The 51,209-nt window shown below is 42.0% G+C and carries 51 protein-coding genes and 2 tRNA genes (1 of these 53 running past the window's edge); 3 read left to right on the top strand and 50 right to left on the bottom strand.

What is annotated here, in order from left to right; genetic code table 11:
• Positions 1–167 precede the first annotated feature (167 nt).
• The 5 genes from I2F76_RS06135 to I2F76_RS06115 form a co-directional block, all read right to left on the bottom strand.
• Positions 168–1,094 (bottom strand): ATP-binding cassette domain-containing protein, encoded by a 927-nt coding sequence (locus tag I2F76_RS06135; protein WP_003010296.1) that lies wholly within the window; start codon positions 1,092–1,094, stop codon positions 168–170.
• 10 nt (positions 1,095–1,104) lie between these two features.
• The gene (locus I2F76_RS06130) at positions 1,105–2,172 is read right to left on the bottom strand and encodes an ABC transporter ATP-binding protein (protein WP_003004369.1); all 1,068 of its coding nucleotides are present in this window, start codon (positions 2,170–2,172) and stop codon (positions 1,105–1,107) included.
• An 11-nt stretch (positions 2,173–2,183) separates the two neighbouring features.
• Positions 2,184–3,110 (bottom strand): oligopeptide ABC transporter permease OppC, encoded by a 927-nt coding sequence (gene oppC / locus I2F76_RS06125; RefSeq protein ID WP_003010290.1) that lies wholly within the window; start codon positions 3,108–3,110, stop codon positions 2,184–2,186.
• Entirely contained in the window at positions 3,110–4,609 is a 1,500-nt protein-coding gene (locus tag I2F76_RS06120) for an ABC transporter permease (RefSeq protein ID WP_195487459.1), read from the bottom strand. The genes oppC and I2F76_RS06120 overlap by 1 nt, the downstream gene beginning before the upstream one ends.
• Before the next feature lie 73 nt (positions 4,610–4,682).
• Positions 4,683–6,674 carry a peptide ABC transporter substrate-binding protein gene (locus tag I2F76_RS06115; protein WP_195487458.1) on the bottom strand — a complete coding sequence of 664 codons (1,992 nt, stop codon included), beginning with the start codon at positions 6,672–6,674 and terminating at the stop codon, positions 4,683–4,685.
• A gap of 205 nt (positions 6,675–6,879) precedes the next feature.
• Here I2F76_RS06115 and I2F76_RS06110 point away from each other — a divergent pair, with 205 nt between their 5' ends.
• Positions 6,880–8,121, top strand: coding sequence for a serine hydrolase (locus tag I2F76_RS06110; RefSeq protein WP_195487457.1), 1,242 nt, complete (start codon positions 6,880–6,882; stop codon positions 8,119–8,121).
• A gap of 56 nt (positions 8,122–8,177) precedes the next feature.
• On the opposite strand, the gene sufB is transcribed toward I2F76_RS06110, so the two are convergent.
• The 9 genes from sufB to I2F76_RS06065 all read right to left on the bottom strand — a co-directional run bounded on the left by sufB (position 8,178) and on the right by I2F76_RS06065 (position 18,393).
• Positions 8,178–9,590 carry a Fe-S cluster assembly protein SufB gene (gene sufB, locus I2F76_RS06105; RefSeq protein ID WP_195487456.1) on the bottom strand — a complete coding sequence of 471 codons (1,413 nt, stop codon included), beginning with the start codon at positions 9,588–9,590 and terminating at the stop codon, positions 8,178–8,180.
• A 32-nt stretch (positions 9,591–9,622) separates the two neighbouring features.
• Complete coding sequence (gene sufU / locus I2F76_RS06100; RefSeq protein WP_003010276.1) at positions 9,623–10,057, bottom strand: Fe-S cluster assembly sulfur transfer protein SufU; 435 nt, start codon at positions 10,055–10,057, stop codon at positions 9,623–9,625.
• Positions 10,044–11,270 (bottom strand): cysteine desulfurase, encoded by a 1,227-nt coding sequence (locus tag I2F76_RS06095; protein WP_024056228.1) that lies wholly within the window; start codon positions 11,268–11,270, stop codon positions 10,044–10,046. The genes sufU and I2F76_RS06095 overlap by 14 nt, the downstream gene beginning before the upstream one ends.
• 9 nt (positions 11,271–11,279) lie before the next feature.
• Positions 11,280–12,542: a Fe-S cluster assembly protein SufD gene (gene sufD, locus I2F76_RS06090; RefSeq protein WP_195487455.1), complete on the bottom strand. Its 1,263-nt coding sequence runs from the start codon at positions 12,540–12,542 to the stop codon at positions 11,280–11,282.
• A gap of 66 nt (positions 12,543–12,608) precedes the next feature.
• Positions 12,609–13,379 carry a Fe-S cluster assembly ATPase SufC gene (gene sufC, locus I2F76_RS06085; protein ID WP_003004238.1) on the bottom strand — a complete coding sequence of 257 codons (771 nt, stop codon included), beginning with the start codon at positions 13,377–13,379 and terminating at the stop codon, positions 12,609–12,611.
• 134 nt (positions 13,380–13,513) lie between these two features.
• Complete coding sequence (locus I2F76_RS06080) at positions 13,514–14,671, bottom strand: glycosyltransferase family 4 protein (protein ID WP_195487454.1); 1,158 nt, start codon at positions 14,669–14,671, stop codon at positions 13,514–13,516.
• Positions 14,668–15,405: an adaptor protein MecA gene (mecA, locus tag I2F76_RS06075; protein ID WP_195327319.1), complete on the bottom strand. Its 738-nt coding sequence runs from the start codon at positions 15,403–15,405 to the stop codon at positions 14,668–14,670. The genes I2F76_RS06080 and mecA overlap by 4 nt, the downstream gene beginning before the upstream one ends.
• A gap of 135 nt (positions 15,406–15,540) precedes the next feature.
• The gene (locus I2F76_RS06070) at positions 15,541–16,377 is read right to left on the bottom strand and encodes an undecaprenyl-diphosphate phosphatase (RefSeq protein WP_013904699.1); all 837 of its coding nucleotides are present in this window, start codon (positions 16,375–16,377) and stop codon (positions 15,541–15,543) included.
• Positions 16,378–16,485: 108 nt separating this feature from the next.
• Positions 16,486–18,393 (bottom strand): DUF2207 domain-containing protein, encoded by a 1,908-nt coding sequence (locus I2F76_RS06065; RefSeq protein ID WP_195487453.1) that lies wholly within the window; start codon positions 18,391–18,393, stop codon positions 16,486–16,488.
• 117 nt (positions 18,394–18,510) lie between these two features.
• Between I2F76_RS06065 and I2F76_RS06060 the strand changes: the two genes are divergently transcribed.
• Positions 18,511–20,073: an ABC transporter substrate-binding protein/permease gene (locus I2F76_RS06060; protein ID WP_195487452.1), complete on the top strand. Its 1,563-nt coding sequence runs from the start codon at positions 18,511–18,513 to the stop codon at positions 20,071–20,073.
• Positions 20,073–20,813 (top strand): amino acid ABC transporter ATP-binding protein, encoded by a 741-nt coding sequence (locus I2F76_RS06055; RefSeq protein WP_003010256.1) that lies wholly within the window; start codon positions 20,073–20,075, stop codon positions 20,811–20,813. The genes I2F76_RS06060 and I2F76_RS06055 overlap by 1 nt, the downstream gene beginning before the upstream one ends.
• Before the next feature lie 119 nt (positions 20,814–20,932).
• Here I2F76_RS06055 and I2F76_RS06050 read toward each other — a convergent pair whose 3' ends face one another.
• The 36 genes from I2F76_RS06050 to I2F76_RS05875 form a co-directional block, all read right to left on the bottom strand.
• Positions 20,933–21,148 carry a hypothetical protein gene (locus I2F76_RS06050; RefSeq protein ID WP_003004771.1) on the bottom strand — a complete coding sequence of 72 codons (216 nt, stop codon included), beginning with the start codon at positions 21,146–21,148 and terminating at the stop codon, positions 20,933–20,935.
• Between the two features lie 108 nt (positions 21,149–21,256).
• Positions 21,257–22,150 (bottom strand): SPFH domain-containing protein, encoded by an 894-nt coding sequence (locus I2F76_RS06045; protein ID WP_195487451.1) that lies wholly within the window; start codon positions 22,148–22,150, stop codon positions 21,257–21,259.
• A gap of 110 nt (positions 22,151–22,260) precedes the next feature.
• Positions 22,261–23,511 carry a threonine ammonia-lyase IlvA gene (gene ilvA / locus I2F76_RS06040; protein WP_195487450.1) on the bottom strand — a complete coding sequence of 417 codons (1,251 nt, stop codon included), beginning with the start codon at positions 23,509–23,511 and terminating at the stop codon, positions 22,261–22,263.
• Between the two features lie 76 nt (positions 23,512–23,587).
• The gene (ilvC, locus tag I2F76_RS06035) at positions 23,588–24,610 is read right to left on the bottom strand and encodes a ketol-acid reductoisomerase (protein WP_195487449.1); all 1,023 of its coding nucleotides are present in this window, start codon (positions 24,608–24,610) and stop codon (positions 23,588–23,590) included.
• 66 nt (positions 24,611–24,676) lie between these two features.
• Positions 24,677–25,153, bottom strand: coding sequence for an acetolactate synthase small subunit (gene ilvN / locus I2F76_RS06030; RefSeq protein ID WP_023919316.1), 477 nt, complete (start codon positions 25,151–25,153; stop codon positions 24,677–24,679).
• Entirely contained in the window at positions 25,146–26,846 is a 1,701-nt protein-coding gene (locus tag I2F76_RS06025; RefSeq protein WP_003004603.1) for an acetolactate synthase large subunit, read from the bottom strand. Before I2F76_RS06025 ends, ilvN begins: the two co-directional genes overlap by 8 nt.
• 342 nt (positions 26,847–27,188) lie before the next feature.
• A complete protein-coding gene (locus I2F76_RS06020) occupies positions 27,189–27,788 on the bottom strand; it encodes a response regulator transcription factor (protein WP_195487448.1) in 600 nt (199 codons plus the stop codon).
• A gap of 1 nt (position 27,789) precedes the next feature.
• Complete coding sequence (locus I2F76_RS06015; protein ID WP_049475098.1) at positions 27,790–28,887, bottom strand: sensor histidine kinase; 1,098 nt, start codon at positions 28,885–28,887, stop codon at positions 27,790–27,792.
• Positions 28,884–29,624, bottom strand: a complete 741-nt coding sequence (locus tag I2F76_RS06010) for an ABC transporter permease (RefSeq protein WP_195487447.1) — start codon at positions 29,622–29,624, stop codon at positions 28,884–28,886. Before I2F76_RS06010 ends, I2F76_RS06015 begins: the two co-directional genes overlap by 4 nt.
• The gene (locus tag I2F76_RS06005) at positions 29,593–30,510 is read right to left on the bottom strand and encodes an ABC transporter ATP-binding protein (protein WP_195487446.1); all 918 of its coding nucleotides are present in this window, start codon (positions 30,508–30,510) and stop codon (positions 29,593–29,595) included. The genes I2F76_RS06010 and I2F76_RS06005 overlap by 32 nt, the downstream gene beginning before the upstream one ends.
• Before the next feature lie 72 nt (positions 30,511–30,582).
• A complete protein-coding gene (locus tag I2F76_RS06000) occupies positions 30,583–30,774 on the bottom strand; it encodes a hypothetical protein (protein WP_023027681.1) in 192 nt (63 codons plus the stop codon).
• 134 nt (positions 30,775–30,908) lie between these two features.
• Entirely contained in the window at positions 30,909–31,463 is a 555-nt protein-coding gene (locus I2F76_RS05995; protein WP_195487445.1) for an SP0191 family lipoprotein, read from the bottom strand.
• Positions 31,464–31,745: 282 nt separating this feature from the next.
• Positions 31,746–33,410: a DAK2 domain-containing protein gene (locus I2F76_RS05990; protein WP_195487444.1), complete on the bottom strand. Its 1,665-nt coding sequence runs from the start codon at positions 33,408–33,410 to the stop codon at positions 31,746–31,748.
• 2 nt (positions 33,411–33,412) lie between these two features.
• Entirely contained in the window at positions 33,413–33,778 is a 366-nt protein-coding gene (locus I2F76_RS05985; RefSeq protein ID WP_003004393.1) for an Asp23/Gls24 family envelope stress response protein, read from the bottom strand.
• A gap of 142 nt (positions 33,779–33,920) precedes the next feature.
• Positions 33,921–34,109: a 50S ribosomal protein L28 gene (gene rpmB / locus I2F76_RS05980; RefSeq protein WP_001140948.1), complete on the bottom strand. Its 189-nt coding sequence runs from the start codon at positions 34,107–34,109 to the stop codon at positions 33,921–33,923.
• Between the two features lie 118 nt (positions 34,110–34,227).
• A complete protein-coding gene (locus tag I2F76_RS05975) occupies positions 34,228–34,923 on the bottom strand; it encodes a LiaF transmembrane domain-containing protein (RefSeq protein WP_195487443.1) in 696 nt (231 codons plus the stop codon).
• 4 nt (positions 34,924–34,927) lie between these two features.
• Positions 34,928–35,374, bottom strand: a complete 447-nt coding sequence (locus I2F76_RS05970; RefSeq protein WP_195487442.1) for a LytTR family DNA-binding domain-containing protein — start codon at positions 35,372–35,374, stop codon at positions 34,928–34,930.
• Between the two features lie 296 nt (positions 35,375–35,670).
• Entirely contained in the window at positions 35,671–35,982 is a 312-nt protein-coding gene (locus I2F76_RS05965; RefSeq protein WP_195487465.1) for a LiaF transmembrane domain-containing protein, read from the bottom strand.
• A gap of 199 nt (positions 35,983–36,181) precedes the next feature.
• Positions 36,182–36,254 (bottom strand) — tRNA-Thr (locus tag I2F76_RS05960).
• A gap of 46 nt (positions 36,255–36,300) precedes the next feature.
• The gene (locus I2F76_RS05955) at positions 36,301–36,762 is read right to left on the bottom strand and encodes a GNAT family N-acetyltransferase (RefSeq protein WP_195487464.1); all 462 of its coding nucleotides are present in this window, start codon (positions 36,760–36,762) and stop codon (positions 36,301–36,303) included.
• A 38-nt stretch (positions 36,763–36,800) separates the two neighbouring features.
• Entirely contained in the window at positions 36,801–37,586 is a 786-nt protein-coding gene (locus I2F76_RS05950; RefSeq protein ID WP_003017328.1) for an ABC transporter permease, read from the bottom strand.
• A gap of 1 nt (position 37,587) precedes the next feature.
• Complete coding sequence (locus I2F76_RS05945) at positions 37,588–38,406, bottom strand: ABC transporter permease (protein ID WP_003017344.1); 819 nt, start codon at positions 38,404–38,406, stop codon at positions 37,588–37,590.
• A 1-nt stretch (position 38,407) separates the two neighbouring features.
• Positions 38,408–39,400 (bottom strand): ABC transporter ATP-binding protein, encoded by a 993-nt coding sequence (locus I2F76_RS05940; RefSeq protein WP_195487441.1) that lies wholly within the window; start codon positions 39,398–39,400, stop codon positions 38,408–38,410.
• Positions 39,401–39,759: 359 nt separating this feature from the next.
• Entirely contained in the window at positions 39,760–40,698 is a 939-nt protein-coding gene (locus I2F76_RS05935) for an alpha/beta fold hydrolase (protein ID WP_195487463.1), read from the bottom strand.
• A gap of 120 nt (positions 40,699–40,818) precedes the next feature.
• Entirely contained in the window at positions 40,819–41,700 is an 882-nt protein-coding gene (locus I2F76_RS05930) for a class II fructose-bisphosphate aldolase (RefSeq protein WP_003004573.1), read from the bottom strand.
• 344 nt (positions 41,701–42,044) lie between these two features.
• On the bottom strand, positions 42,045–42,494 hold the full coding sequence (locus I2F76_RS05925; protein WP_195487440.1) for a hypothetical protein: 450 nt from the start codon (positions 42,492–42,494) through the stop codon (positions 42,045–42,047).
• A gap of 80 nt (positions 42,495–42,574) precedes the next feature.
• Positions 42,575–42,660 (bottom strand) — tRNA-Leu (locus I2F76_RS05920).
• A gap of 277 nt (positions 42,661–42,937) precedes the next feature.
• Complete coding sequence (locus I2F76_RS05915) at positions 42,938–44,551, bottom strand: CTP synthase (RefSeq protein WP_195487439.1); 1,614 nt, start codon at positions 44,549–44,551, stop codon at positions 42,938–42,940.
• 173 nt (positions 44,552–44,724) lie between these two features.
• On the bottom strand, positions 44,725–45,420 hold the full coding sequence (locus I2F76_RS05910; protein ID WP_195487438.1) for a B3/4 domain-containing protein: 696 nt from the start codon (positions 45,418–45,420) through the stop codon (positions 44,725–44,727).
• A gap of 387 nt (positions 45,421–45,807) precedes the next feature.
• Positions 45,808–46,392, bottom strand: a complete 585-nt coding sequence (gene rpoE / locus I2F76_RS05905; RefSeq protein WP_195487437.1) for a DNA-directed RNA polymerase subunit delta — start codon at positions 46,390–46,392, stop codon at positions 45,808–45,810.
• Between the two features lie 226 nt (positions 46,393–46,618).
• On the bottom strand, positions 46,619–47,902 hold the full coding sequence (tig, locus tag I2F76_RS05900; protein WP_021154454.1) for a trigger factor: 1,284 nt from the start codon (positions 47,900–47,902) through the stop codon (positions 46,619–46,621).
• A gap of 128 nt (positions 47,903–48,030) precedes the next feature.
• Entirely contained in the window at positions 48,031–48,594 is a 564-nt protein-coding gene (locus I2F76_RS05895; RefSeq protein ID WP_195487436.1) for a TIGR01440 family protein, read from the bottom strand.
• Positions 48,595–48,597: 3 nt separating this feature from the next.
• Positions 48,598–49,068 carry an ECF transporter S component gene (locus tag I2F76_RS05890; RefSeq protein ID WP_003010175.1) on the bottom strand — a complete coding sequence of 157 codons (471 nt, stop codon included), beginning with the start codon at positions 49,066–49,068 and terminating at the stop codon, positions 48,598–48,600.
• Positions 49,058–49,819 carry a bifunctional hydroxymethylpyrimidine kinase/phosphomethylpyrimidine kinase gene (locus tag I2F76_RS05885; protein ID WP_195487435.1) on the bottom strand — a complete coding sequence of 254 codons (762 nt, stop codon included), beginning with the start codon at positions 49,817–49,819 and terminating at the stop codon, positions 49,058–49,060. The genes I2F76_RS05890 and I2F76_RS05885 overlap by 11 nt, the downstream gene beginning before the upstream one ends.
• The gene (gene truA, locus I2F76_RS05880) at positions 49,812–50,558 is read right to left on the bottom strand and encodes a tRNA pseudouridine(38-40) synthase TruA (RefSeq protein ID WP_195487434.1); all 747 of its coding nucleotides are present in this window, start codon (positions 50,556–50,558) and stop codon (positions 49,812–49,814) included. The genes I2F76_RS05885 and truA overlap by 8 nt, the downstream gene beginning before the upstream one ends.
• Positions 50,559–50,847: 289 nt before the next feature.
• Positions 50,848–51,209 carry the 3' end of a family 20 glycosylhydrolase gene (locus tag I2F76_RS05875; protein WP_195487433.1) on the bottom strand. It continues 3,175 nt past the right edge of the window, so only the last 362 of its 3,537 coding nucleotides appear in the window; its start codon lies off the right edge, out of view; the stop codon is at positions 50,848–50,850.

Genomic DNA, 51,209 nt, shown 5'->3' with positions numbered 1-51,209 from the left:
GCCCTGCACATTGGTTCGTCTTGTTCAGTTTTCAAAGGTCTTTGTCGCTCTCGCGCGACAACTATATTAGTATATCATGACCTCTCCTTACTGTCAACACTTTTTTCCAAAAAATTTTATTTTTTTGAAAGTTTTTTTGAAATAAAAAAATAGAGAGGGAATCCTCTCTATTTATATTCTTGTCTGTATTTGTTTTCTTCAGCTTTATTAGCCCATACATAATGACCTGGTTTAATTTCAACCATTTGTGGTTTATCTTCAGAGTAATCATGTTGTTCTGGATCGTAGATTTTTAGAACTTTTTTACGTTCTAGAATTGGATCTGGAATTGGGACTGCTGAAAGTAGAGATTGTGTGTATGGATGGATTGGGTGGTTAAATAGCTCTTCAGTTTCTGCCACTTCTACAATAACCCCTTTATAGATAACTGCAATACGATCAGAAATGAAGCGTACAACTGACAAGTCATGGGCGATAAAGAGGTAGGTCAAGCCTAATTCTCTTTGGAATTTTTTCAAAAGGTTCAAGACCTGCGCACGTACTGAAACGTCAAGGGCTGAGATTGGTTCATCCGCAATGACAAATTCTGGTTCCATGACAAGTGCACGGGCAATACCGATCCGTTGACGTTGACCACCTGAGAATTCGTGAGGATAACGTGTCAAATGTTCTGCTAGAAGCCCAACTTCATGCATAATATTTTTTACTTTTTCCTGACGTTCTTCTTCACTGTTAAACAAATGGTGGTTGATCAAACCTTCAGAGATAATATAATCAACTGTTGCACGTTCATTCAAACTTGCTGCTGGGTCTTGGAAGATCATTTGAATTTTACGGATCAACTCTGATTTTTCACTATGAGAGTTTTTTCCGTTGATCTTGCGACCGTCATAAATAATTTCTCCAGCACTTGTATCATTCAAACCGATGATCGCACGTCCAATTGTTGTCTTCCCACTTCCTGATTCACCAACAAGAGAGAAAGTTTCTCCCTTATTAATGAAAAAGTTGGCGTTCTTTACAGCAACGAATTTTTTACTTCCTTCACCGAAGGAAATTTCTAAATCTTTAATTTCAACTAATTTTTCAGTCATTTCCTTCCTCCTATTCTGTAATGTGAGTGAAGCCCATTTTTGAGCCAATCTTTTCGTGAAGGTTTTCGATTACTTCTGGTTTATGAACTGTTGGTGCATCTGGATGGAGCAACCATGTCTTAGCCCAGTGAGTATCGGTCACTTTGAAAGCGGGTGCCTCTTCTTCAAAATCAATCTGCATCGCATAATCTGAACGAAGTGCGAAGGCATCTCCTTTGATTGGAGCATACAATGATGGCGGAGTCCCTGGAATAGAGTAAAGATCACCATCTGAGGTTGACAATTGAGGCAAGCTTGAAAGCAAGCTCCATGTGTATGGATGTTTTGGATCGTAGAAAATTTCCTCTACTTTACCAAACTCAACAATTTCTCCAGCATACATAACAGCTACTTTATCTGCAATACTTGCAACCACACCTAAGTCGTGGGTGATAAAGATAACTGTAAATTGGTATTCTTTTTGAAGGGATTTCAACAAATCAATGATTTGCGCTTGAATAGTTACGTCTAGGGCTGTTGTAGGTTCGTCACAGATTAAGATATCTGGACGGCAGGCCAAGGCGATGGCAATAACGATCCGTTGACGCATCCCACCTGAATATTGGAATGGATACTCATCAAAACGACGTTCAGCATCTGGAATTCCAACTTTCTCCATATAGTCCAACGCCATTTCTTTGGCTTCTTTGGCTGTTTTCCCTTGGTGTTTGATAATGACTTCTGTAATTTGGGAACCAATTGTGTTGATTGGGTCCAAACTTGTCATTGGGTCTTGGAAAATTGTTGCGATCTTAGATCCACGAATATTTTCCCAATCTTTATTCGATTTCAAATCTGTCAATTCTTGACCACGGTATTTAATCGAACCTTGGGCAATACGGCCGTTATCTTCTAACATTCCGGTAAACGTTTTTGTCAAAACTGATTTCCCTGAACCTGACTCACCAACCAAGGCAAGAACTTCACCTTCTACTAGCTCAAGCGATACGCCACGAATAGCTGTCAGTACGCGATCGCGCACGTCAAATTCCACTACGATATCTTGAGCAGATAAAATAATATTGTTATTTGATGTCATATCTACTCCTCCTATCTATGTGTACGTGGGTCGCTGGCATCAGCCAAGTTTTGTCCGACGATAAAGAATGACAAGGATACTAAAATCAAAACAGTAAGCGGAATCCAGAATAGGTAGGCATTTGTAGTTACGTTTTGAGAATAGTCAGAAATCAACCGTCCCAAACTTGGAACTGTAATTGGAAGACCTAGTCCGAAGAAGGAAAGGAAAGCTTCGTAAGAAATAAAGCTTGGAAGCAACTGTGATGTTTGTGTCACGATAACAGATACCAATTGAGGCAAAATATTTTTCGTAACAATTTTTAAAGTTGGTGTTCCTAATGTTCGGCTGGCAAGGTTGTACTCCAAATCACGGTAACGCATAATTTGGACACGAATGGTATAAGCAATTCCGATCCATCCTGTTAAGGACATGGCAAGAATCAAGTTCCAGAAACCAGATCCCATTGAGTAAGTCAAGACGATAACGATCAACATAAATGGAATGTTAGAAATAACGTTATAAACTTCCATCATGATACGGTCGATGGATTTTGAGATCCCCCAAATTCCACCAACGATAACTCCGACAACCACGTTAATAACAGTGGCGATGAAGGAAATGATAATCGAATTCCGAGCACCAAACCAAACTCCATCAAAGAGAGATTTACCGTTATTATCTGTACCAAAGAAAGCTTTGGCACTTGGTGGATTCAAACGTGCTGAAAAGTCATTTACCTTACTTACGTCGTTGTAATCAAAATTTGAAAACATAGGATAGACAAAGCTCATCAAGAGAATCCCAATCAAAATAGCAAGCATAATGATAGTGGTTCTTTTTTTCAAGAATTGTCTGAATACAGATTTCCAGTATGAATACGCTGGAGCATCGATTACTTCAGAGGCAAAGTCATCGCGTTTTACAAACTGAAATTTATTTTTATCGATTGTAGCCATTATTTGCCTCCTTTCGTATTCGTTAATTTAATCCGTGGGTCAAGTACTGTCATCAAGATATCACCTAACATGGCAGCAAAGATACCAAGCGATGTGAAAATGAAGACAAGTCCGATGACCATGGTGTTGTTTGATGCTTTAATAGAGTCAATCAACATTTTACCCATACCTGGGAAAGCGAAGACTGTTTCAGTCAGCGTCGCACCTGAGATAACTCCGATAATAGATGTCGGAATACCCGATACCAATGGAACCATCGCATTTTTGAAGATGTGTTTTCTTGAGATCTCACGTTCTGACAATCCTTTTGAACGAGCAAAACGGACGAAATCTTGCGAGTGGATATCGATCATGTAACGACGAATCCAAACTGCGATAAATGGTGCACTCAACAAACCAAGAATCAGAGATGGCAATACATATGAACGCCAATCCTGTGCTCCAAGAACTGGGAATGAGTCTGGAAGCCCAAAGAAAGAACCTGCTAGACGCACAATGTAAACAAGGGCAATAGTTGGAAGAGACATCATAAATGTCAAAACAGCTGTCGAGATGCTATCAAACCATGAGTTCTTGAACAGAGCCATGTAAGATCCTAATGGGATCGCAATCAAGTAAGCAATCGCAATACCAATCAAACCAATGATTGAAGAAGATGCAATCATGGATGGATTCTCATAATTGCTCAAAGTTGCTGTATAAGCATCCCCTTTACCAAATCGACTGATATCTTGTGAATCTGCCTTACTTGGTGATTTGTAGGTACGTGAGTAGATATCAATTGAAGATGTCTTTTTACCTGTTGGGAAGTTCACTTCACTCTTCTTGGTTGTTCCTTGTCCTTGGGTAATTACTTGAAGAACTGGGGTATTAGAATAAGTTGGATATGAATTTCCAAGGTTTAAGGTCACAAAGTTTTGGTGTACATATGGGAATTGACCATTAAAGTACAAGAGGTATTTGTGTTTCGTACCAGAACCTACAACTGACCAACCAATAGATGGATCATTTTCAATACGGATATAGCGTTTGAGATTTGGATTTGAGGCATCTTTCACCCAACCTGGATGATCAAACTGAATCAAATTTGCATAGAAGCTGATGACACGTTCAAAAACCGGAATTTCACGCACCGCATAAAAAGACTTACTTTCTGGGAAACGTTTCAACTGCCAACCATGACCTAATTTGTTAACGTATGCCTTATAGATCTTTTCATTAGCAGTCGTCGCATCAACTGTTACGGAAGAATCTTCTTTACTTGCTTTTTGTTGCAAGCTCTTTGAATCCATGTATTCCAAATAACCCATGCGATCGTAGACAGTATTTTCGTAGTTGATCTTCGAATCTTTTGTCTTCGCTACTTTATTGTAGTTGGGGTCATTTTTAAAGATGAGATTTCTCGGTGTTAGCGTATAGATAATCATGTAGGTTAATGTCGTGACGAGAAAGATTGACACTAACGAACGTAAAATACGCATAAAAACATATTTTTTCATATTTGATTCCTTTAATGTCCAAAAGAACTTTCTCCCCTAGAAGAGAAAGTTCTAATGAAAAGCAATAATTTAATTATTTAACGTGTTTTTCAAGATCTTGTTGAGCTTTTTTGTTTGACTCAGCTTTTTCTTTTTGCCATTTCTTAAGAGCTTCATCATATTGTTTCTTAGTAACAGGTTCATCTTGAACTTCTACGTATTTGAAGTATGTTGAACCTTTGTTACCTGTTTGTGAGGATGGTTCAGAGAATGGAACTACCTTAGAAACAGCTGTTGCAGCACCTGTACTTGACATCGTTGGAATAACAATTGCACTATCTGTCAACCAAGCTTGAGCTGCTGCGTATTTTTCGTAACGTTTCACAACATCTTGTGTTTCATTACTTGCATCGTCAAGAAGTTTAGCGAATTCATCCAAACCAACTGCTTTTGCTGATGGGTTATCTACCCCACCTGCAAAACCAAGGTAGACTTTTGTTTGGTCTTCAGAAGATGGTTGGAGAGTGTCAAGGTAAGTCGATGGATCATCGTAGTCTGGATTCCATCCTACCATTCCTTGAAGATCCCAGTCTGCATCTGCAGCTGATGGCACATTCAATGTAATATTCAACACTTCATCTGAGTCCATCATTTGAAGATCCAGAACGACATTGTCTTTGCCAAGAGTTTCTTCCACTGTTTGTTTCAGAGATTGCATCCGTGAAACAAAGTTTGTAGAATTTTGTGCTACCGGTACATCAATATGAATTGGGAATTGAACGCCATCTTTTTGAAGTTCTGCTTTTGCTTTCTCAAGTTGTGCTTTCGCTTTGTCTTTGTTGTAAAGACCGTCTTGACCATCTGCAAGGTTGATACCTTTCCATTGGTCCCCATAAGTAGTCAATTTGTCTGCTACTACATCTCCAAAATCTTTCCCATTTACTTGTACAAAGGCTGGTGCTGTGTAGGTGTTACGGATAGCTGGTTTAGCAAATGCTTTACTATTTACTTGTGCTGAATAGTTTTCACGGTTCAAGGCAAAAGTAATAGCTTGACGGAAATCTTTGTTCAAGATTGCTTTCTTAGTAGAAGATTTTTCAGCATCTGATTTCTTAGCAGTGTGTTTGTAAGATTGACGATCAAGGTTAAAGCCAAGAACTGCTACACCTGATCCTGCTGGTGTAGTAAAGATATTGTCTTTATATTTTTTCTCTACTGTTGCAAAATTAGAGCTTGCAGGGAAAAGGCGAGCTTTTGTATACGCACCATCAGAGAAGCCACGTGCCAGCGAATCTTGGTCTGATCCATCGTAGTAAGTCAATTTCACTTCTTTAAGGTGAACGTTTTTCTTATCCCAGTAATTATCGTTCTTTTCAAATACAACAGATGATTTTGAAGTAATAGATTTCAAAAGGAATGGTCCATTTGAAAGGATTGATTTCACATCGTTTGGTTGACCAAAATCATCGCCCTTACTCTTCAAGAACTCTGTGCTAATTGGGAACAAAATTCCGTTAGTCGTTTTAGAGTTCCAGAAGGTTTCAGGTTTGTTCAATGTGTACTCAAGTGTGTAATCATCAACAGCTTTGACACCAACTTGGCTAAAGTCTGTGATTTTCCCTTGGACATAATCATCCAAGCCTTTGATAGATCCTTGAACGAGTGGAAGAGTTTCAGATTTTTTATCTGCAGCGTGTTTCAAACCTGTTACAAAGTCTTTAGCCGTCACTTCGCCATGTTCTTCACCATCTGCATCGTACCACTTAACCCCTTTACGAATCTTGTAAGTATAAGTCAAACCGTCTTTTGAAACAGACCAGTCTTCCGCAATTGAAGGCACAAGGTTCCCGTATTTATCATTTTCTAGCAAACCGTCTACCACATTTGTAGTGATATCATGTGTAGCGGCTTTAGAAGAGATCGTGTAGTCCAAAGTTGTTGGATCTGAAGTGTAGACATAACCATAGTTTTTGTCTTCGTTTGAACCAGAACCTGATTTACTTGTGTTTGATCCTGAACATGCAGCTAACAATCCAGCTGCAAGGAGTGTTACTCCGGCAACTGCGAATACTTTACCTTTTTTCATAGGAATTCTCCAATAGTTTTTTTAGATTTGTTTAAGATTATATCACAAGTAGAAAAAAAAGTAAACTAAATTTTCTGAATATTTGCTTCAACACCATCCAAAAACCTTGCTATAACTGACTTTTTAGTCTAATTGTTGATTTTACGATTTTCCATTAATCATTTGTATGATACAATAGAGAAGACTAAATACTGAGGAAACAACTGTGAAAAAATTCTTTCTTTCTTTTTTAACCTTCATGCTGCTGTTATGCAGTTTACCTTATCAGGTCGTACTAGCAGATGAGCTAGATCTTCCTGCTAAAAGTGCTATTGCTGTTGAAGCTGATACAGGTAAAATCTTATATGAAAAGGATTCGGAGAAAAAGCGAGATGTGGGGGGACTATCTACACTCTTGACCACTTATCTGATTTTCGAAGCCATTCATGAAAAAAAACTTTCTCTAAAAGATCCTATCAAATTGTCTGAGAAAGCTCTGGCCTTAAATGATATCGAAGGTGCTGGTACTCTTCCTATGGAAGCGAACCAATATACGGTTGAACAGTTATTGACTGCTCTTTTAATTGGAAATTCTAGCACTGCTGCCTTGGCCCTAGCTGAGAAGGTCGGTGGCTCCGAAAAAGGCTTCGTTGAAAAGATGAAGCAAAAATTGTCTACCTGGGGCATTCAATCTCCCCACTTGATCAACGCGACAGGCTTAAATACACAAACCATCAGTGGAGATCCTGAAGGGAAAGAGGATGAAAATCAATTGAGTGCTTATGACATTGCTGTTATTGCCAAACACTTACTCCAGGATTTCCCTGAGGTGACCAAATATACTTCAAAACCGACAGCTCTTTTTTCGAACACGCAGATTGAAAACCCCAATCTGATGCTTGAAGGCATGCCGAATTACCGTTCTGGGGTCGACGGCCTTCGAGTCAGCAACTCTACCAAAGGTGGCATCACCTTTGCTGCATCAACGACGCAAAATGGCATCCACATGATCACAGTTGTCCTAGGAGTTGAGGCAGTTGACGGCGATCCATATGCACGCTTTGTGGCTACTTCTTCTCTGATGAACTACGTGGTACGAACCTTTGTTTCTTCCATTGTCGTCAAAGAAGGAGATCCCTACGGAAAAAGTAAGGCAACTATCATGGATGGGAAGTCAGAGACTGTTTTAGCTGTTGCAAAAAAAGACTTCTATATCGTCGAAAAACAAGGTAGTCAAGCAGAACCAAAAATTCAATTCAAGAGTGACCAAGAATCATTCCGAGCACCTGTCAAATCAGGCACAAATCTTGGAAAGTTACACTACACTGATCCAGATAAAATCGGGCGTGGCTACTTAGAAGATCAAGAGCCTACGGTCGATATGGTGGCAGGAAGAACCATCGAGAAAAGCTTTTTCTTAAAAGTATGGTGGAATGAATTCGTCCGATATGTCAACGAAAAATTATAAGCAAAAAAATCACAATGGAGTCAGTTCCATTGTGATTTTTGATTGGTGAAAATGAATTATCCTACAGATCCTTCCATTTCGTAGCTAATGAGTCGGTTTAACTCAACGGCATATTCCATTGGAAGTTCTTTTGTAAAGGGCTCTACAAATCCCATGACAATCATTTCTGTCGCTTCTGATTCGGACAAACCACGACTCATCAAATAATAAAGTTGTTCTTCTGAGATTTTTGAAACCTTAGCTTCGTGCTCCAAAGCAACTTGTGAGTTGTGGATTTCATTAAATGGAATGGTATCTGACGCAGATAAGTTATCCATAATGATGGTGTCACACTCGATGTGAGAAACTGATTTCTTGGAATTTTTGTTAAAGGTTACTTGTCCACGGTAGTCTACCTTTCCGCCACCTTTTGCGATAGACTTCGATACGATAGACGAGCTGGTATGAGGGGCATTGTGGATCATCTTAGCACCTGTATCTTGGTGTTGACCTGCGTTTGCAAAGGCAATGGACAACATGGTACCACGCGCTCCTTCTCCATCCAGATAAACAGATGGGTACTTCATGGTCGTCTTGGCACCTAGGTTCCCGTCGATCCACTCAACAGTGGCATCTTTTTGTGCTTTTGCCCGCTTGGTGACCAAGTTGTAGACATTGTCTGACCAGTTTTGGATGGTCGTGTAGCGCATGTAGGCACCATCCAAGGCAAAGATCTCAACAATCGCAGCATGGAGGCTATTGCTTGAATAGGTCGGCGCTGTACAACCTTCCACATAGTGGACACTTGCTCCCTCATCCACGATAATCAACGTGCGCTCAAACTGGCCTGTATTTTCATTGTTGATACGGAAGTATGTTTGAAGGGGGACGTCTACTTTTACGCCTTTTGGTACATAAATGAAGGTCCCACCAGACCAGACTGCTGAGTTGAGGGCAGCCAATTTGTTGTCCGTTGGTGGTACTAACTTCGCAAAATACTGTTTGAAAAGGTCTGGATATTCTTTTAGGGCAGAATCCGTATCGGTAAAGATAATCCCCAACTTTTCAAATTCTTCTTTCATATTGTGATAAACCACTTCTGATTCATACTGGGCAGAAGCCCCCGCTAAGTAGGCACGTTCGGCTTCAGGAATCCCGATACGCTCAAAGGTTTCCTTGATTTTCTCTGGAACTTCATCCCATGAACGGGCAGGTTTATCTGAAGGTTTTTGATAATAGATCAAATCATCAAAGTCAATCTCTGATAGATCTGCACCCCAGGTTTGCATAGGCATCTTTTTGAAGGTTTCAAAAGATTTCAAACGGAATTCTAACATCCATTCTGGTTCATTTTTTGCTGCAGATAATTCACGAATAACTGCTTCGTTCAAGCCTTTTCCTGTAGAGAGAATAGGTTGAACGTCATCGTGAAATCCAAATTTATATTCACCGAGATCAATTGGTTTCGGTTCGACTCTTTCTTCAGCCATAATTTCCTTTCTTTCTCTGTTTCTTCTTCTAATTATTTGCTACGTTCGATCGCTTTTTTAAGAGCATTCCAGGAGAGGGTCGCACATTTAATCCGTTGTGGGAATTTAGAGACTCCAGATAAGAAGGCTGCGTCTCCCAATTCCTCTTGGCGAGGATCTGACTGGCCTTGGACCATTTCTGAAAAGACCTGCGCCAATTCTTCGACTTCCTCTTTTGTTTTTCCCATTACAGCATCCGTCATCATACTAGCTGAAGCGGTTGAGATCGTACATCCTGAATTAACAAAGGCGATATCTTCCACCCTGTCATTCTCATCAAATTTCACACTTAACTGGATCACATCTCCACAAGTTGGATTGTTGAGTTGGATCTGATCAACATCTTCAATCTGGCCCTGATGGTGAGGGTGTTTTGAATGGTCAGCTACGACCGCCATGTACAGCGAATCTAATTTAGAAAGTGCCATTGAAAAACTCCTTTGCTTTGATCAATGCCTCAATTAATTTATCACAGTCCGCTTTGGTGTTGTAGATATAAAAACTTGCTCTCGTTGTCGCTGGAACTTGTAGGTATTGAAGGAGCGGTTGTGCACAGTGGTGACCTGCACGAACAGCAATCCCTTCATAATCTAATGCTGTTGCTAAGTCATGCGGATGGAGATCTCCTAGATTGAAGGAAATGACGCCAGAACGTTTTGCTAAGTCTTGGGAACCATAAATGGTCAAGCCTTCGATCGCCTGTAATTTTGGAAACACATAGGCAATCAATTCTTGCTCATGCGCTTCTACCTGGTCCATCCCCAGCTCTTCTAAGTAATCGATTGCTGCACCGAGACCAATTGCTCCCGCCATATTAGGTGTTCCAGCTTCAAATTTCCAAGGCAATTCCTTCCAAGATGCAGATTGTTCGTAAACAAAGTCAATCATCTCGCCCCCAAACTCGATCGGAGACATTTGCTCTAAGATTTCTTCCTTCCCATAGAGGACACCAATCCCTGTTGGTGCAGCCATCTTATGGCCAGAAAAAGCAAAGAAATCCGCATCTAAGTCTTGTACATCAATGGCCATATGAGGGGTTGATTGAGCCCCATCTACGACCATGATCGCTCCAACTTCATGAGCTAATCGAGCAATTTCCTTGATCGGATTGACCACCCCTAAGACATTCGAAGCATGGGTGATGGAGACAAATTTTGTCTTCTCACTAAGCTTGCTCTTTAAGTCCTGCATATCCAGTAAGCCATCTTTTAGATAGACATAGACCAGTTTTGCTCCTGTCTTCTTGCAGGCTTGCTGCCAAGGAATGATATTGGAGTGATGTTCCATGATGGAAATCAGGACTTCATCCCCTTCCTTTAGGACTTCTTCTGCATAGCGGGCTACCCAGTTGAGTCCAGTCGTTGTCCCTCTTGTAAAGAGCACTTCCTTGGTTGATGAAGCGTTGATAAATTTTCTGACTTTCTCACGCGCCGCCTCATAGGCTGCTGTCGCTCGTTCAGCCAAAGTATGGACTCCACGATGGACATTGGCGTTATCTTGCAAATAATAGTGATTAACGGCTTCAAGAACACGTTTAGGTTTTTGCGTCGTCGCTGCATTATCTAGATAAACCAAAGGCTCATCATGGACTAGTTGATCGAGAATGGGAAAATCTTGAGCAATTGTATTTTTATCTAGCATTGTTTCTCCTTAGCGTTGAGATAACTTTTCTTCAATGGTGGCAATCATTTCATCACGTACTTCTTTAACTGGGATTTCAACAATAACAGATCCCAAGAAACCACGCACCACTAAGCGTTCCGCTGTGTGTTGATCCAGACCACGACTCATGAGGTAATACATATCTTCTGGGTCCACTTGACCGATCGATGCAGCATGGCCTGCTGTGACGTCATTTTCATCAATCAAGAGGATTGGGTTGGCATCTGAACGTGCTTGATCCGATAACATCAAGACACGGCTTTCTTGCTGGGCATCTGCTCCTTTAGCACCCTTGATAATATGACCGATTCCATTGAAGGTCAAGGTTCCTTTTTCAAGAATGACACCGTGTTGCAAGATATTTCCGATTGAGTTACAACCAAAGTTGGTCAAGCGCGTATCAATCCCTTGCACCTGACGACCACTTGATAAGGCAACGACCTTCAAATCAGCATGACTTCCATTTCCAACCAAGTCACTGTCAAAGTCTGCAACAACATTGCCTTCATTCATAACACCGATGGCCCAATCAATGCTGGCATCCTGTCCTAGTTTCCCACGGCGACTGATGTAGGCTGTGACATTTTCACCCAGGCGGTCAATCGCCGCAAATTTCACTTGAGCACCTGAGCGGGCGATCACTTCAACCGTCACATTAGCAGTTGCTTTTGCTGTGCCATCACCTTTTGATTCCAAGCGTTCCAAATAGCTGAACTTACTGTTTTTACCAGCGATAATCAAAATGTGTTTGTTAAAAGGTACATCACTATCACTATCCTGGTAAAAAATCCCTTCAATTGCTTCTGCAATCTCAACATTATCTGGGATATAGAGGACCGCCCCACTATTAAAATAAGCTGTGTGGTAAGCTGCCAGCTTGTCATCATCGTATTTGACTGAAGACATAAAGTAGTCTTCTACCACCTGCGGAATTTCCTCTAAAGCAGAGTGGAAATCTGTGAAAACAACTCCTTGCTCTGCTAGCGCCTGTGGGACCTGTTCAAATACAGTCTGAGTCCCAACTTGGACCAATTTTAAATTCGAATCGAGGGCTGTAAAATCAGGGACATTGGCTAAAGCTTCACTTTCTGTGATCGTCCCGTCCCCAAGATTCCAACGATGGAATTTGACGCGTTCGATAGCTGGCAATTCCAACTGATCGATCTTATCAAAAGCTTTTTTTCGTAAATCTAGCAGCCAGCTTGGCTCAGCATGCAGTTCCGAAAAGAGGGTAATATTTTCAATACTCATTTTTTTCTCCTAATAAAGATACTATCTGTTTGATTTTATGACAACATTTGATCACTTGTCATCAGGTTATAGTTCTTCTTTATAGTCGTAACCGAGTTCTTCTGCGAGTTGAGCATAGCCTTCACGTTCCAAGCGGGCAGCCAATTCTGGTCCACCTGAAAGCACGACACGGCCTTCCATCATCACATGAACGACGTCAGGAGTAATATAGTTCAACAAACGTTGGTAGTGGGTGATGATCATCGCTCCAAAACCTTCACCCCGCATTGCATTAACCCCTTTAGATACGACCTTAAGAGCATCGATATCCAAACCAGAGTCAATTTCATCCAAAAGGGCAAATGTTGGTTCCAACATCAACAATTGAAGGATTTCATTGCGTTTTTTCTCACCACCAGAGAAGCCTTCGTTCAAATAGCGTTCTGCCATTTCTTCTTTCATGTTGAGCAATTCCATCTTTTCATCCAATTTTTTGATGAAATCACGAATAGAGATCTTCTCGTCCTCTTCTTTACCAGCATTCATGGCTGCACGTAAAAATTCTGCATTCGTAATTCCTGGGATTTCTGAAGGGTATTGCATGGCAAGGAACAAGCCCATCCGTGCACGTTCGTCTACTTCCAATTCCAAGATGTTGACACCATCAAAGAGAATCTCCCCTTTGGTTACTTCATAATTTGGGTTTCCCATAATGGCAGCTGACAGAGTAGATTTCCCTGTTCCATTTGGTCCCATGATGGCTGCGATCTCACCAGTTTTTAGGGTCAGGTTTACACCTTTTAAAATTTCTTTGCCTTCAATTTCAACGTGAAGGTCTTTAATTTCTAATGTCGACATTGCATTCCCTTTCTTTTTACTTTGAAGTCTAGAAGGTTCTCAAAGCATCGATTCCTTCATCACAAAGTATTTTTTTACCTTTCAAGTATATCAAAAAAAAGCCTAAATGGCTTTTCTTTTGATTAGAACTATTCTTATTTAGTTTTTTCTTTTCGTTTTTGACGAACTTCCTCCCGATAGGAAGAATTCCCTATATAGCGCAGAACATTTAACAAAGGACTATGATGTGGCCCCAGAATCCCAATCAATTCTGCTAACAACTCTACTCCAAACAAGAGCCCGATCACAAGTAGGACGCCCCCAATGCGACTCGAGATGTTGAGCAAGAGAGAAATCAAGGAGAAGATCATCGAAATTCCGTAGATCACAAGTACAGTTCCCCGATGTGTCAAGCCCAGAGAAAGAAGTCGGTGGTGCAAGTGATTGCGATCCGGTTTATAAAATTTTTGACCAGACAGGGTCCGACGGATAATGGCTAAAAAGGTATCTGTAATCGGTACTCCCAAAATGATCATAGGGGTAACGACAGCAACTGCCGTTGCATTTTTCAAACCTTGCAAGGACAAAACAGAAATCATGAATCCGATAAACAAGGCACCGGTGTCTCCCAAATAGAGAATGGCCGGATGGTAGTTAAAGGGAAAGAAACCTGCGATGGACGCAACCAAGACAAAGATCGTCATGGTCAGAAAGAGATTGGGGACTGGTAGAAAGAAATAGGACACAATCCCCATTGTCACTAGGGAAATAATAGAGACCCCACTCACCAAGCCATCTAATCCATCAATCAGATTGACCGCATTGGTAATAGAAACAATCCAAATCACCGTCAAAAGATACGATAGCCATGGTTCAAAATGAAGTAAGGGACCACCGAATGGAATCTTAAAATCATTCAGCCGAAAATCTGTCAAAAACCAGACCAGACTCGCTGCCAGCAGGATGCCGATCATCTTTTTCTTGGCAGACAACTCTTTTACATCATCGATCAAGCCTGTGAGAGCGATAATCCATCCTGCGCCCACGACCGGCAAGGTATAAGATAGGTAACTTTTGATTGGTGCGGTGGTGGATGTCAGCATAGGAATAAACACAAGAGTCGCAATTGAAAAAGCAATCACGATAGACAGTCCACCCGCGCTTGGCATGGGCTTGGTATTGATCCGGCGCGCATTCGGATAATCCACGGCATCAATCTTAAAGGAGAACAAGCGAACCAAGGGCGTCAATACCAAGGCAATCATAAAAGTCCCAATCAGCACCAGAACAAATTGCAAGGAAAAGGACATCATAAGCTAGCAACTTTCTTCAAATTCTCAATCGCACCAGACACCATTAGTAAGTGACCATGTTCCTGCAGAGCGGCTCGTGTCACTTCTGAATCATCCGCATACTCCCGAATGATGGCAAGTAACCAGGTTGGATATTGATTTGGTTGATCCTCTGTATCGATCAAGACGGTTAAATAATAATCAGATCCCATTTTGTATAATTCAGAGGTATCCACTGGAAAGCTGACCGTTTTTGAAAAGGCAACTGCTTGCTGGATATTTGAAAAACGCAAAATGTAATAAATATACTGACTTACTGGTGCTTCAGATGTAGGATCTTGTTCTTGATTGTCACGTAACTCTTCTTGTTCCAAATGGTGAATGGCTTCTGCATCCCCTTTTGTCTTATCAGAGATTGTTTTTTCCAGGGTTTTGATAAATTCATCTGGCGTCATGCGCGACAACTCTTCCATATCAGGAAGATCTGACAAATCCTCAAAATCCAATTGTTGGTCAATTTTTGATTTGGTAACAAAAACATCCAATTTGTCTGGTTTTGGTGTCACACGAAAACTCAGCATCCCGCTATCCAGGAAGCTTTCTGGCATTTCGAGTTCATCCAAAATAGCGTAGAAAAATTCTTCTGTTTTTTCTTGTGGGACAAGGAAATCAGCAATTTCCATTCCACGTTCTTCTAAGTCTTCTAGTTGGATCGTGATCTTAATTGTTGAATCACTAATTTGCTTCATCTTCATAGCATAACCTCATACTTCTAGTCTTACTATTATACTAAAAAATTGGATAGAATTCAAAAAAAGGATGCATCGAAAAGAGGTCGGGACAAAAGTCTCCAACCTCAGAAAACAATTTGATCAAGTTCAACCGTTCTCTTAGAAAATAACACGGAAGAGTCCATACAATAGCAAGATGGAACCAAGAACGATCCGGTATTTCCCAAAGACGGTGAAATCATGATTTTTCACATAATCTGTCAAGAAGCGGATGGCATACATGCTGACCACAAAGGCCACTCCCATCGCTACCAGTAGAATAAAGAGTTGCCCCAGTGCTAGTGAATGTCCGCCAAGAGCGAATTTTCCAACCTTTAAGAGGCTAGCCCCAAACATGGCTGGAATCCCCAAATAAAAGGTAAATTCTGTCACCACTGGGCGGCTAACACCATTGATCAAACCACCTACAATCGTAGCACCTGAACGGCTTGTTCCTGGAAATAGCGATAAAACTTGGAAGAGTCCGATATAAAGAGCTGTTCGATAAGGGAGCTTATGCAACTCCGTTACTGCTGGCTCAACTTGTTCCCGTCTTTCCAGATAGATAAAGGCAATCCCGTAGGTGATCAACATAATCGCAACGGAAATCGAATTGTGGAAATGCGCCTCAAACCAATCATCTAATTTAAAAACAAAGACAAGCGGAAGGGTTGCAACCGCAACTTTTGCCCATAATTGCCAAGTTCGACGTACTTCTAGTGGAGATTTACCAGGTTTGAAGGGATATAATTTATCGAAATAAATCACCACAACCGCTAGGATCGCTCCCAATTGGATCACAACATTGAACATCTCCATAAAGGCTGGATCTTGATTTTTAAACTGCACAAAATCCTGTAACAGAATCAAGTGACCTGTACTTGAGATCGGTAACCATTCTGTAATCCCCTCGACAATCCCAAAAAGAACCGCCTTGATTAATTCGATCAGAAACATCTTTTTCTCCTAAACTTACATTTGCTCTATTATATCATAAATCTATGGACTGGACCAGGCCTTCTAAACTAGAAGGGACAGAGCGACCAAGACCATTCTCAGCGCTACTTAGAAGGCGCCAAAGCCTCCTCCGCCTCCTCCGCCAGAGAAACCTCCTCCACTACCAGAGGAAACTGTGAAATGACTAGCTGTCGATGCTGTCGATCCATAAGTAGACATGGCATGACTTGAGTGGGTCACATCATGATAGAACGGGGTGTAAACGAAGGCGTTTAAGGCTTGATTTTCTAAATGAATATTCCGAAGCTTCATGACCTTTGTGACCTGATCAGCTACACCATACAAGGCCACATAGACCAATAAGCGATTCCATAGGACCAGAGACTGCAACTCTGCATCGTTGAGGTGGGCAATCTCTTTCAACATCCGACCAAAACTATCCCAGTAATAGCGTTGCTCAGCACCCGCAAGATTGACAACCCCATCTCGTAGGCAGGCTTTAAAGACACCATTGAAGCGCACTGGCATAAACCAAAGTATGAGGATCCCTATCAAACAAGGAACAGAGAACCAACCCATCCCAAAGATAGCAAAGATTTCTGCTCCAAGAGCGATAAACCAAGCAGCCCAACCAAAGAAGAGACTTCGTCTAGCTTGCGCTTCTTCTTTTGCTTCTAAAGGGCGATAGTAGCTTGGCAAATGGAGATCTTCCACCTTGCGATGAACATCTCGGGCCACTTGGTTGACAGCCGTATCAAAACGAGCCTGAGCCTTACTTCCTAGTGAACGAATCGCATCTTGATCTGCTTTTTTGGCATGTTTGTATACATCATCACTGAATTCATAATTCTCAAAGAGACGGTTAACAGGACAGGAAACTTGATCCCCAAAAGCCATATTCATAAAGGAGCGTTCAAAATCATCCACATGTCCATGAGACTTCCTGGTCAAAACGACTTCATTTCCTTGTTGCTCGTAGACAATCACTCCACGATCCATCAAATCTAGCAATGTAGCTTGAAGCATTTTTTCAAATGTAAACACCGGCGGAGTTGCCTTCTCTTTATTGGTCGGGGAAGCCTCGTCTAATTCAGCTGAATAAACAACCGAGCTCATGACAAGAGGTGCAATATCCTGTGGAATTTCATAAAGACGAGTATCAGTCGGATAGGTCACACCAGGCCAAATCATTTTTTTGAACCGATTGCGACCCAAGAAAGAAAGAAGCCATAGTGCAATAATGAAGGCTGGCAAGATCCAGTTCCAAAACATGCGTGTCCAGTATTTTTCCTGTTCAATTTTAGCTTGGTTCTTGTGAAATTCATCCAATTTGGTTAATCCTGTATTTCGACCAGAATCATACAAGGTAGTTAGATCTGACTTCAACCAGTAACCATACAACTCCACAGCCTTTCCTTTGCCTAGGTTATAGAAAGTGGCAGAATAGATTCCATCTTCTTTCTTTACAGTCACATCCGGTCCCATAAAGGCTGTATGGATATACAGTTCCGATTGGGCATTAGCTGGTGCAAACTTAGGGATGACACGAAACTGAACTTCACCCACTTTCTGATCACCATCTGTGATCGGTTTCCAGTTCAACTCCAAGATATCCTTGTGTGAATAGAGGAGATTTTTTAATTTCCATGTAACTTTAATTTTGACTGTATCTGTCGCCACACCACTGTTATAAATTTTCACTCGGTAGCCATCACCTAGATTCGTAATCTCGGGTTCTCTTTGAAGCTCACGACCTTCCACCTCAACCTTTGGCGGTATCTCAATTGCAAAGCCTTGTGGCATGTTCCCTGCCGTTCCTAGACTGACATACTGCCCTCTATAAGAATCTTTGAAATAATAAACCAGTTCTTCCTCATAGGTGGCGTCGTCCCAAGTGTCCAAGGTCAAGGTTCCACCATAGTAAAGCACATCATAAGATGGACTAGATGCATGGACATTCTGACTGACAAAAAGGCAGGCCAGAAAGGCGAAAAAAACATACAAATACTTTTTCATTTGATCACGCTCCTTTGTATTATTATAACATTTTTTAAATAAAAAGAGGACCATGTTTGAAATGTAGCCTATTTTACTGTACAATAGGAGAAGTTAAAATAAGGAAGAGGAGAAAAAATGAAAAAAACATTATTCGCGCTCTTAACAGGGTTTTTCATTTGCCTGGGGATCACACAGGTTGCTCATGCAGATGACTATTTACGAATCGGAATGGAAGCAGCTTATGCTCCTTTCAACTGGACCCAAGAAGATGATGCAAATGGAGCTGTTAAAATTGACGGTACCAATCAATATGCCAATGGATACGATGTCCAAATCGCCAAAAAAGTTGCTGAGGAGTTAGGTAAAAAACCTCTGATCGTAAAAACATCTTGGAACGGTTTAATTCCAGCACTCACTTCTGGTAAAATCGATATGATTATCGCTGGGATGAGTCCAACCGCTGAACGTAAAAAAGAGGTCGCCTTCTCCAAGAGCTACTATACCAGTGAACCGGTCATGCTGGTGCGTAAAGACGGAAACTATGCGAATGCCACTAGTCTAGATGACTTTAAGGATGCAAAGGTCACCTCTCAACAAGGGGTCTACCTCTACTCTCTCATCTCCCAACTCAAGGGTGCAAAACAAGAAACTGCAATGGGAGACTTTGCTCAAATGCGTCAAGCTTTAGAATCCGGCGTTATCGATGCCTATGTTTCTGAGCGTCCAGAAGCCTTGACAGCTGAATCCGCTAATTCAAAGTTTAAGATGATCCAATTCAAAAAAGGTTTTGAAGTTGGGGAGGAAGATGCGACCATTGCTATCGGGATGAAGAAAGGTGACACTAGAATTGACCAAGTCAATGCGGCACTAGCTAAGATTTCATCTGAAGACCAAGTCAAACTCATGGATGATATGATTAAGAAGCAACCAGCTTCCAGTGATGCTAGTGATGATAAGCAAACATTCTTTAGCCAAATGATGAAGATTTTAAAGGATAATGGCCCACAGTTCTTACGGGGAACTGGAATGACCCTCTTAATCTCTATGACTGGAACTATCGCTGGGTTGATTATCGGTTTGTTAATCGGTGTCTTCCGAACAGCTCCGAAGGCTAAAAATAAATTCCTTGCTGGATGTCAAACTGCCTTTGGTTGGTTCCTCAATGTCTACATTGAAATCTTCCGTGGAACTCCGATGATCGTTCAATCCATGGTCATTTTCTATGGTTCCGCCCAAGCCTTCAACATTTCCTTGGATCGTACCTGGGCCGCCATCTTTATCGTATCAATCAATACCGGAGCTTACATGAGTGAGATTGTTCGTGGTGGGATCTTAGCAGTGGATCCAGGTCAGTTTGAAGCAGCGACTGCTCTAGGCATGACCCATGGACAAACCATGCGCAAGGTCGTCCTTCCACAGGTTGTTCGCAATATCTTGCCAGCAACAGGGAATGAATTTGTTATTAACATCAAGGATACATCTGTTTTGAATGTTATCTCTGTAGTTGAACTGTACTTTACAGGAAATACGGTCGCAACTCAAAACTACCAATACTTCCCAACCTTTACGATCATCGCTGTGATTTACTTCGTTCTCACCTTTACCATCACACGAATTCTTCGCTACATCGAACGTCGCTTAGATTCTGATACTTATACTACAGGTGCCAATCAAATGCAAGTCAATGAGGTGAAATAATGGCAGAAAAAATTCTTGAAATCCAACATTTAAAAAAATCTTATGGTCAAAATGAGGTTTTGAAAGATATTTCCCTTACGGTTGAAAAAGGAGAGGTGATCTCCATCATCGGGAGCTCTGGTAGCGGAAAATCAACCTTCCTTCGCTCCATCAATCTTCTAGAAACTCCTACAGCTGGAGAGATTCTCTATCGTGGACAAAATGTTCTTGATCCTGAGTATGATCTTACCCACTACCGCGAGAAATTAGGGATGGTTTTCCAAAGCTTTAATCTCTTCGAAAATTTAAATGTCTTGGAAAATACGATCGTTGCACAAACGACCGTCCTCAAGCGTGATCGTGAAACCGCAGAAAAAGTTGCCAAAGAAAACCTTGAAAAAGTCGGTATGGGATCTCAATATTGGGCTGCCCGTCCGAAACAACTTTCAGGTGGTCAAAAGCAACGGGTCGCTATCGCGCGTGCCCTTTCCATGGATCCTGATGCCATCCTCTTTGATGAACCAACTTCCGCCCTGGACCCTGAAATGGTTGGGGAAGTTTTGAAGATCATGCAGGACCTCGCTAAAGAAGGTTTGACCATGATCGTCGTAACCCACGAAATGGAATTTGCTCGCGATGTCTCTAGCCGTGTTATCTTCATGGACAAGGGTGTCATTGCTGAGCAGGGAGATCCAAAAGAAATCTTTAGTAATCCCAAAGAAGAACGGACCAAGGAATTCCTTCAACGCTTCCTACACTAATCTCTTGAAACAGTTTGCTTACCAGTATGGAAGCAAGCTGTTTTTTGTACCTCTTTTTCTTTTAAGGCATAGAAAAAAACCAGAGAGGAAACTCTCTGGTTTTCAATTGGAACAACAAATTAATCTTCGAATTTTTGATGATTTTTGTCATAAAAATCAATCAATCCGAGTGCAGTTTCAAACGAGATGTTCTTCACTTTTGCACGTCCTTGAGCCAAGGCAATGATAGACATTTCACGGGCATTTGTTTCTTTACTGATACGATATCCCGTAATTTTCTTATCGCGTACCCATCCAACAACTGATTCTACTTTTTCAAAGTTCGATTTAGCCATTATCTTTCTCCTATATTATTATTTCCAATACTAATATAAATTGTTTTGCACATTTTGTCAACTAAAATCGCTGAAAATACGAACCTTTTTTAAAAAATGAGAAAAAGTTTATTTTGCTTTCAGGGCTGATAATATTTGTGTACGAATGTTTTCGACACCATCTGGGTTAGCTGGTAGGAAAATCGTATTATTCCCTTCCTTATCTGCAAAATTATTTAAGGTATCTAAGTACTGATTGGTTAAGAGAATAGACATGATTTGCTCTTCGGTCAAGTCTACATTGGCTCCTTTTAACTCTTTAATAGAGTCTGCCAATCCATCGACAATAGCCTTCCGTTGCTCGGCAATACCGACCCCATGCAAGCGGTCTTTTTCCGCCTCAGCTTCGGCAGCAGTAACGATCTTGATCTTGTCTGCTTCTGCCAATTCCTGAGCTGCCACGCGTTTTCTTTGCGCCGCATTAATCTCGTTCATGGATTGTTTCACTTCGGCATCTGGCTCAACTTTGGTGATCAAGGTCTTAACAATAATATATCCATAAGTTGACATTTCTTCTGCCACTTGTTTTTGAACTTCAAGGGCAATTTCATCTTTTTTCTCAAACAATTCATCTAAGGTCAACTTAGGCACAGAAGAACGAAGAGCATCTTCAATGTATGATTTAATCTGTGATTCTGGACGCATGAGTTTGTAGTAGGCATCCTTTACGTTGCTTTCGTTCACTCTGTATTGCGTCGCCACATTCATGGTAACAAACACGTTATCCTGAGTTTTTGTTTCAACCACAATCTCACTCTGCAAGACGCGCAATTGAACTCGTGCTGCAATTTTATCGATACCAAAAGGCGCTCGCATATGAATGCCACTATCGCTAATTTTTTGATAACGTCCGAAGCGCTCGATGATGGCAACGGATTGTTGCTTGACCACATATAGTGAGCTAATCACAATGATTCCTGCAACCAGTAGCAAGAATAAAATAAAAATAAAAAATCCAGGCATAAAAAGTTCCTCCTTTTCATTTACGCATATCATATCACAAGTCTTTATAAAAAAGCAATATATTCCATAAAAATATATTGCTTAAATAACTAATTGTTTCTGTATGAAACTCAAACTAACATATTATAGAGCGTTTCATTCCCATTTAAGTTAATGAAAGACGGATCAAAACGCTCGATACGGTTGACCAAGCCTGCATAGTCATGTTTATTGGCTAAAGTAACCCCAATCAAGACAGGGCCTGTTCCCTTACTAGCGCGCTTGATGTATTCAAAACGTGTGATATCATCATTTGGCCCTAAGATATCATTTACAAATTCTCGAAGAGCTCCTGGACGTTGTGGGAAGTTGACGATAAAGTAGTGTTTTACTCCATCGTAGATCAAAGCCCGTTCTTCCATTTCAGGCATGCGGTTAATATCATTATTCCCACCTGAAATAATACAACAAACGGTTTTCCCCTTGATGTATTCGCGCAAGATTTCAAGGGATGCCACACTGGCCGCTCCCGCTGGTTCAGCTACGATCCCTTGTTTGGAATAAAGATCAATCAAGGTCTCTGAAATCAAGCCTTCATCGACCCCAACAAGGGTTTCTACATGCTGGCGAGTCACTTCATAAGTCAATTGTCCCACCTTTTGCACAGCAATCCCGTCTGCAAACTTATCAATTTCTGGTAGTTTGACGGGACCACCTGCTTCAAAAGCCGCCTTCATGGAGCGGGCTCCTTCTGCCTCTACTCCAATGACTTCAATCCGAGGATCCGTTTCTTTGATATAGGTAGACACACCTGAAATGAGCCCTCCTCCACCAACAGGAACGAGGACAGCATCAAAGTCAATCGACTCTTTTCGAGCTTCCTCAAGGATTTCATAAGCTACTGTCCCTTGACCTGCCTGTACATGTGGATCGTCAAATGGGTCAATAAAGGTTCGTTTTTCTGCAAGCGTAAATTCTTGTGCCGCCTTAGCTGAAGCATCGAAGGTATCCCCGACCAACTTGATCGTTACATAGTCCCCACCAAAGAAGCGGACTTGTCCAATCTTTTGTTGCGGTGTTGTAATCGGCATGAAGATAGTCGCAGGAATCTTCATTTCATTACAAGTATAGGCAACCCCTTGGGCATGGTTTCCTGCTGAAGCACAAACAACCCCACGCTCACGCTCCTCTTTTGATAGTTGAGAAATTGCAAAATACGCTCCACGAATCTTGAAAGAACGAACGCGTTGGGCGTTTTCTTTTTTCAAATAAATTTTTGCCCCATATTTTTCAGATAAATAGTGGTCGTATTCAAGAGGCGTATTAACAACGACCCCTCTTAATATTTTATGGGCCTTAGCCACATCTTTTGCTGTTATCATTTCATACCTCTGTTGCTGTGTTTTGATGAAAAAAGCAAGCCAGGGTGTCCCAACTTGCTTAGTCTTCTACAGACAATTAGTTGTAGATTTTGAAGGCGTCATCGTCGTTTTGACCAACGAACGGCATTGCTTTACGTAATTCAGCACCAACTTTTTCAATTTCAAGGTTAGCAGCTTCTTCACGGTAAGCAGTTAATTTTGGACGTCCAGCTTTGTAGTCGTTAACAAAGTCGTTAGCGAAGTTACCATTTTGAATGTCAGCAAGAACAGCTTTCATATTTTCTTTCACTTGCTCAGTGATGACACGTGGGCCTGATACATAGTCACCGTATTCAGCAGTGTTAGAGATTGATTGACGCATTTTCTTGAAGCCACCTTCATAGATCAAGTCAACAATCAATTTCATTTCGTGAAGCACTTCGAAGTATGCTAATTCTGGAGCATATCCAGCTTCCGTCAAGACTTCAAAACCAGCTTCAATAAGGGCAGTCAAACCACCACAAAGAACTGCTTGTTCTCCGAACAAATCTTCTTCAGTTTCTTCTTTGTATGTTGTTTCAAGAAGACCAACACGTGCTGATCCTACACCTTTACACCAGTCCATAGCAATATCTTTCGCATTACCAGTAGCATCTTGATAAACTGCGTAAAGCGCTGGTACACCAAATCCTTCAGTGTAAGTACGACGTACCAAGTGACCAGGTCCTTTTGGAGCACACATAAAGACATCGACATCTGCAGGAACTTTGATAAATTCAAAGTGGATGTTGAATCCATGGGCAAAACCAACAGCATTTCCAGCTTCCAAGTTTGGAGCAATTTCTGCTTCATACAATTCTTGTTGGATTTCGTCTGGTGCCAAGATCATGATAACATCAGCCAATTTAGTTGCTTCTGCTACTGTATAGGTATCAAAACCATCTTCTTTTGCCTTATCAAATGATTTCCCTGGGCGCACACCGATGATGACATCATGACCTGAATCACGCAAGTTTTGTGCGTGTGCATGTCCTTGAGAACCATAACCGATCACAGCAATTTTCTTTCCAGTTAATGCTGCAACTTTAACGTCTTTTTCATATTCCATTTGAACTGCCATAAGTAAAATCTCTTTTCTATTTTAATTTGCCTTTTTAAGGCGAGGATAACAATTTTCAGTCGAGAATTAATCTCGAGTAAATCCGGTTGCGCCGGTGCGGGCGATGTTTTTAATCCCATACGGTCGAATAACACGAATGAGGGCTTCGCTCTTTTCTGCATTTCCCGTCATTTGAACGGTGATAGAGCTTGGGGCCACATCGACCACGGTCGCACGGAAAGGTTGAATAATGGCCAAGATTTCTGCCCGCTTCTCAGCTGGTGCAGAAACTTTCACCAGAATCACTTCGCGCTCCAAGTGTGGTTTGTCAGTGATATCACGAATGCGAATCACATCAATCTGGCGGTTGAGCTGTTTGATGATTTGCTCTACTTCATCATGCGAAGCAACATCAATGATAATGGTAATCCGCGATACATTAGGGTTTTCTGTTGCTCCAACAGAGATACTTTCGATATTGACTTGACGTCTCGACAAGACTCCTGTAAAGCGGTTCAGAACACCTGAGCGGTTTTGAAGTTTGGCTGTTAACATTCTACGCATTAAACTTCACCCCCAACATCTCATGATTACTCTTACCAGCTGGTACCATCGGCAACACATGCTCTTTCCGAGAAATGTCTACTTCGATGAACATTGGTACATCTTCTGTGATGACTTCCAAATCCTTCTCAAGAGTTTCAGGATTATCAAATTTATAATTCTTGATCCCGTAGGCTTGCGCCATCAATTGGAAATCCGGAAGGCTATCAAAGACTGACTCTGACGTCCGACCATCATAGAAGGCTTCTTGCCATTGGCGGACCATCCCAAGCGAGTGATTGTTGAGCATAACAACCTTGATCGGAACCTTATAAATATTTAAGATCGCTAATTCTTGGTTGGTCATTTGGAACCCACCATCTCCGACAAAGAGAACAACTTCTTTATCTGGATTGGCAATTTTCGCTCCGATAGCTGCAGGAACACCGAATCCCATCGTTCCTAGACCACCAGATGTTACCAATTGGCGCTCATTTTGGTAAGGATAGTATTGAGCTGCCCACATTTGGTGTTGTCCAACGTCTGTGACGACAATAGCGTCCCCCTTGGTCAACTCTCCAATGCGTTCGATCACAGCTTGTGGCTGCACAACCCGTTCTTTCTTGTCGTATGAACGAACCCGGTTCTTATCTTGGGTCACCTTTTCGATCCATTTTTCTGTGTTGTTATGAACCGTTGGCTCTGCTAGCAATTGTTGCAAGGCTTTCTTTGCATCGCCAACAACAGGAATGTCGACAGCAATGATCTTCCCAATCTCTGCAGGATCAATGTCAATATGGGCAACCTTAGCATTTTTAGCGAAAGTCTTTGGATTCCCTGTCAAACGGTCATCAAATCGACAACCAACACTGATCATGAAATCTGTCTCTGTCATAGCGATATTGGCCGCGAAGGATCCGTGCATTCCTCCCATCCCTAGGAAAAGAGGATGACTGGTTGCAATCGTTCCTTGACCTAACAGACTGGTCACTACTGGAATCTGATAGCGCTCTGCTAGAGCAATCAACTCTTTTGCAGCTCCAGCGTAACTCACCCCACCACCAGCAAGAAGAACTGGTTTTTTAGCCTTACTCAATTGCTTCAAAATCTTTTTGATCTGCAATTCATTGGGTTCAATGGTAGGCTGGTAGCTTGGAAGCTTCACACTTGGTTCATAGATAAAATCTGTCTCTAAAGCAGACACATCCTTTGGAAGGTCAATTACCACCGGACCAGGGCGTCCAGTCGTCGCAATATGGACAGCTTCTGTGATAATTCGCGGAATATCTGCCGTCTCACGTACTTGATAGTTGTACTTGGTGATGGGCATGGTAATTCCCACAATATCTGCTTCTTGGAAGGCGTCTTTCCCGATCCCAGCACGATTGACTTGACCAGTGAAAACTAATAAGGGAACGCTATCGCTCATGGCATCTGCAATCCCTGTAATGGCATTGGTCGCCCCCGGTCCACTCGTGACGACTGCGACACCCAGCTTTCCAGTTGATTTGGCGTAGCCTTCAGCCTCATGCAAGCATCCTTGTTCATGACGACCCAAGATATGCTGGATACCCTCAAAGCTATAGATGGCATCGTATAAAGGCAAAACCGCTCCACCAGGATAACCAAAAATCGTGTCAATGCCCAAATCACGCAGGGTTTCAAGAACGAGCTCTGAACCGGTTTTTGCAGTTTCTAAGGTAATTTTCTCCATGTCTCTCCTTTCCAGTACTTTGTATATCAAATTAGCATGCTACTATCATACCATTTTTAGAAAATATTTCAAGGAAAAATAGTAAATTTTCTGAATTTTCTATCCAAATCCGAAGAATGAGAGTTTCTCCAGGATTGCTAAGTCTATCACAAAAAAAGGAGGCTGGGACAAAAGTCCTAGCCTCTCAATTGTTTTTGGATTGTCGAGCAAGACGCAGTGGTTGAGTGGGCTCTACTACGCTGATTTCATCAGCTTTTACAGCCCTAGTCAACTGTGCGGAGGTGGGACGACGAAATCGAATTCTAACGAATTACCGATTTCTGTCCCACTCTCTTTTCTTCCTTATAACCAACCCTTTTCTTGAGCGATCTTTGCTGCCTCGGTCCGGTTTTCCGCATCCAACTTGGTCAGAATGGCTGACATATAATTGCGGATGGTCCCGTTTGAGAGGAATAAGCGATCAGCAATTTCTTGGTTAGAAGCCCCTTTTGCGACTTCTTTTAAAACTGCCTTTTCTTGAGGGCTCAGAGGATTGGGATGGGTCAAGATCCCTTCCATTAATTCAGGCGAATATTCTTTTTGCCCTGCTAAAACTGCATGAAGAGTGGCCATCAAATCCGTAATGCGGCGTTCTTTTAAGACATAGGCATCGACTCCAGCCTTGAGGGCCCGCTCAAAATAGCCCGGTCGCTTAAAGGTGGTAACGATGACGACCTTGATCTGGGGTTGTTGACTTTTAGCCCATTCCAACACTTCTAACCCTGTTTTGATGGGCATTTCGATATCTAAAATCGCAATATCGGCTGGATGTGTTTCGAGTAAACGAATGGCCTCTTGTCCATCGCCAGCCTGCAAGACATCTTCCACATCCTCTTGCAGGAGCAAGAGCTGGCAAAGGGCATCGCGCAACATACTTTGGTCTTCAGCAACTAATAAGCGCATCTTATTTCCTTTCTTGATAGGGGATCCGTATTTCTATCCTGGTCGGCTTGTGTTGATGACTGATCTCCAGCTCTCCTCCCAACAAGGCAATCCGTTCGCGAATCGAGTGCAGGTCTTTATCGGAGACTGTGGCAAAGCCGATGCCATTGTCTTCTGCGACCATTTCCACTCCTGTCTCGGTAGAGCGATAAAAGAGAAGGGCCTGTGTCGCTTTGGCATGTTTGATCATATTGGTGGCTAATTCCAGAGACACCATGGCTAGAGCAGATTCTAGGATCGGCGAGATGCTGGCTGTATCAAGCTCGTTCTGAATCTCCACTTTGATTTGAGCTACTTCCAGCATTTGCTTGACGGTTTCTAGCTCTCTTGCCAGGGTTCGCTGCTTCAAATTCTCCACAATCTCACGGACTTGGTGCATGGACTCTTGACTGATGGCTTGAATCTCTTGCACCTGCTCCTGGGCCTTCTCAACCTGACCCAATGCCAAGAATTGATCAGCTAGGTCCGCCTTGACACTGAGCATGGCAAAGGTGTGTCCTAGACTGTCATGCAGATCACGGCCAATCCGATGGCGCTCGTTTTCTGCCAGCAAGAGATTGATCTGGGCGTTTTGCTTGGCATGGTCAACTTTCAACTCTTCCATCATCTCCATCCGAACCATACTAAAGGTCATAACCGCGATAAACAAAGAGACGATCAGGACAAAAAGCCAATCATTTTCTCTCATCTCCCTATTAAATAATAGAGCTCCAAAAAGGATCAGTAGTGATCCAACAGCCGTCCAAAGAAAGGGCGAGCGAAAATCGCGAATCCCAAAACGATAGATCAAAATATTGCTCACATAATAGTAAAACCAACAAAAGCTAGTTCCAACAAAAAAGGTATTTCCTGCAATATACAGCAGAAGATAAATCCAAAAAAGCCAGGTCAGTTTCTTATTTTCAGTAATGAGGATACCTAGATAGCTTATCATAAAGAAGATGGCTAAAAAGAAATGCCACCAGGGAATCTGCCCTAAGAAAATAGAAGCAAAGGGAAAGGCCATAAAGATTAAGCCTACGTAAAACATATGGTGAATATGTTTGAGTTTTTCAATCATGAACGAACCTCAGAATGACGACGATAAACGATAACAAGGGCAAACAAGACCAGGGTAAACAAGGTTAAATAGACACTCGCAAAGACATTGACCTGTCCCTTGTTTAAAAAGGTCTTAATCAGTTCCATCAATTGATAGGTTGGAAGGCATTTGCCAATGGCTTGCATCCATTCTGGAAAGAGACTAATGGGCATCCATAGTCCACCCATGACAGCCAGCCCCATGTAAAGGAGATTGCCCACAACAGACATCAATTGACTGGAAGGAAGCAGGGTCAAAATCAGACCGAGAGCCACAAACGCTAGACTTCCTAGGATGAGAATAAAGGCTGCTAAGACCCAATCCTGTAGGGGCATATTCACATGCCGCACCACATGGCCCACGGTAAAGACAACTCCAATCGATAGGAGAAAATCGACAAAGAGACCCACAACCTTTATTAGATAATATTCTACCATAGATACGGGGGTATGGCGCAAGACTTTTTGCCAATTATTGAGTCGATCGGTTTCAAGAACGGTTGGAAAAGAAAAGATAGCCGTAGACATCATAGAAAATGCCGTCATGGAGAGGAGATAATCCCTCATAAAGTGAGCAGGTGCTCCTGGTGTTTCCTGGTACATCCCTGAAAAGAAGAGATAAAAAGCCGTGGGCATCCCAATTGATAACAAGTAATAAATAGCTTGGCGACTGGTCAAATGCCACTCAACCACGCCGAGAGCTTTCATGCGTTTCATCTTCTCTACCTACTTCCTTTGTATTTTCAAAAATAGAATCCAATAAACTTCGATTGCTTACTTCGATTTCTTGGATCGAACATCCTTCTTCTTGCAAGCGAGTCCACAAACTATTGGCATCACGTGTCACAATCTGAAGAGCATCGGGTTTAATGATTACTTCACTAACACCTTCCATCTCTGCCACTAGAGCTTGGTAACGCAAAGGCAGGGTGAAATGTTTTTCAACTTCTTCGCTTCTCATAGCGAGAGGCGTCGTATCCCGAAGCAAATGCCCCTGATGCAAGACCAAAATTCGATCAGCCGTGTGCTCTACTTCCTCGATGTAATGCGAAGAATAGACAATGGTCACACCTTCTTCCTTTAAATGCCCAACGATCTCCCAAAAGCGTTGGCGAGTGGATGTATCCATTCCAGCAGTTGGCTCGTCCAAAAACAAAAGACTCGGACGACCAATCAAGGTCAACACAAAGGATAGGAGACGCTTTTGCCCACCAGATAACTTACTGGCCAATTGCTTTTTTTGTTCCAGACTGAATCGCAATAGATCATCAATTTCTTCTCCTGTTAAGGGGTTGGGATAAATAGAGCGAAAGAAGTTGATCAGTTCCTGCACGGTTAGCTTTTGCACAATGGCATTCTCTTGAGGGAGATAGGACACACTAGCCTTTAACTGAGGATGACCAGGAGCCTTCCCCTCTACTTCAATGATCCCAGACGTCGCTTTCATATCTCCCAGAAGACAGTTCATCAAGGTTGTTTTCCCAGCTCCGTTTGGCCCGATCAAGGCCAGACAATCCCCCCGTTCAACCGCAAAAGAAAGATCTTCTAAAATGACTTTTCCTTTGATCCTTTTTTTCAAGTTCTCTACTCTAATGATGCTCATGATACTCTCCTTTCAAGCAGGCTTGGCTAGCTGGAATGATGACAAAGACGACCAAGGTCGCTCCCGTTTTTTTCATTGCTCCATTTCCTTTTTTACCGCCTTGACCATTTTCAATCCTTCTTGAACCGCCCAGCTCATGATGCCAATCCCAGCAAATAATTCCCAAGGGAAATGGTAATAGAGACTATCATCCTTTGAAAAGATCAAATAGACGACCATCCCCACCACTGTTAACGTAAACACTTTATAGAACCATTGTTTCATTTTTCCTTACCTCTTACTTTCTGACTTTATTATATGAAAAGGAAGAAGAGGCAACTAGATGATTTTGTCACTCGCTCACATGACAAAAGTCACTAAAAAAAGCCAAGTGACTTCACTCGACTTTTCTATTCTTCTTACTGGCCTTCTTCTTTCATGCCATGCAATTTCAAGGCCTTCACCAAGGCATCTGCCTTCATGTTTTTCAAATCATTGAGACCAGCATCTTTGAAGTAAGAAATTTCTTCTAGAGACTTGGCGTCAATTTGGTTGAGGTCAATCACACTGGTTGAGAGCAATTTCTTCTCTGGTGTAACGCTATACTCCAAGCTAAAACCAGGAACGGTTTTCAGCTTCTTGTAGTCTTCATTTTGCTCCAGTAAAGCTTGAATGGCTGCTGTGAGTTCTTCAGGCGACTTCTCTGCTGCGATGGTCCCAAGTTGTTGGGGCAGATCGGCCGTCACTTCGATGCGAAGGTTTTCAACCTTATCTCCCTTAGACTTGATGATATCCCGGTGTTTTGTTCCCTTGATATCTCCAACTAAGGTTGTGGTTTTTTCTTCATTTTTTACTTCTTTTTTAACAGTGGAACTGCTAGATGAGCTAGCGGTTGTAGTTTTCTTCGTTTGGGATTGCGAACAACCAGTCAATACCAAAATGGCTAGCCCAAGGGTTACAAAAAATTTCTTCATTTTTATAACTCTCCTTTCACATACTGATACCAGTATAACATATCGCGTCTTTCTTGTCTAAAAACTCCACTGTTCAAAGCATTTTCCCCTCTTTTCAAGCTCTTCCATTTGAATAAAAATCTGATGAATGTGAGACTTTTTGCAGAAACTCCTTTTTCTCACAAATAAAGCCTCCGTGGAGGGTCACTTCAGTCTCAATCCCTCTGAATCACACTGATTTCATAGGGAATCTCCTCGTTTTTCTATATACAAAAAAGGTTCCGAAAGGAACCTTCTGTTCAATTATTCTACACTAAACAAGTATGGGTAGACGGGTTGGCCACCTTGGTGGATTTCCACTTCTACATCCTCATACTTCTCAGCAAGGGCTTGGGCCAATTCATTTGCCAACTCCTCACTGCCGTCTTCACCGACATAGATGGTCACAATTTCACTGTCTTCATCCAACATATAAGCGAATGTTTCTTCCAAGGTTTCCATCATATCTGGGTTTGAAACAACGATTTTGCCATCGACCATTCCAAGATTATCATTTTCATGGATTTCAAGCCCATCAATAGTGGTATCGCGAACCGCTGTTGTCACACTACCAGACACAACATCACCCAATGAAGCGCTCATGCGTTCGTAGTTCTCTTCGATCGATTTGCTTTCATCAAAGGCAAGAAGACTAGTCAATCCTTGAGGGATGGTCTTGGTCTCAACAACTGCTGCAGGTTGATCAATCACTTCTGCTGCAGATTGAGCAGCCATTAAGATATTCTTGTTGTTTGGCAAGATAATGATGTTGCGCGCATTCAACTCTTCAACCGCTTTGACAAAGTCTTCTGTTGATGGGTTCATGGTTTGACCACCAGAGATGATGTAATCTACTCCTTGCGCTTTGAAAATATCAGCCAATCCATCACCCGCTACAACTGCGATGATGGCATATTCTTTTTCTTCAACTGGTTTGGCTTGACGTTCTTCTTTTTCAACTTGCGCTTCGTGTTGGTTGCGCATGTTGTCGACTTTGACCTTGACCAAGCTTCCGTACTTAAGACCTTCTTGCATGACAAGACCTGGATCTTCTGTATGGACGTGAACTTTGACAATCTCATCGTCATTCACCACCAATAGGGAATCCCCAAGGTTGTTCAAATAGTTACGGAATTCATCGTAATCGAAGTCTTTGACATAGGTTGGACCTTGTTTCAAAGCGACCATGATTTCTGTACAGTAACCAAACTTGATGTCTTCAGTAGCCACATGGCCAGCGACTGACTTGTGGTGTTCTGCATTAATCATTTCTGACATGGTTGCAGGTGTTGCTTGGAACTCTTCAGAAGCGATGAATTCACCTGTCAAGGCTGACAAGAATCCTTCATAGATGAAGACCAACCCTTGACCACCAGAGTCTACCACGCCAACTTCTTTCAAGACTGGCAACATATCTGGAGTCTTCGCAAGAGCTGTTTTAGCTCCTTCAAGAGCGGCACGCATAACTTCTACTGCATCATTGGTAGATTCTGCTTTCTTCTTGGCCCCAATGGCTGCCCCACGAGAAACCGTCAAAATGGTTCCTTCAACCGGCTTCATAACGGCCTTATAAGCAACTTCTACACCAGACTGGAAGGCTGCTGCAAGTGCTGCTCCATCCAATTCTTCTTTGTCTTTGACACTTTGAGAAAATCCGCGGAACAATTGAGAAGTGATAACTCCTGAGTTCCCACGCGCCCCCATCAAGAGACCTTTAGCGAAGATCCCTGCTGCTTCTCCAACAGTTGAAGCAGAACGGTCCGATACTTCTTTGGCCCCATTTTCGATGGTCATTCCCATATTGGTTCCTGTGTCCCCGTCTGGTACAGGAAAGACGTTCAAAGAGTTTACATATTCCGCTTGTTTATTTAAGCGCGTAGCCCCCGCTTGAACCATTTCTTGAAATAAACTTGTAGTAATATTAGCCACGATTATTCTCCCACAATCTTGATATTTTGAATATAGACATTCACAGTATCCGTAGTGATTCCAAGTTGATTTTCCAAACTAAATTTCACACGTTCTTGAATATTTTTTGAGACTTCGCTAATTTTTGTTCCATAGCTCAAAACAGTGTAAACATCAACTGCGATAGTTCCTGCTTCCGTTGTTTTGACAACAACACCTTTAGAGAAGTTTTCTTTCCCTAGGAGGGCTTGGAAATTATCTTTGATCGCATTTTTGCTGGCCATTCCAACCACACCGAAGATCTCAGTAGCAGCACCGCCTACAACAGTTGCGATAACCTCATCAGTCAATTCAATTTGACCGTCCTTTGTATTGATTTTTACTGTCATAATTTCTACCTCAAAAGTATTTTATATTCTATTTTACCATAAAAAAGATCAGCTGTAAAAGGGTAGGGACTATTCTTCTCCCGCTGTGACAGCTGTCTCTAGAGAAAAAGAAAAGAACCTCTATGAGGTTCTATATTCTTTATTAAACGCGTTCTACTTTACCAGATTTCAATGCACGAGCTGAAGCCCAAACTTTTTTAGGTTTACCATCAATAAGGACAGTTACTTTTTGAAGGTTTGGTTTTACGGCACGTTTTGTTTGGTTCATAGCGTGTGAACGGTTGTTACCTGATACAGTCTTACGACCTGTGAAATAACATACTTTAGCCATTTCTGTGTTTCCTCCTATTAGATCTAATATAACGGATGTGCTAGCACCACATACCGTACTATATTACCAAAAAAAATCTCTCTTGGCAAGCTTTTGGCCAAAGTTTTTCATTTCCGACTTAAGAAAACGAATTCGCTCCGACATAGATAATTTCCAGATTTCCTAAGGAAACATCGCCCGTAATGTAGAAATCCTTGCTTGTCAGAGCACTTGGATTTTCCTGATGTTGGATTGCTGAGAGGGAATTATCCACATTTACATGGACCCGCCAATCACTTGGTACATAGAGACTCAAACTTCCAAGGGAAACATCGACAACAAACTGGGCAGATGGACCTTCGATGCGGCAATTGTCAAAATAGATAGAAGCTTCTCCCAAGCTCACATCCGCACTTCCATGAGTAAAGTGTTGGTCATTGAGATATTTTGTCACTGTGGAAAAAGAGACATCGATGTCATTGCCATCCGCCCTGCTCATCGAGCCAGTGGAATAAGATTCAAAACGTTCCTTTATCTTCTTAGAGGGGCTGAATAAAATATTGAGACCGATCACTGCTAGGATTGAAGAAAGGATAACCACCGAATTGGACACCGGAAGAAAATGGTATTGCCCATTGAGACAAAAGAGGGCTAACAGTCCATAGGTAAAGCCCCAACCAAAATGGCGCTTCAAGAAACTAGAGAGGGACAGGACTGCAAGCAAGGTGACCCAAGCTAAGGTCCAGATGCTGATGTCCCATTTTACAAAATAGCCTTGTAAAAGGATTAAGGCTGCTAATAGGATTAAGAATACTCCAATTAATTTTTTTCTCATGATATTACCTCATTTCATTTAGTCGTTCTTTTAAGAGTTGATAGTAGCGCCTGGATACATGAACCTGCTTGTGGGTCTGGTAGAAATTGACCGTGCTGGTTCCTGAAAAAGACTTTTCCAGAGAGTAGATCTGCTTTGCGTTGACAATAGTGGATTTGGAAATCCGACAAAAGGCGATGGGAAGCAGCTCCTCCAACTCATAGAGCTTCTGCTTGACCTCATAGGCCTCGTCCCTAGTATGCCCGTAGATCTTCTCCCCATCCGTCTCAAAAAAGAGGATCGATGCTACATCTAGAAAATACTCGCTTCGATCCTTGTAGAAGGCTAGTGGAGCGATCTTTTGTTCGAGGATGCTCTCTTGTAGCTGGGTCAACTCCGGGGTCAAGCGAGGAGCTCGAATCAAGATCTCAGGCTCGTCCATTGATGAATCCAATTCGATTCTAACTTTCATAAAACTCCTTTCCCAACGTTTTGATAGTACCATTATAACAGCTGTTGAAAACAAAACAAGGGCTTTTCAGTAAGTGGCACGTTTTGCCCATCAAGAGGTAGCTTTTGAGAAGTAAAGAGGCTGGGACAAAAGTCCTAGCCTCTCAATTGTCTTTGGATTGTCGAGCAAGACGCAGTGGTTGAGTGGGCTCTACTACGCTGATTTCATCAGCTTTTATAGTCCTACTCAACTGTGCGGAGGTGGGACGACGAAATCGAATTCTAACGAATGACCGATTTCTGTCCCACTCTCTTTCTTTATTTGTTGCTTTCCTTATCCGGTAAAAGAAAACTAAGACCCACACAAGCAAGGACACCCGCTGTGATCACTAAGCCATTTGAAACCGGCAAGAGATCGTAGATCGCGTTTGCAATCATCAGAGCAATTAAAGCACAGATGACACTTGCCTTGTAGTCCTGTTTCATCAGATTTTCAAGAGTAAAGAAAGCAAATAAGAGAACGGGGAATAAAGGCCAGATATTCACATCAAGCTTTGGAAAACCAACCATTCCCATTGTCACAACTGCAAGAGCAACCAAAATAAATCCAAGTCCAAGTAGTTTTTTCATCATCATATACCTCATTTTGATTATTCGGAAGTATTTCTTCCTTTGATGATTCTATGATAGCAGAGAGCTCCTACGGAGACAAGGACTTTTGACTAAGTGGTCAAAAAAGGTGCCTATGCGGTCAAAAAAAGAGCGAGACCGAACGAATATGTGATCACCATCATTCGTCGTCTCGCTCCTTCAAAGCAGATTTTTTCTATGCCGATTGCAGGGATCGAACCTGTGACCTACGCGTTACGAGTGCGTTGCTCTACCAACTGAGCTAAATCGGCGATTACCTTCTTAGTATAGCACTCTGATAGCGGATGTCAAGCACTTTTAGTTGATCTTTTTAATCAGAATCTGACATGGATTCTGTGGATCCCATAGTTGCGGAAAAATCTCTAATTTTTTAAAACCAAGACTGCGATAAAAGACATTTGTTCGATCGTAGTTCTTATTAGAACCTTCTGCCACTGTTTTTACCTGTAAATAGTCGACTTTTTTGCAGGCTTCACTTTCCAAAGTAGCAAGCAACTGACTTCCAATCCCCCTGCCTTGATGAGCTTTTTTTACACCGAGACAATCAATCTCTGCACAATCTTCACTAGAATAGGACAAGCTTACAAAGCCAAGCAAATCATCCTCCTGATAGGTGGCCCACACTTGCAAGTCCTTGGCTCCTTCGATGTAGGCTTGCGTGCTTTCTGGTATTCCAAACCATTCTGGCAAATCCCTTAAAATCTCAGCGACAACTGCCATTTTTTGATCTTCACCCTTGACTTCTTTAATTACAAACATCATAAGTTCCTTTCTTGATTTTAGTCTTACTTTACCTCTTACGAACCAGCACTTTCGTAGGCATCCAATCCCCTATCCCAAAGTTTGAGGGAAATAACAAAGAAAACAAGGGAAATCAGAATCAAACCACCAATATTAAAGAGTCCATCCTTGTCCTGCAAGAAATAGCTGGCAGGATAGTAGGCCGTAAAGGCGAAAGGTACAATAAAGCTAATTAACCAACGAAGGAGCGAATTGTAAATAGAAATAGGATACTTGGCAAAATCATTAAACATATAGAAAATGTAAATCATGGCACCTGACTGCTTGGTCCAAAAAGCGATGCTGGCTGTAGCAATTTTCAAGGAAGTATAAATCAAGGTCGCAAAAGGAATACAAACTAGAAAAATCAGGAATTTTGGAAGAGTCCAAGCAATGCTAGTCGCCGTTGTCGCTAGTAAAATTCCACCGACCAAAAGTTCACCCAAGGCATCAATCTGAAAGGTCTCAACGAGGATGTGAAAGAGAGGATTGATAGGACGAGTCAGATACTTGTCAAACTCCCCTTTTCGAACTAGTCGTTGACCTAAAGCCCATAGATTGTCAAAAAAGAGATGATCTAGTCCCTTTGGAATTAAGGAAAATCCATAGATAAAGGCAATTTCTTGAAAAGTCCAACCTTCTAGGGAGGGAATGTGTTGAAAGATGACATTGAGAAACAAGAGGTTCAGGCCTTGAGTCAGAAAGACTCCCAACACACCAACCACAAAATCGACCTTGTATTCCATGATTTGCTTGATGTACTGTCTGATAAAAATCAGATGCATGCGTTGATATTTTTTCATACTAACCTCCCTGAATGGTGATAAATGACTGGACTCGTTTCCAAATCAACTGAGACAAGCCCACCATCACTATAAGCCAGAAAAGCTGAAGCAAAAGTGCTTGAAGAATCTGACTAGCATCGTATTTCCCAACAATAATCATGACCGGAGTGTAAATTAAGGATGAGAAAGGTAAGAAGGACAGAATATCTGAAATGACCTTTGGAAAGAAAGCCAAGGGAATCAAACTCCCAGACATAAAGGCCACTATGGAAGTCTTAAGTAGGTTGGAACCCCAAAGATTTTTAAATACAAAGGCTGAAAATCCAAAGCAGATATTAAAGAAAAAGTTAATCAGATAGGCCAGGGTTAAGCTAAAAAGATAAAGGGTAGTTAGTCCCAGCACTTCTACAATCCCTTGCCCAGATAAGATTTTCATCAAAACAATGACACTTAAAAATGGCAGTCCAACAGAGATAAAAATCAACCACTTGGAACCAAGCTCCGTAAAGAGGTAAGAAGCCGCAAAATGCACTGGTCGCAACAAGCGCATGATAATGGAACCATCCTTGACCTCATCACCAATCATAAAGGAAGAATCCGACCTAGTCAGAAGATTAGTCACAAAACTCATGATGATGTAGAGGGTGATATCCGCCATACTGAAGCCCTGAATCAAAGGCTCCTGGGAGGAATCAAAGACAGCCTTCCATAGATAAAAAGCCACAAAAGCACCCATGACATCGCCAATCCGATAAAGAATAAAGTTGACTCGATAGCTAATCAACTCCTGAATCCCTGCATTGATAAAGGGTTTATAACGTCTCCACAATTTGACCATCTTAGAGCTCCTTTCGATAGAAGCGACGGATAATATCTTCAATATCCGTATCTACCATCTTCAAATCACGGACCTCAAAATCAGATAAGGTTTGCTTGATAATATCTGCCGACTGGTAGCGGGAACTATCGAATTCAATATTGAGAGTATTTCCTTGTCTATCAATGGACATATCAGGCAAGCCCTCATAATGAGAGACTAGATGATTTTGACCTGGCGTCAGGTCAAAGGAGAGAGTCTTCATCTTTCCAAAGGTCTCCTTGAGCTGGCTAACCGTTCCATCAAAAATCTCTTGCCCCTTATCAATCATAAAAATCCGATCACAGAGTTGCTCAATATCACTCAAATCATGAGTAGTCAAGAGAATAGTTGTCTCTTCCTCCTGATTAATCTGGGTAATGGCCCGACGAATGTTGTCCTTGACCGACACATCCAAACCAATAGTCGGTTCATCTAAAAAGAGAACTTTGGGATTGTGAAGCAAGGAAGCCGCAATATCCGCCCGCATCCGTTGACCTAGCGAAAGAGTCCGCACGGGATCCTTGATAAAGTCCTTCAAATCCAAGACTTCATTCAAAAAATCCATCCGCTTGTGGAAGAGCGAGTCTGGGACATCATAGATCTCTTTCAAAACCGTGTAGGTCTCTTGCAGAGCCAAATCCCACCATAGCTGGGTGCGTTGTCCGAAAACGACTCCAATATCCTTGACATAATCTTGGCGATTATCCTGGGGAATCTTGCCGTTAATCCGACAAAAGCCAGATGTGGGCTTCAAAATTCCTGTCAGCATTTTGATGGTGGTTGACTTCCCAGCACCATTTGCCCCGATAAATCCTAAAATCTGCCCTTTTGGAACTTCAAAAGTTAAATCCTTGACCGCTTCAAAGGTCTGCTTTTCAGGATGAATAAAGGAGCGTAAGGCTCCCTTTAACCCCGGCTCCTTAACTGTCTTCACAAAATTTTTCCGAAGATGTTGCACTTCTATCATTGCCATATCTATCTCCCTATCGTAAGAAGCAACATTGTATTTTTGACTACAAATATTCTAAATCCTTACTTTCTACACTTTCTCAATATTATTACAGAAGGCTTTATACCAACCTATTATAATCTAATAAAAATAGGAATGCAAGCGTTTGCTTATTGATTATGAAATTAGAGATTTCTCTCTTAAAATGAAACTTTTAATCAAAAATTCTGTTAAATAGTTTCCTTAAAACACCAAAAAAACCACCCTCACGGGCAGGTTTTTTGTTAAGAAAAAGAATTTTTTTAATTGAAAAAATTAACGATTCTACTGTTAATCCTTCAGTATTTAATTATTATCATCAGTCTCAATGGATTTTTAAGCCCTCAATTATTCTCCAAAAATTCTTTAATGCGAGAAACAATAGCATTGCTTTGATAATGATAGAGGTCGTGAGGCGCATCCATATAGACGACTTGAACATTAGACTGGTCGCTTGCAAATCTCTCTGCATAACGTTGCCACTCTGATTGGCTAAAGGACGTGCCTTCACCGTTAGAAACTAGGAGTAAGGCTGGAATTTTCGGATTAATGCTAGATGGAACTTTCTTGGCATTTTTCTTTGCCAAACGGGATTCATGAAGCATGGCTTGTGACATCAACTGCTTATATGCTAGTAATTTATATTGTTGTCGTTCAGTTTCAGTCAGAGTTGGATTTTTTATATAAAAGGACTCAGGGAAATAGCGTAATAAGCCAATCTTACTGCTCCAATAAGCCACAGTAAGCAAGGCCTGATTATCCTTTAAATCCTCATAACTTGCTGGTAATGCCCAATCCAGACCAACCAAGGCTTTCACTTCATCAGGATACTTTTCCTGCCAAGCCAGACTTTCAAGACTAGCCATTGAATGAGACAGAATGATAAAAGGACCTGTTACATTTGCTTGTGATAGAGCTTGACGGGTCTCAGACAAAACTTCCATCACATCTCTGGATTGATTACTATCCTCGCTATAACCATAGCCAGCCCGCTCTACGACGACTACTTTGTATTTTTTGGATAGGGAATCTGTTAGATTCTTAAAGTCTAATATAGGTGAAGCAATACCTGCACCTGAAAGAAATACTATCGTTTCAGATCCTTCACCTTGAACATATACATTCATTTGATGTCCATTGACTACAACCTTCTTACCTATAGGTGTGAGAAGCTTACTTTCTTTTTGTAAACTAAGTTGGTGAAAACCAAATGTACCTCCTAGAAAAAGGATAAGAATAACAAAAATGATCCAGCTAAACTGTTTAAATTTTTTCATAGGCATATTGTACAAAAAATAAAACCTGTAAGCAAGAGGCTTCATAACTCCCAAAAGAATACCCGCATCCGACTTCTCAATACAAAAAAACAAGATCCACACGGGACCTTGCTTTCCTGTTTTTAATTAAGCTTTGCCTTCTGAACCGAATACGTCGATACGTTCTTCAACAGCTGCTGTAATTGCTTCGAAACCTGGTTTCAAGAATTTACGTGGGTCGAAGAGTTTCTTCTTGTCGTATTCTGCTTCGTTTGCATCGTATTCACGTACGAATTGACGAGTAGCATTTGCAAATGCGATTTGGCATTCAGTGTTCACGTTAACTTTCGCAACACCAAGTTTGATCGCTGCTTGGATTTGATCATCAGGGATACCTGATCCACCGTGCAATACGATTGGGAATCCTGGAACAGCTTCAGTCAATTTTTGCAAGTGGTCAAGGTGAAGACCTTTCCAGTTTGCTGGGTAAGGACCGTGGATGTTACCGATACCTGCAGCCAAGAAGTCGATTCCTGTAGCAACCATTGCTTTAGCATCTTCGATTGGTGCCAATTCACCATCACCGATGATACCGTCTTCTTCACCACCGATAGTACCAACTTCAGCTTCTACTGAGATACCTTTAGCATGAGCTTTTTCAACGACATCTTTCGCCAATTTAAGGTTTTCTTCAACTGGAAGGTGTGAACCGTCAAACATGATTGAAGTGTAACCAGCTTCAATACATTCAAGAGCATCGTCGTAGTGACCATGGTCAAGGTGAATTGCAACTGGTACAGTGATACCCATTGATTCTACAAGGTTTTCAATAAGGGCTTTACATACTTTGTAACCACCCATGTATTTAGCAGCACCCATAGAAGTTTGGATAAGTACTGGAGCTTTCTTAGCTTCTGCTGCACGCAAGATAGCTTGAGTCCACTCAAGGTTGTTTGTGTTAAATCCACCAACTGCATAACCATTGTCACGAGCTGCTTGGACAAATTTTTCTGCTGAAACGATTGCCATGTGTAATAGGCCTCCTATAAATTTTTGTGGGATTGATCCCACTTACATTGTTTATTTTATCACTTTTTAGATGAAATTGCTAGCTTTTCCTGTGGCTTTAAGCGATTTCTTCCAATAAATAGGGCGGAATCTCCTATCTCCTAAGACTCTCATCCTAGCAAATAAGGAAAAGAGAGTGGGACAAAAGTCCTAGCCTCTCAATTATTTTTGGATTGTCGAGCAAGACGCAGTGGTTGAGTGGGCTCTACTACGCTGATTTCATCAGCTTTTACAGCCCTACTCAACTGTGCGGAGGTGGGACGTCGAAATCGAATTCTAACGAATTACCGATTTCTGTCCCACTCTCAATTCTCTTCTTTAAAATTTTTTAGTGAAAGGAGAAAGGCGATCCCGCAAATCACATGGAGTACTGCTACAACCCATTGAGAATAGAAATAAGCAGCAAATAATTTACTGTCGGTGAACATTTTTCCAAAAAGCCCCTTTACCAATCCCTCAAGAAACGGAATATTCTCACACACAGCAAGGATTGAGGCAAGAAAGAGAATAAAACCTGCTATCAAAAAGAGATTGGGAATCCATCTTTTTATCCTTTTCTCTTCTCTGAGCATATACTGAGACGCAATCGCAAATAGAAAAATAAGGACATTCCATATGTTTAAGGCGATAAAGTATCTAAAGGTATCCTTGTATGCGCCTATCGCCATCGCTAAAATCAGGATAGGACCGAAAAAATTAATGGCACTTCCCAATAGTGCAAAGAGGCCATCGACCAAAACAAGATACTTCTTCATATTCTCACCTCATCTCACATCTATTCTACCACAAAGGTTTCGAGAAACAAAAAAAGACAGCCGAAGCTATCTTCATCCGATGCGGAGAGAGGGACTTGAACCCTCACGACCTAAAGCGGTCACAGGATCCTTAGTCCTGCGCGTCTGCCAATTCCGCCATCCCCGCGATTGAGTACCTTACTAGTATATCAATCAACGACTTTTTTGTCAAGATTTTTTTCAAACTTTTTTCAGAGTTTGTCATTTTTTCACAAAAAGGGAGAGTGGGACAGAAATCGGTAATTCGTTAGAATTCGATTTCGTCGTCCCACCTCCGCACAGTTGAGTAGGGCTGTAAAAGCTGATGAAATCAGCGTAGTAGAGCCCACTCAACCACTGCGTCTTGCTCAACAATCCAAAAATAATTGAAAGGCTAGGACTTTTGTCCCAGCCTCCTTTGATTTTTATTTGCTATCGTGGTTTTCAACTGCCGCTGTGATAAAGGCTGTGTAAAGTCCTTCTGGGCGGTTTGGACGGCTTGACAATTCTGGGTGGTATTGGCAAGCGACAAAGAATTTGTTTTCTGGGATTTCAACGATTTCGACCAAACGGTTGTCTGGTGAAACGCCTGAGAAGACAAATCCTGCTTCTTCGAACTGTTCACGGAAAGCATTGTTAAACTCATAACGGTGACGGTGGCGACGTTGCACCACTTCTTGATTGTCATAGGCAGCTGCTGCTTTTGAGCCTCGTTTGAGTTTAGATGGGTAAAGACCGAGACGGAGCGTTCCTCCCATGTCTTCCACATCGATCTGGTCCCGCATGATATCGATAATCGGATACTTAGTTCCTGGATCCAATTCGGACGAATTAGCTCCTTCTAAGCCTAAAACGTGACGAGCAAATTCGATACAGGTTAACTGCATACCCAAGCAGACACCCAACATTGGGACGTCCTGTTCACGCGCATACTTGATGGCTTGAATTTTTCCTTCTGTTCCCCGTTGACCAAAACCACCTGGGACGATGATTCCATCCGCATCTCCAAGGAGTTCTGCCACATTTTCAGCTGTCACATCATTGGCATTGACCCAATTAATCTTGACTTCTGCATCATTGGCATACCCTGAGTGCTTCAAGGCCTCAACGACAGAAATGTAGGCATCTTGCAATTCTACGTATTTTCCAACCAAGGAAATCTTGACCTGTTTCTTGAGGTTCATGACCTTGTCGACCATCGCAGACCATTCTGTCATATCTGCTGCAGGAACATCCAATTTCAAATGGTCACAAACGATTTGGTCCATATTTTGTGCTTGCAAGTTCAATGGGATTTGGTACAAATGTTCCACATCCAGTGATTCGATGACAGCTTCTGGTGCGACATCACAGAATTGAGCCAACTTGTTCTTAATTCCTTGACCAGCTGGTTTTTCTGTACGGATGACCAACATATTTGGTTGAATCCCAAGACCACGCAATTCTTTCACAGAGTGTTGCGTCGGCTTGGTTTTCATTTCTCCCGCAGCCTTTAAGTAAGGAAGAAGGGTGGTGTGGATGTACATAACATTTTCAGCACCAACATCTGCCTTCATTTGACGAAGAGCTTCAAGGAATGGAAGGGATTCAATGTCTCCAACTGTTCCCCCGACTTCTGTGATGATGACATCTGAATCCGTCGTCGTCGCTGCTCGTTTGATCTTTTCTTTCAAAGCATCTGTGATATGAGGAATAACCTGTACAGTCGCGCCCAAGTATTCTCCACGACGTTCCTTTCGAAGGACTTCGCTATAAATTTTCCCTGTTGTCACATTTGAGTACTTATTCAAATTGATATCAATGAAGCGTTCATAGTGACCAAGGTCCAAGTCTGTCTCTGCGCCATCGTCTGTGACAAATACTTCCCCGTGTTGGTAAGGACTCATCGTCCCTGGGTCAATATTGATATAAGGGTCAAATTTTTGGATGGTCACTTTCAATCCACGATTTTTGAGCAAGCGACCAAGACTTGCTGCGACAATCCCTTTCCCGACGGATGATACGACACCACCCGTGACAAAAATATATTTTGTTGACATGTGCTTTCCTCTTCTTCTAATGTTGTAGAGGCCATTCCTCTTTGCAGAAAAAACAAAAATAGCTCCCTAATCCTTAGGGAGCTCCGACCTCAAAATGAGGTGCCCGAACAATATCTTACCGCAAATGGTCTACTTTGTCAAATTGAAAATTTCATGAAAATAATTTTCGCTGTTTACACGACCTTTTCCACTCCATTTTGTGTGACGAGAAATTTCTCAAATTGAAGCTGAGGCATGCAAAGAGCAAGGTCCTTGTGGATTCGTTCTAGCGCTTCTAAACGCATCTCGACTGACGTCTCGGTATTTCCTTGGATGACAAAGAGGGCGTTTTGCGTAGTCTCCTCAAATTTGTAATGGTCACTATCGCGTACATCCAACCAAGCCAGAACTCCTTTTTGATCCCGGTAGACAGGATCTGTCGGTGCGACATGTTTTTCACTAGAAAGGATAGGGAGGAAGAGATCGTCTCTTTGACTCACTGTAAATTCAATCGGTCCCTCAATCTTATCTAGGTCATGTCCTCCAATTGCGAGAAAGGACTTCAGAGATTCGACATTATAGATATCGATGATGCTATTGATCTGAGGAAGAGCTCCTCGATGCTGGATGTTTCGGATAAGAGCTAGGACTGTTGGGGGATTTTTCTTGATGCTACGCCCTACCTTTTGCAAGAGGTCTGTATACCCTTTGATGACAGGAGATGCCACTACTTCTTCTGTCTGACACTGGAGCGCCCATTGTTCAAGCTCTTTCTTCTTTTCAAGAAAAGAAGGGGGCAAAACTGCTTGAGGATCCACATTTCTAGCAATTCCGACCACAACTGTATCAATACCAAGAGCTACTAAACTTTGATCTAAACGAAAGTCCATCTGGAACACCTCCTATTTGGGAAACCTTACACGTTTATCATATACCATTTCGCCACTTTTTTCAATGCAAACAAAAAGAAACAAGGAACAAGTTGTTTTTTTCAGAAGATAGATAAACTATTTTTATTGACATATAAGTCAATAAATTACTTGCAAACCATCCTCTACTTTTAAAAAATCAAAGGATATTCTGAAACTTTCCGCCGTGAGAAAAGTGCCTGAAACATTTTTGTATCAGGCACTCGGGAGTTTTGAAACCTTAGGTTCAAAACTAAGTCATGGAACTTCGTAGAAGTTCGCTGACGTCCGTACTCATCTAAGGAAAGTTTCTGGGCAAACTTCGTCTTCAATAAAAAAACAAGGAACAAGTTCCTTGTTTCATACGATTTATTCTTCTTCCTCGTCTTCAGAATCCTCTTCTTCGTCGTCTTCTTCGCTTAATTCAACTTCCTCACCCAAATCATCTGGTACGATTTCATTGATTTCAGCATCGTAAGCTTCGACTTCACTCTTTTCATCGTCTGGATTTTCTTCATCATATGAAAGAGCTGGATCTGCATCGTAAACTTCTTCGTCTTCTGGATCGTCGTCGTTGTAGTCGATCGCATCCTCGTCTCCATCCATGAAGGCATTGACACGTTTTTTCTTCCGTTTCTTAGGAGCTTCATCTTCGTCTGTTTCTTCAAGAGCGATGATTTCTTCGTCAACTTCATCGATGGCATACCATGAACGAAGACCCCATTTGTTATCTCCAAGTGGGATAAAGCTTCCATCTACATTCAATTCTGTGTAGAACAATGGGAGGGCTTCACGGATCTCGCTGTTTGATTTTTCAAGGTAATTTTGAATTTCATTTACAAGATCGCTAAAGTACATTTCATGGTCACGTCCGCGTAATTCCAAAATCGCACGCGCCACTTCAATCATAGAAAGTTCACTTTTTTCTTGTCCAGCAAATACTTCTAATTCCAAGGGTAAATCTCCTTATGTTTCATTTCCTAAATGGAGAAGGATCCGGTCTTCAACCTCATCCTATCCTCAATGATAGATTGAAAACTTCTCGTCACTAAATCTATCACGCATTTTATCGTTACACTCTATTGTACGATAAATTTCCCCTTTCGTCAAAGGAAAATTCCAGGATTCTCCACGAAATCAGAAAAAAGAAGAGCCTCACGGCTCTTCTTTTTAATCTCAATTATTTTACTTTTGCTGTGCTTGTGATTACGTTCACTGCTTTCTTCACTGTGATGTCATGTTTCAACATTTCTGGTGAAAGAAGGTTGCGAACTTGTTCAACTGGCATGTTGTAATCTGCTGCCAATTGTTCGATTTCAGCGTTGATTTCTTCTTCAGTTGCTTCGAAGCCTTCTGCTTTGGCTACTGCTTCAACCACGAGGTTTGTCTTAGTGCGGCTTTCAGCTTCTGCTTCATATTGTTTGTGAAGATCATCTTGAGTTGTTCCAGTAATTTGGAAATACATTTCAGGTGAGATTCCTTGACGTTGCATATTTCCAAGGAATTCGTTGATTGAACGGTGTACTTCTTCGTGGATCATTTCTTCTGGAAGTTCAACGATTTCAGCATTTTCAACTGCAAGATCGATCGCTGCTGCTTCTACTGCATCGTTGTATGCTTCTTCTTTAGCTTCCGCCAACTCTTTGCGGTATTTTTCTTTCAATTCAGCAAGAGTTTCAACTTCTTCGTCGATATCTTTTGCCAATTCATCGTCAAGAGCTGGTACTTCTTTTGCTTTTACTTCGTGGATAGTTGTCACGAATTTCGCTTCTTTACCTGCAAGGTCAGCTGCTTGGTAGTCTTCTGGGAAGGTTACGATGACGTCAACTGTTTCACCAGCAGAGTGTCCAACCAATTGGTCTTCGAAACCTGGGATGAATTGACCTGAACCAAGTCCAAGTGAGAAGTTGTCACCTTTACCACCGTCGAATTCAACACCATCGATAGAACCTACGAAGTCGATCACAACTGTGTCGCCTTCTGCTGCAGCACCTTCTTTAACAACCAATTCAGCCAAATTGTTGCGTTCGCGTTCGATACGAGCATCCACATCAGCGTCTGTTACTTCTTTAGAAACTTCTACTGATACTTCAAGGTCTTTGTAAGCACCCAATTTTACTTCAGGTTTTGTTACAACAGCTGCTGTCAATGTCCAGTCTTGACCTTTTTCCATAGATACAACATCAAAAGTTGGTTGTGCTACAACTTCGATTCCAGCTTCTTTAACAGCTGCTTCATATGCTGCTGGAAGAAGATCGTTCAAAGCATCTTGGTAAAGTGCTTCTTCACCAAAACGTTGGTTGAAGATTGGACGTGGAATATGACCTTTACGGAATCCAGGTACGTTCAAAGTTTTCTTAACTGACTCAAACACACGGTCCAAAGCAGGTTTGATTTGCTCTTGGCTGATTGTGAAAGTCAATACACCGTGGTTAGTTTCTTTGTTTTCAAATGATACAGACATTCTGTCTCTCCTTAAAATAATATAGTCATTCCTTATAATTTTACCACAAAACTTTGAAATTGCAAGTTTTAAAACATTTTCGCCTCTCTTTTCATCCAAAAAAACTAGCCCTTAAAAGCTAGTTCTGATTATGATTTTCGGATGGGATCATCGAGGTAGAGAGCACGGGCGCCGCCGATCAATTTTGGCCGACTGGCAAGGGCTGTGACATGGGCTCCACCTAGCTCACGCATGATAGGGCGAATCGGAACTTGCACGTGTTTGACATGCATCCCTACTGAGGTATCTCCGATGTCTAACCCCGCTTGAGCTGTGATGAATTCTACTTCAACAGGATCCTTAAAATACTTGAAAGCTGCGAGTTGTCCAGCACCTCCTGCATGGAGACTCGGAAGGACATTGACGATTTCTAACTCCTTCTTGTCCGCCAATTCTCTTTCAACCACCAAGGCGCGATTGAGATGCTCACATCCTTGTACCGCCAGATAAATCCCTCTTGGATTCAACTCATCTAGCAAGGTCTGGACAATAGCTTCAGCAATATCGATGTTGGAGGCCTTTCCAATTTGTCCTCCTGCAACTTCACTTGAAGACATCCCGAGGACTAGAATCTGTCCTTGGCGGAGACGGCTTTTTTCCAAGACATCTACCAGGATTTCTTTCGTATCCTTCTTCAGTTGCTCCAGATCCATGAATTAGCTTCCTTTCTTTTGAAATGCATAATAGACCACATAGCCTAAAGCCATCCCAACAAAATTCTGAGCAAGGTTATTCGGAATGTCCGAGATAGCAGCACCCCAGCCATTGCCTAAAAAGAGAGCAGAAGCTAGTGCGTAACCACCTACCATGACGACTGTCGCAAGGAGCAAGCCTAGGTAACGAGCTTTTCCCTTGAAGCCAGCGAAATAGCCTTGTCCCCCGTGAAAGAGGAGGCTAAAGAACATCCACTGAGGATAGCCTGAAATCAGGTCAAGTAGGAAGGCTCCGACACCACCTACAATAGCACCTTCCTTGCGCCCAAAATAGAAGGCTGTGAAATACACTCCAAGATCTAGCAGGGTGACGATCCCTGTAGGAGTTGGAAGTTTGGTATAGTAGCCAAGTACAACTGTCAAGGCTGTCAAAATGGAAAGGCGGGCAATGAGTTGAGTTCGATTAGATGTCATATTGTACTACTCCATACTGGTCTGAATGTTGAATCGCTTGGAAGACAAAGTCTTTAGAGGCTTTAACAGCTTCAAGCGGTGATTTCCCTTTTACCAACTGGCTGGAAATGCTAGACGCAAAGGTACAACCAGCCCCTGTATTGTTCTTTTCTAGGACTGGCTCTTCAAAGATTGTAAAATCTTGTCCGTCATAAAAGACATCGATGGCCTTTTCTTTATTGAGACGATTGCCCCCTTTGACCACGACATTCGCTGCTCCCAATTCATGGAGCTTACGAGCAGCCTCCTTCATATCATCGAGCGATTGAATCTTGCTTTGGGTCAAGATCTCAGCCTCTGGTAAATTTGGTGTAATGATGGTCACATAAGGGAAGAACTTGATCAATTCATCTCGAAGGGCTGACACTTCCACATCATGGCTTTCCTTGCAGACCAAGACAGGATCGAGCACTACTGGGATATCTGCATGAGCTTTGACATAGTCCAAAGCTAGGTCTGCCACTTCAACATTTGGCAAGAGGCCGAGTTTAATAGCAGAGAAAGGAACATCCTTGAGAGAGTTGAGCTGTTGAGCAAAGGTCGTTGAATCCACTGGAATCACTTCAAAACCATGCTCCGTCATAGCGGTCAAACAAGTCACCGCTACAAAACCATGCTGTTTGTTGGTTGTATAGGTTGCAAGGTCTGCGTGAAGACCTCCTCCACTAAAAATATCATTTCCTGAAATAGCTAGAATCAATTCATTACTCATAACGGATCTCCTTTAAATATAAACCATTTGGCGCTGCTGTAGGACCTGCTAGATTGCGGTCCTTCTTTTCTAAAATTAGATCGATCTGCTCGATCGGCATCCGATCATTTCCGATCTTCAACAAAGTTCCCACCATATTGCGGATTTGCTTGTAGAGAAAACCATTGCCCGAAAAGGTAAAGACAAGGCGATGATGTTCTGCATCCTCGATCAAGCGAGCCTCTGTAATCGTACGAACCTTGTCTTCCACACTGGTTCCTGAAGCTGTGAAACCGCTAAAATCATGGGTTCCCTCCAACTTTTGGATGGCTGCTTGCATCTTTTCCACATCCAAAGGATAAGGGTAGTGGGTCGCATAGTGGCGCATCATGGGGTTCTTGGGACGACCATAATCCACGATAAATTCATAGGTCTTGCTGTGCTTCTTATAGCGTGAGTGAAAGTCATCTGCTACTTGCTCCACCCGGACGAAATCAATATCCTCTGGGGTTTGGGTATCGAGGGCAAAGCGAAGCTTCTCCTCGTCCCGCGCTTGGGGGAGATCAAAATGAATCACCTGGCCAAGAGCATGGACACCGGAATCCGTTCGCCCCGCTCCATGAACGGTAACAGGGGTTCCTTGATTGAGGCGCGTCAAGGTCTTCTCGATTTCCTCTTGCACACTACGGGCATGCGGTTGGCGTTGAAACCCTGCAAACAAGGTCCCATCATATGAAATGGTTGCTTTGTATCGTGTCATGGTTCTATTTTAGCAAGATATAGAAGGGGTTACAAGAGTGAAAAAACCAAACTGTCCGGGTACAGTTTTGCAAGCACAAAAAGAGGCTGGGACAAAAGTCCTAGCCTCTCAATTATTTTTGGATTGTCGAGCAAGACGCAGTGGTTGAGTGGGCTCTACTACGCTGATTTCATCAGCTTTTACATCCCTACTCAACTGTGCGGAGGTGGGACGACGAAATCGAATTCTAACGAATGACCGATTTCTGTCCCACTCTCCTAACTTCGACCTGTTACAAGTCAACTAGGTCTCAGTCTCTTTTTTTATTTTTCAAGTCTATTCCTGCTGCTCCTAAGATCGCCCCTAGTAAAGCGAGTCCCAGAGCAGATTCCACTCCTGTTTCCGGGAGTTGCTTGTTAGAAGATACTGCTTCTGAACGAACCTCTTTTTCCACAGCTGCTGGAATTGGCGATGGGGTATTTACTGGTGCTACTGGTTGATCCTTCGCGATCACTTGAGGTGTTGAAGGATCTGGAACCACTTTGTTTACGAGCACGTCTGATTTCACTGGTGCTTCTACTGAAGGGCTTGTTGGGATCACAATTTCTTTGGTACCGACTTCAACAATTTCTGCAACCGGCTCTGTGGCAACTTCTGTAGCGATCACTTTTC

The sequence above is a fragment of the Streptococcus parasanguinis genome, from assembly GCF_015557775.1.
Classification (GTDB): Bacteria; Bacillota; Bacilli; order Lactobacillales; family Streptococcaceae; genus Streptococcus; species Streptococcus parasanguinis_AA.
The sequence above is the reverse complement of the archived record's forward strand: the minus strand, read 5'-3'. Positions and strand labels throughout refer to the sequence as shown.

What these genes read in the sequence shown, in the direction of transcription:
- I2F76_RS06135 (WP_003010296.1), bottom strand. Translation starts at nt 1,094, where the DNA reads ATGACTGAAAAATTAGTTGAAATTAAAGATTTAGAAATTTCCTTCGGT.
- I2F76_RS06130 (WP_003004369.1), bottom strand. Translation starts at nt 2,172, where the DNA reads ATGACATCAAATAACAATATTATTTTATCTGCTCAAGATATCGTAGTG.
- oppC (WP_003010290.1), bottom strand. Translation starts at nt 3,110, where the DNA reads ATGGCTACAATCGATAAAAATAAATTTCAGTTTGTAAAACGCGATGAC.
- I2F76_RS06120 (WP_195487459.1), bottom strand. Translation starts at nt 4,609, where the DNA reads ATGAAAAAATATGTTTTTATGCGTATTTTACGTTCGTTAGTGTCAATC.
- I2F76_RS06115 (WP_195487458.1), bottom strand. Translation starts at nt 6,674, where the DNA reads ATGAAAAAAGGTAAAGTATTCGCAGTTGCCGGAGTAACACTCCTTGCA.
- sufB (WP_195487456.1), bottom strand. Translation starts at nt 9,590, where the DNA reads ATGGCTGAAGAAAGAGTCGAACCGAAACCAATTGATCTCGGTGAATAT.
- sufU (WP_003010276.1), bottom strand. Translation starts at nt 10,057, where the DNA reads ATGGCACTTTCTAAATTAGATTCGCTGTACATGGCGGTCGTAGCTGAC.
- I2F76_RS06095 (WP_024056228.1), bottom strand. Translation starts at nt 11,270, where the DNA reads ATGCTAGATAAAAATACAATTGCTCAAGATTTTCCCATTCTCGATCAA.
- sufD (WP_195487455.1), bottom strand. Translation starts at nt 12,542, where the DNA reads ATGAGTATTGAAAATATTACCCTCTTTTCGGAACTGCATGCTGAGCCA.
- sufC (WP_003004238.1), bottom strand. Translation starts at nt 13,379, where the DNA reads ATGTCGACATTAGAAATTAAAGACCTTCACGTTGAAATTGAAGGCAAA.
- I2F76_RS06080 (WP_195487454.1), bottom strand. Translation starts at nt 14,671, where the DNA reads ATGATGTCCTTTTCCTTGCAATTTGTTCTGGTGCTGATTGGGACTTTT.
- mecA (WP_195327319.1), bottom strand. Translation starts at nt 15,405, where the DNA reads ATGAAGATGAAGCAAATTAGTGATTCAACAATTAAGATCACGATCCAA.
- I2F76_RS06070 (WP_013904699.1), bottom strand. Translation starts at nt 16,377, where the DNA reads ATGTTTCTGATCGAATTAATCAAGGCGGTTCTTTTTGGGATTGTCGAG.
- I2F76_RS06065 (WP_195487453.1), bottom strand. Translation starts at nt 18,393, where the DNA reads ATGAAAAAGTATTTGTATGTTTTTTTCGCCTTTCTGGCCTGCCTTTTT.
- I2F76_RS06060 (WP_195487452.1), top strand. Translation starts at nt 18,511, where the DNA reads ATGAAAAAAACATTATTCGCGCTCTTAACAGGGTTTTTCATTTGCCTG.
- I2F76_RS06055 (WP_003010256.1), top strand. Translation starts at nt 20,073, where the DNA reads ATGGCAGAAAAAATTCTTGAAATCCAACATTTAAAAAAATCTTATGGT.
- I2F76_RS06050 (WP_003004771.1), bottom strand. Translation starts at nt 21,148, where the DNA reads ATGGCTAAATCGAACTTTGAAAAAGTAGAATCAGTTGTTGGATGGGTA.
- I2F76_RS06045 (WP_195487451.1), bottom strand. Translation starts at nt 22,150, where the DNA reads ATGCCTGGATTTTTTATTTTTATTTTATTCTTGCTACTGGTTGCAGGA.
- ilvA (WP_195487450.1), bottom strand. Translation starts at nt 23,511, where the DNA reads ATGATAACAGCAAAAGATGTGGCTAAGGCCCATAAAATATTAAGAGGG.
- ilvC (WP_195487449.1), bottom strand. Translation starts at nt 24,610, where the DNA reads ATGGCAGTTCAAATGGAATATGAAAAAGACGTTAAAGTTGCAGCATTA.
- ilvN (WP_023919316.1), bottom strand. Translation starts at nt 25,153, where the DNA reads ATGCGTAGAATGTTAACAGCCAAACTTCAAAACCGCTCAGGTGTTCTG.
- I2F76_RS06025 (WP_003004603.1), bottom strand. Translation starts at nt 26,846, where the DNA reads ATGGAGAAAATTACCTTAGAAACTGCAAAAACCGGTTCAGAGCTCGTT.
- I2F76_RS06020 (WP_195487448.1), bottom strand. Translation starts at nt 27,788, where the DNA reads ATGCGCTTATTAGTTGCTGAAGACCAAAGTATGTTGCGCGATGCCCTT.
- I2F76_RS06015 (WP_049475098.1), bottom strand. Translation starts at nt 28,887, where the DNA reads ATGATTGAAAAACTCAAACATATTCACCATATGTTTTACGTAGGCTTA.
- I2F76_RS06010 (WP_195487447.1), bottom strand. Translation starts at nt 29,624, where the DNA reads ATGAAACGCATGAAAGCTCTCGGCGTGGTTGAGTGGCATTTGACCAGT.
- I2F76_RS06005 (WP_195487446.1), bottom strand. Translation starts at nt 30,510, where the DNA reads ATGAGCATCATTAGAGTAGAGAACTTGAAAAAAAGGATCAAAGGAAAA.
- I2F76_RS06000 (WP_023027681.1), bottom strand. Translation starts at nt 30,774, where the DNA reads ATGAAACAATGGTTCTATAAAGTGTTTACGTTAACAGTGGTGGGGATG.
- I2F76_RS05995 (WP_195487445.1), bottom strand. Translation starts at nt 31,463, where the DNA reads ATGAAGAAATTTTTTGTAACCCTTGGGCTAGCCATTTTGGTATTGACT.
- I2F76_RS05985 (WP_003004393.1), bottom strand. Translation starts at nt 33,778, where the DNA reads ATGACAGTAAAAATCAATACAAAGGACGGTCAAATTGAATTGACTGAT.
- rpmB (WP_001140948.1), bottom strand. Translation starts at nt 34,109, where the DNA reads ATGGCTAAAGTATGTTATTTCACAGGTCGTAAGACTGTATCAGGTAAC.
- I2F76_RS05975 (WP_195487443.1), bottom strand. Translation starts at nt 34,923, where the DNA reads ATGAGAAAAAAATTAATTGGAGTATTCTTAATCCTATTAGCAGCCTTA.
- I2F76_RS05970 (WP_195487442.1), bottom strand. Translation starts at nt 35,374, where the DNA reads ATGAAAGTTAGAATCGAATTGGATTCATCAATGGACGAGCCTGAGATC.
- I2F76_RS05965 (WP_195487465.1), bottom strand. Translation starts at nt 35,982, where the DNA reads ATGAAAAAACTACTTGGACTTGGATTTATTTTGGTTGCTCTTGCAGTT.
- I2F76_RS05955 (WP_195487464.1), bottom strand. Translation starts at nt 36,762, where the DNA reads ATGTTTGTAATTAAAGAAGTCAAGGGTGAAGATCAAAAAATGGCAGTT.
- I2F76_RS05950 (WP_003017328.1), bottom strand. Translation starts at nt 37,586, where the DNA reads ATGAAAAAATATCAACGCATGCATCTGATTTTTATCAGACAGTACATC.
- I2F76_RS05945 (WP_003017344.1), bottom strand. Translation starts at nt 38,406, where the DNA reads ATGGTCAAATTGTGGAGACGTTATAAACCCTTTATCAATGCAGGGATT.
- I2F76_RS05940 (WP_195487441.1), bottom strand. Translation starts at nt 39,400, where the DNA reads ATGGCAATGATAGAAGTGCAACATCTTCGGAAAAATTTTGTGAAGACA.
- I2F76_RS05935 (WP_195487463.1), bottom strand. Translation starts at nt 40,698, where the DNA reads ATGCCTATGAAAAAATTTAAACAGTTTAGCTGGATCATTTTTGTTATT.
- I2F76_RS05930 (WP_003004573.1), bottom strand. Translation starts at nt 41,700, where the DNA reads ATGGCAATCGTTTCAGCAGAAAAATTTGTCCAAGCAGCTCGTGACAAT.
- I2F76_RS05925 (WP_195487440.1), bottom strand. Translation starts at nt 42,494, where the DNA reads ATGAAGAAGTATCTTGTTTTGGTCGATGGCCTCTTTGCACTATTGGGA.
- I2F76_RS05915 (WP_195487439.1), bottom strand. Translation starts at nt 44,551, where the DNA reads ATGTCAACAAAATATATTTTTGTCACGGGTGGTGTCGTATCATCCGTC.
- I2F76_RS05910 (WP_195487438.1), bottom strand. Translation starts at nt 45,420, where the DNA reads ATGGACTTTCGTTTAGATCAAAGTTTAGTAGCTCTTGGTATTGATACA.
- tig (WP_021154454.1), bottom strand. Translation starts at nt 47,902, where the DNA reads ATGTCTGTATCATTTGAAAACAAAGAAACTAACCACGGTGTATTGACT.
- I2F76_RS05895 (WP_195487436.1), bottom strand. Translation starts at nt 48,594, where the DNA reads ATGGATCTGGAGCAACTGAAGAAGGATACGAAAGAAATCCTGGTAGAT.
- I2F76_RS05890 (WP_003010175.1), bottom strand. Translation starts at nt 49,068, where the DNA reads ATGACATCTAATCGAACTCAACTCATTGCCCGCCTTTCCATTTTGACA.
- I2F76_RS05885 (WP_195487435.1), bottom strand. Translation starts at nt 49,819, where the DNA reads ATGAGTAATGAATTGATTCTAGCTATTTCAGGAAATGATATTTTTAGT.
- truA (WP_195487434.1), bottom strand. Translation starts at nt 50,558, where the DNA reads ATGACACGATACAAAGCAACCATTTCATATGATGGGACCTTGTTTGCA.